General features: G+C 69.8%; 51 protein-coding genes and 1 pseudogene (1 of these 52 running past the window's edge). 26 read left to right on the top strand and 26 right to left on the bottom strand.

Features of this window, described 5'->3' with window-relative positions; translation table 11 throughout:
- The 3 genes in view from cydD to AOK22_RS18935 are tightly spaced (at most 25 nt apart) and all read right to left on the bottom strand, a layout consistent with a single transcriptional unit that may run on beyond the window.
- Positions 1-1,810, bottom strand: the 5' portion of a protein-coding gene (gene cydD / locus AOK22_RS18945) for a thiol reductant ABC exporter subunit CydD (protein WP_055699855.1). Its footprint begins 1,679 nt before the window's first position; only the first 1,810 of its 3,489 coding nucleotides appear in the window; the start codon lies at positions 1,808-1,810; the stop codon falls past the left edge of the window.
- Positions 1,811-1,835: 25 nt separating this feature from the next.
- The gene (gene cydB / locus AOK22_RS18940; protein ID WP_055699854.1) at positions 1,836-2,840 is read right to left on the bottom strand and encodes a cytochrome d ubiquinol oxidase subunit II; all 1,005 of its coding nucleotides are present in this window, start codon (positions 2,838-2,840) and stop codon (positions 1,836-1,838) included.
- 19 nt (positions 2,841-2,859) lie between these two features.
- Positions 2,860-4,401: a cytochrome ubiquinol oxidase subunit I gene (locus AOK22_RS18935; RefSeq protein WP_055699853.1), complete on the bottom strand. Its 1,542-nt coding sequence runs from the start codon at positions 4,399-4,401 to the stop codon at positions 2,860-2,862.
- Between the two features lie 258 nt (positions 4,402-4,659).
- Here AOK22_RS18935 and AOK22_RS18930 point away from each other — a divergent pair, with 258 nt between their 5' ends.
- Positions 4,660-5,034, top strand: coding sequence for a cyclophilin-like fold protein (locus AOK22_RS18930; protein WP_055699852.1), 375 nt, complete (start codon positions 4,660-4,662; stop codon positions 5,032-5,034).
- Between the two features lie 28 nt (positions 5,035-5,062).
- On the opposite strand, the gene hisC is transcribed toward AOK22_RS18930, so the two are convergent.
- Complete coding sequence (gene hisC, locus AOK22_RS18925) at positions 5,063-6,142, bottom strand: histidinol-phosphate transaminase (RefSeq protein ID WP_055699851.1); 1,080 nt, start codon at positions 6,140-6,142, stop codon at positions 5,063-5,065.
- A 597-nt stretch (positions 6,143-6,739) separates the two neighbouring features.
- On the opposite strand from hisC, the gene AOK22_RS18920 reads away from it, so the two are divergent.
- The 3 genes from AOK22_RS18920 (at position 6,740) to AOK22_RS18910 (ending at position 10,233) form a co-directional block, all read left to right on the top strand.
- Positions 6,740-7,861, top strand: coding sequence for a LacI family DNA-binding transcriptional regulator (locus AOK22_RS18920; protein WP_055699850.1), 1,122 nt, complete (start codon positions 6,740-6,742; stop codon positions 7,859-7,861).
- Between the two features lie 242 nt (positions 7,862-8,103).
- The gene (locus tag AOK22_RS18915) at positions 8,104-9,159 is read left to right on the top strand and encodes a metallophosphoesterase (RefSeq protein WP_055699849.1); all 1,056 of its coding nucleotides are present in this window, start codon (positions 8,104-8,106) and stop codon (positions 9,157-9,159) included.
- A 180-nt stretch (positions 9,160-9,339) separates the two neighbouring features.
- Positions 9,340-10,233: a hypothetical protein gene (locus AOK22_RS18910; RefSeq protein ID WP_055699848.1), complete on the top strand. Its 894-nt coding sequence runs from the start codon at positions 9,340-9,342 to the stop codon at positions 10,231-10,233.
- Between the two features lie 182 nt (positions 10,234-10,415).
- Here the strand turns inward: AOK22_RS18910 and AOK22_RS18905 are convergent, their stop codons facing one another.
- Complete coding sequence (locus tag AOK22_RS18905) at positions 10,416-11,519, bottom strand: hypothetical protein (RefSeq protein WP_055699847.1); 1,104 nt, start codon at positions 11,517-11,519, stop codon at positions 10,416-10,418.
- 169 nt (positions 11,520-11,688) lie between these two features.
- Positions 11,689-13,476: a phosphomethylpyrimidine synthase ThiC gene (thiC, locus tag AOK22_RS18900; protein WP_055699846.1), complete on the bottom strand. Its 1,788-nt coding sequence runs from the start codon at positions 13,474-13,476 to the stop codon at positions 11,689-11,691.
- Between the two features lie 219 nt (positions 13,477-13,695).
- Here thiC and AOK22_RS18895 point away from each other — a divergent pair, with 219 nt between their 5' ends.
- A complete protein-coding gene (locus AOK22_RS18895; protein WP_079036664.1) occupies positions 13,696-15,252 on the top strand; it encodes a YibE/F family protein in 1,557 nt (518 codons plus the stop codon).
- A gap of 193 nt (positions 15,253-15,445) precedes the next feature.
- Here AOK22_RS18895 and AOK22_RS18890 read toward each other — a convergent pair whose 3' ends face one another.
- The 4 genes from AOK22_RS18890 to AOK22_RS18875 all read right to left on the bottom strand — a co-directional run bounded on the left by AOK22_RS18890 (position 15,446) and on the right by AOK22_RS18875 (position 18,080).
- Positions 15,446-15,883, bottom strand: coding sequence for an SsgA family sporulation/cell division regulator (locus tag AOK22_RS18890; RefSeq protein ID WP_055699845.1), 438 nt, complete (start codon positions 15,881-15,883; stop codon positions 15,446-15,448).
- 103 nt (positions 15,884-15,986) lie between these two features.
- On the bottom strand, positions 15,987-16,712 hold the full coding sequence (locus tag AOK22_RS18885; RefSeq protein ID WP_055699863.1) for an IclR family transcriptional regulator: 726 nt from the start codon (positions 16,710-16,712) through the stop codon (positions 15,987-15,989).
- A 682-nt stretch (positions 16,713-17,394) separates the two neighbouring features.
- The gene (locus AOK22_RS18880) at positions 17,395-17,616 is read right to left on the bottom strand and encodes a DUF5326 family protein (protein WP_055699844.1); all 222 of its coding nucleotides are present in this window, start codon (positions 17,614-17,616) and stop codon (positions 17,395-17,397) included.
- 146 nt (positions 17,617-17,762) lie between these two features.
- The gene (locus AOK22_RS18875) at positions 17,763-18,080 is read right to left on the bottom strand and encodes a cupin domain-containing protein (RefSeq protein WP_055699843.1); all 318 of its coding nucleotides are present in this window, start codon (positions 18,078-18,080) and stop codon (positions 17,763-17,765) included.
- 192 nt (positions 18,081-18,272) lie between these two features.
- On the opposite strand from AOK22_RS18875, the gene AOK22_RS18870 reads away from it, so the two are divergent.
- The 5 genes from AOK22_RS18870 (at position 18,273) to AOK22_RS18850 (ending at position 22,043) form a co-directional block, all read left to right on the top strand.
- Positions 18,273-18,650, top strand: coding sequence for a phage holin family protein (locus AOK22_RS18870; RefSeq protein ID WP_055699842.1), 378 nt, complete (start codon positions 18,273-18,275; stop codon positions 18,648-18,650).
- 9 nt (positions 18,651-18,659) lie between these two features.
- A complete protein-coding gene (locus tag AOK22_RS18865) occupies positions 18,660-19,148 on the top strand; it encodes a low molecular weight protein-tyrosine-phosphatase (RefSeq protein WP_055699841.1) in 489 nt (162 codons plus the stop codon).
- Positions 19,145-20,380 carry a cystathionine gamma-lyase gene (locus AOK22_RS18860; protein WP_055699840.1) on the top strand — a complete coding sequence of 412 codons (1,236 nt, stop codon included), beginning with the start codon at positions 19,145-19,147 and terminating at the stop codon, positions 20,378-20,380. The genes AOK22_RS18865 and AOK22_RS18860 overlap by 4 nt, the downstream gene beginning before the upstream one ends.
- Before the next feature lie 215 nt (positions 20,381-20,595).
- Positions 20,596-21,501, top strand: a complete 906-nt coding sequence (locus AOK22_RS18855) for a LysR family transcriptional regulator (protein WP_055699839.1) — start codon at positions 20,596-20,598, stop codon at positions 21,499-21,501.
- Between the two features lie 59 nt (positions 21,502-21,560).
- The gene (locus AOK22_RS18850) at positions 21,561-22,043 is read left to right on the top strand and encodes an NUDIX domain-containing protein (RefSeq protein WP_055699838.1); all 483 of its coding nucleotides are present in this window, start codon (positions 21,561-21,563) and stop codon (positions 22,041-22,043) included.
- Positions 22,044-22,078: 35 nt separating this feature from the next.
- On the opposite strand, the gene AOK22_RS18845 is transcribed toward AOK22_RS18850, so the two are convergent.
- Together AOK22_RS18845 and AOK22_RS18840 are read right to left on the bottom strand one after the other, a co-directional pair.
- The gene (locus AOK22_RS18845) at positions 22,079-23,542 is read right to left on the bottom strand and encodes a globin domain-containing protein (RefSeq protein ID WP_079036663.1); all 1,464 of its coding nucleotides are present in this window, start codon (positions 23,540-23,542) and stop codon (positions 22,079-22,081) included.
- Between the two features lie 369 nt (positions 23,543-23,911).
- The gene (locus AOK22_RS18840) at positions 23,912-24,544 is read right to left on the bottom strand and encodes an HAD family hydrolase (protein WP_055699837.1); all 633 of its coding nucleotides are present in this window, start codon (positions 24,542-24,544) and stop codon (positions 23,912-23,914) included.
- Positions 24,545-24,620: 76 nt separating this feature from the next.
- On the opposite strand from AOK22_RS18840, the gene AOK22_RS18835 reads away from it, so the two are divergent.
- Together AOK22_RS18835 and AOK22_RS18830 are read left to right on the top strand one after the other, a co-directional pair.
- On the top strand, positions 24,621-25,172 hold the full coding sequence (locus AOK22_RS18835) for a hypothetical protein (protein WP_055699861.1): 552 nt from the start codon (positions 24,621-24,623) through the stop codon (positions 25,170-25,172).
- Positions 25,173-25,177: 5 nt separating this feature from the next.
- Positions 25,178-26,047, top strand: coding sequence for a GNAT family N-acetyltransferase (locus AOK22_RS18830; protein ID WP_055699836.1), 870 nt, complete (start codon positions 25,178-25,180; stop codon positions 26,045-26,047).
- Between the two features lie 82 nt (positions 26,048-26,129).
- Here the strand turns inward: AOK22_RS18830 and AOK22_RS18825 are convergent, their stop codons facing one another.
- Positions 26,130-26,555, bottom strand: a complete 426-nt coding sequence (locus AOK22_RS18825; RefSeq protein ID WP_055699835.1) for a GlcG/HbpS family heme-binding protein — start codon at positions 26,553-26,555, stop codon at positions 26,130-26,132.
- Positions 26,556-26,637: 82 nt separating this feature from the next.
- Entirely contained in the window at positions 26,638-27,846 is a 1,209-nt protein-coding gene (locus tag AOK22_RS18820; protein WP_055699834.1) for an MFS transporter, read from the bottom strand.
- Between the two features lie 140 nt (positions 27,847-27,986).
- On the opposite strand from AOK22_RS18820, the gene AOK22_RS18815 reads away from it, so the two are divergent.
- Both AOK22_RS18815 and AOK22_RS18810 read left to right on the top strand, forming a co-directional pair.
- A complete protein-coding gene (locus tag AOK22_RS18815) occupies positions 27,987-28,445 on the top strand; it encodes a MarR family winged helix-turn-helix transcriptional regulator (RefSeq protein WP_055699833.1) in 459 nt (152 codons plus the stop codon).
- A gap of 62 nt (positions 28,446-28,507) precedes the next feature.
- Positions 28,508-28,960: a GNAT family N-acetyltransferase gene (locus AOK22_RS18810; RefSeq protein WP_055699832.1), complete on the top strand. Its 453-nt coding sequence runs from the start codon at positions 28,508-28,510 to the stop codon at positions 28,958-28,960.
- Positions 28,961-29,016: 56 nt separating this feature from the next.
- Here AOK22_RS18810 and AOK22_RS18805 read toward each other — a convergent pair whose 3' ends face one another.
- Positions 29,017-30,393, bottom strand: a complete 1,377-nt coding sequence (locus AOK22_RS18805; RefSeq protein ID WP_055699831.1) for a serine hydrolase domain-containing protein — start codon at positions 30,391-30,393, stop codon at positions 29,017-29,019.
- A 9-nt stretch (positions 30,394-30,402) separates the two neighbouring features.
- Positions 30,403-30,888: a MerR family transcriptional regulator gene (locus tag AOK22_RS18800; protein ID WP_055699830.1), complete on the bottom strand. Its 486-nt coding sequence runs from the start codon at positions 30,886-30,888 to the stop codon at positions 30,403-30,405.
- A gap of 64 nt (positions 30,889-30,952) precedes the next feature.
- Between AOK22_RS18800 and AOK22_RS18795 the strand changes: the two genes are divergently transcribed.
- Positions 30,953-31,909 carry an SDR family NAD(P)-dependent oxidoreductase gene (locus tag AOK22_RS18795; protein WP_055699829.1) on the top strand — a complete coding sequence of 319 codons (957 nt, stop codon included), beginning with the start codon at positions 30,953-30,955 and terminating at the stop codon, positions 31,907-31,909.
- A 19-nt stretch (positions 31,910-31,928) separates the two neighbouring features.
- Here AOK22_RS18795 and AOK22_RS18790 read toward each other — a convergent pair whose 3' ends face one another.
- Complete coding sequence (locus AOK22_RS18790) at positions 31,929-32,516, bottom strand: winged helix-turn-helix domain-containing protein (protein WP_055699828.1); 588 nt, start codon at positions 32,514-32,516, stop codon at positions 31,929-31,931.
- A gap of 73 nt (positions 32,517-32,589) precedes the next feature.
- Here AOK22_RS18790 and def point away from each other — a divergent pair, with 73 nt between their 5' ends.
- Complete coding sequence (gene def / locus AOK22_RS18785; protein WP_055699827.1) at positions 32,590-33,252, top strand: peptide deformylase; 663 nt, start codon at positions 32,590-32,592, stop codon at positions 33,250-33,252.
- A 119-nt stretch (positions 33,253-33,371) separates the two neighbouring features.
- Here def and AOK22_RS18780 read toward each other — a convergent pair whose 3' ends face one another.
- Together AOK22_RS18780 and dnaB are read right to left on the bottom strand one after the other, a co-directional pair.
- Positions 33,372-34,823, bottom strand: coding sequence for an amidase (locus AOK22_RS18780; RefSeq protein ID WP_055699826.1), 1,452 nt, complete (start codon positions 34,821-34,823; stop codon positions 33,372-33,374).
- A 153-nt stretch (positions 34,824-34,976) separates the two neighbouring features.
- Entirely contained in the window at positions 34,977-36,452 is a 1,476-nt protein-coding gene (gene dnaB / locus AOK22_RS18775) for a replicative DNA helicase (RefSeq protein WP_055699825.1), read from the bottom strand.
- Between the two features lie 460 nt (positions 36,453-36,912).
- On the opposite strand from dnaB, the gene AOK22_RS18770 reads away from it, so the two are divergent.
- A complete protein-coding gene (locus AOK22_RS18770) occupies positions 36,913-38,250 on the top strand; it encodes an MATE family efflux transporter (protein WP_055699824.1) in 1,338 nt (445 codons plus the stop codon).
- 149 nt (positions 38,251-38,399) lie between these two features.
- Here the strand turns inward: AOK22_RS18770 and rplI are convergent, their stop codons facing one another.
- From rplI to rpsF, 4 genes are all read right to left on the bottom strand, one after another.
- The gene (gene rplI / locus AOK22_RS18765; RefSeq protein ID WP_055699823.1) at positions 38,400-38,846 is read right to left on the bottom strand and encodes a 50S ribosomal protein L9; all 447 of its coding nucleotides are present in this window, start codon (positions 38,844-38,846) and stop codon (positions 38,400-38,402) included.
- 18 nt (positions 38,847-38,864) lie between these two features.
- On the bottom strand, positions 38,865-39,101 hold the full coding sequence (gene rpsR, locus AOK22_RS18760; RefSeq protein WP_003949403.1) for a 30S ribosomal protein S18: 237 nt from the start codon (positions 39,099-39,101) through the stop codon (positions 38,865-38,867).
- A 75-nt stretch (positions 39,102-39,176) separates the two neighbouring features.
- Positions 39,177-39,773, bottom strand: a complete 597-nt coding sequence (locus AOK22_RS18755) for a single-stranded DNA-binding protein (protein WP_055699822.1) — start codon at positions 39,771-39,773, stop codon at positions 39,177-39,179.
- A 78-nt stretch (positions 39,774-39,851) separates the two neighbouring features.
- Entirely contained in the window at positions 39,852-40,142 is a 291-nt protein-coding gene (gene rpsF, locus AOK22_RS18750) for a 30S ribosomal protein S6 (protein ID WP_016644628.1), read from the bottom strand.
- A gap of 266 nt (positions 40,143-40,408) precedes the next feature.
- Between rpsF and AOK22_RS18745 the strand changes: the two genes are divergently transcribed.
- The 3 genes from AOK22_RS18745 to AOK22_RS18735 all read left to right on the top strand — a co-directional run bounded on the left by AOK22_RS18745 (position 40,409) and on the right by AOK22_RS18735 (position 43,104).
- Positions 40,409-40,723 carry a hypothetical protein gene (locus tag AOK22_RS18745; protein WP_055699821.1) on the top strand — a complete coding sequence of 105 codons (315 nt, stop codon included), beginning with the start codon at positions 40,409-40,411 and terminating at the stop codon, positions 40,721-40,723.
- A 161-nt stretch (positions 40,724-40,884) separates the two neighbouring features.
- On the top strand, positions 40,885-42,006 hold the full coding sequence (locus AOK22_RS18740; protein WP_055699820.1) for a lipid II:glycine glycyltransferase FemX: 1,122 nt from the start codon (positions 40,885-40,887) through the stop codon (positions 42,004-42,006).
- Between the two features lie 66 nt (positions 42,007-42,072).
- Positions 42,073-43,104, top strand: coding sequence for an alanine racemase (locus AOK22_RS18735; RefSeq protein WP_055699819.1), 1,032 nt, complete (start codon positions 42,073-42,075; stop codon positions 43,102-43,104).
- Between the two features lie 119 nt (positions 43,105-43,223).
- Here the strand turns inward: AOK22_RS18735 and AOK22_RS18730 are convergent, their stop codons facing one another.
- The gene (locus AOK22_RS18730; RefSeq protein WP_055699860.1) at positions 43,224-44,792 is read right to left on the bottom strand and encodes a glycosyltransferase family 87 protein; all 1,569 of its coding nucleotides are present in this window, start codon (positions 44,790-44,792) and stop codon (positions 43,224-43,226) included.
- Positions 44,793-44,918: 126 nt separating this feature from the next.
- Positions 44,919-47,687, bottom strand: coding sequence for a transglycosylase domain-containing protein (locus tag AOK22_RS18725; protein WP_079036662.1), 2,769 nt, complete (start codon positions 47,685-47,687; stop codon positions 44,919-44,921).
- Positions 47,688-48,060: 373 nt separating this feature from the next.
- Here AOK22_RS18725 and AOK22_RS18720 point away from each other — a divergent pair, with 373 nt between their 5' ends.
- The 4 genes from AOK22_RS18720 (at position 48,061) to AOK22_RS18705 (ending at position 51,855) form a co-directional block, all read left to right on the top strand.
- The gene (locus tag AOK22_RS18720) at positions 48,061-48,747 is read left to right on the top strand and encodes a PadR family transcriptional regulator (RefSeq protein ID WP_055699818.1); all 687 of its coding nucleotides are present in this window, start codon (positions 48,061-48,063) and stop codon (positions 48,745-48,747) included.
- Between the two features lie 59 nt (positions 48,748-48,806).
- A complete protein-coding gene (locus tag AOK22_RS18715; protein ID WP_055699817.1) occupies positions 48,807-49,889 on the top strand; it encodes an inositol-3-phosphate synthase in 1,083 nt (360 codons plus the stop codon).
- Between the two features lie 76 nt (positions 49,890-49,965).
- A complete protein-coding gene (locus AOK22_RS18710) occupies positions 49,966-51,222 on the top strand; it encodes an MFS transporter (protein WP_055699816.1) in 1,257 nt (418 codons plus the stop codon).
- A gap of 114 nt (positions 51,223-51,336) precedes the next feature.
- Entirely contained in the window at positions 51,337-51,855 is a 519-nt protein-coding gene (locus AOK22_RS18705) for an LppU/SCO3897 family protein (protein ID WP_055699815.1), read from the top strand.
- Positions 51,856-51,978: 123 nt separating this feature from the next.
- On the opposite strand, the gene AOK22_RS18700 is transcribed toward AOK22_RS18705, so the two are convergent.
- Complete coding sequence (locus AOK22_RS18700) at positions 51,979-53,421, bottom strand: CCA tRNA nucleotidyltransferase (RefSeq protein WP_055699814.1); 1,443 nt, start codon at positions 53,419-53,421, stop codon at positions 51,979-51,981.
- Positions 53,422-53,620: 199 nt separating this feature from the next.
- Here AOK22_RS18700 and AOK22_RS18695 point away from each other — a divergent pair, with 199 nt between their 5' ends.
- Positions 53,621-55,966: a DUF6049 family protein gene (locus AOK22_RS18695; protein WP_055699813.1), complete on the top strand. Its 2,346-nt coding sequence runs from the start codon at positions 53,621-53,623 to the stop codon at positions 55,964-55,966.
- A 46-nt stretch (positions 55,967-56,012) separates the two neighbouring features.
- Positions 56,013-56,717: pseudogene (locus tag AOK22_RS18690) on the top strand (murein biosynthesis integral membrane protein MurJ); the annotation flags it as partial.

Below are 56,717 nucleotides of genomic sequence, written 5' to 3'. Positions count from 1 at the left end.
GCAGGGCCAGCGCCAGCTGCCCGCGTCGGGCCCGCGCGGCGTGCCGGACCCGGGCCAGCGCGCCTCCCCTGGGGCGGGCGTCCTCGGGCAGGGCCACGGGCGCGGTGTCCTGGCCGTCGTGGGCCGTCGTGCCGCTGGGCGGCGCGGCCGGGGACGGCTCCCGGTGCCGGGCGCGATCGGCGGAGGCCTCCAGCCGGACCACCCGGTCGGCGACGGCCAGCAGCGCGGGCCGGTGCACGACGAGCAGAACGGTCCGCCCGGCGGCCAGCCGTCGCACCGCCTCGACGACCTCCGCCTCGGTCCCGCCGTCGAGCGCCGCCGTCGGCTCGTCGAGCAGCACCAGGGGCCGGTCCGCGAGGAACGCCCGCGCCAGCGCGAGCCGCTGCCGCTGACCCGCGGAGAGCCCGGCCCCGTCCTCCCCGAGGACGGTGGCGGCCCCGTCGGGCAGGGCGTCCACGAAGTCCAGCGCCCCGGCCGAGCGCAGCGCCCCCCGCACCGCCGCGTCGTCCGCGTCCGGCCGCGCGAGCCGCACGTTCTCCGCGATGGTCCCGGCGAACAGATGCGGCCGCTGCGGCACCCACGCGATCCGCTCGCGCCACCGCTCGGGGGAGACGTCGGCGAGGTCCACGCCGCCCACCCGCACCCGGCCCGAGGTCGGCGCGACGAACCCCAGCAGCACGTTCAGCAGGGTCGACTTGCCCACCCCGCTGGGCCCGACGAGCGCCACGGTCTCCCCGGGCGCCACCTCGAAGGCCGCCCCGGACACCGCGTCCGACTCCCGCCCCGGGTACCGCACCGTCACGTCCTCGAAGGCGATCGCCCCGAAGGGCACCGCCCCGTCCCCCGCGGCCGGCACCGGGGTCTCCAGGACCTCGAAGATCTCCTCGGCGGCCGAGAGCCCCTCCGCCGCCGCGTGGTACTGCGCCCCTACCTGCCGCAGCGGCAGGTAGGCCTCGGGCGCGAGGACGAGGACGACGAGACCGTCGTACAGATCCATTTCGCCGTGGACGAGCCGCATGCCGATGGTCACCGCGACCAGCGCGACCGAGATCGTCGCGAGCAGTTCCAGGGCGAACGACGACAGGAAGGCGATGCGCAGGGTCCGCATCGTGGCCTGGCGGTACTCGCCGGTGATCCGGCGGATCGACTCGGCCTGCGCCTTGGCGCGGCCGAACACCTTCAGGGTCGGCAGCCCCGCCACCACGTCGAGGAAGTGGCCCGACAGCCGGGACAGGAGCCGCCACTGACGGTCCATCCGGTTCTGCGTGGCCCAGCCGATCAGAATCATGAAGACCGGGATGAGCGGCAGCGTCACGACGATGATCGCCGCCGACACCCAGTCCTCGGTGACGATGCGGGCGAGCACCGCCACCGGCACCACCACCGCGAGCCCCAACTGCGGCAGATAGCGCGAGAAGTAGTCGTCGAGCGCGTCCACGCCCCGCGTCGCCAGCGAGACGAGCGAGCCCGTCCGCTGGCTGGTCAGCCACCCGGGGCCGAGCGCCCCCGCCCGCTCCAGCAGCCGGCCCCGCAGCTCCGACTTGACCGCCGCGCTCGCCCGGTGCGCGGCCAGCTCGGTCAGCCAGGAGACCAGCCCCCGGCCCACCGCGACCAGGGCGAGCAGGACGACCGGGGTCCTCAACTCCCCGAGGGAGAGCCCCTTCTGGAAGGAGCCCACCACGATCTCGGCGATGAGCATCGCCTGACCGATGACCAGCCCCGCTCCGACCAGCCCCAGGACCACCACCGCGACAAGGAAGAAGCGGGTGGCGCGGGCGTACCGAAGCAGGCGCGGGTCGATCGGTTTCACGTGAAACACACCCTCCGAAGGAGACTCAGTGCGCGGCGTCGGCGATGTGCTGCGTGCCGATCCGCTTGCGGAACACCCAGTACGTCCACGACTGGTAGAGCAGCACCACGGGCGTCGCGACGCCGGCGCACCAGGTCATGATCTTCAGGGTGTACGGGCTCGACGAGGCGTTGGTGACCGTGAGGCTCCACTCGTCGTTCAGCGACGACGGCATGACGTTCGGGAAGAGCGTCAGGAAGAGCATCGCGACGGCCGCCGCGATCGTGATGCCCGACAGCGCGAACGACCAGCCCTCGCGCCCGATCCGGATCGCCGCGATGGCGCCGACCAGGGCGAGCACCGCCACGACCATCGCGACCAGGCTCTTGCCGTCGCCCTTGTCCGCCTGGGTCCAGATCAGGAACCCGAGCGCGAGCACCGCGGTGATCAGGCCGAGGCCCAGCGCCATCTTCCGCGCCCGCACCCGGATGTCGCCCACCGTCTTGAGCGAGGCGAACACCGCGCCGTGGAAGGTGAACAGCGTCAGGGTGACCAGGCCGCCGAGGATCGCGTACGGGTTGAGCAGGTCCCAGAAGTTGCCCACGTACTCCTTGTGGGCGTCGATCTTCACGCCGCGCACGATGTTGCCGAAGGCCACGCCCCACAGCAGCGCCGGGATCAGCGAGGTCCAGAAGATCGCGTGCTCCCAGTTGGTCTGCCAGCGCTCCTCGGGCCGCTTGGCGCGGTACTCGAAGGCCACACCGCGCACGATCAGGCAGATCAGGATGATCAGCAGCGGCAGATAGAAGCCGGAGAAGAGCGTCGCGTACCACTCGGGGAAGGCGGCGAAGGTCGCGCCGCCCGCCGTGAGCAGCCATACCTCGTTGCCGTCCCAGACGGGACCGATGGTGTTGATCAGGACCCGCTTCTCGACCCGGTCGCGGGCGAGCAGCTTGGTCAGTACGCCGATCCCGAAGTCGAAGCCCTCCAGGAAGAAGTAGCCGATCCACAGGACGGCGATCAGTACGAACCAGACGTCGTGAAGTTCCATGTCCTCGTCGCTCCTTCCTTCAGTACGAGAAGGCCATGGGCCGGTCGGCGTCGTCGGAGTCGGAGTCGGAGCCCTTGCCCGAACCCGGTCCGCCGATCTTGGTGGGCGGGTTGAGGTCCGCCTCGGTCAGCTCGGGCGGGCCCTTCCTGACGTACTTGAGCAGCAGCTTCACCTCGATCACGGCGAGGATCGCGTAGATCAGCGTGAACCCGATCAGCGAGGTGAGCACCTCGCCCTGGGAGACCCCGGGCGAGACCGCGTCCCTGGTGCGCAGGACTCCGTAGACCACCCAGGGCTGACGCCCCGTCTCGGTGAAGATCCAGCCCCAGGCGGTGCCGATGAGGGGGAAGATCAGCGTCCACTGCGAGAGCCGCCACCACCAGTTGCCGAGCTTCGGGTGGAGCTCCTTGTTCTTGGTGAGCATCAGCTTCGGCACGTCGTCGGCGCCGGTGCGGTGCTCCGGAGCGAGCCAGAACTTCTTGCGCGTCAGCCAGAGTCCGGCGGTGCACAGGGCCATCGAGACCCCGCCGAAGCCGATCATCCAGCGGTACGACCAGTAGGCGGTGGGGATGTTGGGGCGGTAGTCACCGGGCCCGAACTTCTCCTGCGCCTCCTTGTTGAGGTCGTTGATGCCGGGGATCTCGGCGCTGAAGTTGTTCTTGGCGAGGAAGGACAGTATCCCGGGGATCTCGATGGCGACGTCGTTGTGGCCCTTGGAGACGTCTCCGTACGCGAAGAGCGAGAACGGCGCCGGCTTCTCGGTCTCCCACAGCGCCTCGGCGGCCGACATCTTCATCGGCTGCTGCTCGTACATCACCTTGCCGAGGGTGTCGGCGCTGATGACGGTGAGCAGGGTGCCGACGAACGCGGTGACCAGGCCGAGCCGCATCGACATCCGCATGGTGCGCACGTGCTGCTTCTTGCGCAGGTGGAAGATGGCGATGCCGGTCATGAAGGCGCCGCCGACGAGGACGGCCGCCGAGATGACGTGGAAGAAGTTGACGAGCGTCGTCTCCTGGAACAGCACCTTCGCGAAGTCGGTGAGCTCCGCCCGCTTGGTGCCGTCACGCTCCACGATCTTGTAGCCGACCGGGTGCTGCATAAAGGCGTTCGCGGCGATGATGAAGTACGCCGACAGGATCGTGCCGATGGAGACGATCCAGATCGTGGCGCAGTGCAGCTTCTTCGGGAGCTTGTCCCAGCCGAAGATCCACAGGCCGATGAAGGTCGACTCGAAGAAGAAGGCGATCAGCGCCTCGAAGGCGAGCGGCGCCCCGAAGATGTCACCGACGAAGCGCGAGTAGTCGGACCAGTTCATGCCGAACTGGAACTCCTGGACGATGCCGGTGACGACACCCATCGCGATGTTGATCAGGAACAGCTTGCCCCAGAACTTGGTGGCTCTGAGGTAGTGCTCCTTGCCGGTCCGCACCCACGCGGTCTCGAGGATCGCCGTGAGGGCGGCGAGCGAGATCGTCAGCGGCACGAACAGGAAGTGGTAGACGGTCGTGATGCCGAACTGCCATCGCGCCAGGGTTTCCGGCGCTAGAGCCAGGTCCACTGCGGCTTCTCCTTACTCACCGTGGTCATAGCGGCAGTTTGCCCCTTAAATCCCACTGATCACCGGACGAACCGGGACACGCTTGTGAACGCGTTCACATTCACAAGCATTATGTCGTACTGACTGTCGGTACGTTGACGCGGGGGTCCCCTTACCGCGGGGAACTGTGCGGGTGGGGCCCCGGAGGCGCGAGAAGGCCCCGGAGATCGTCTCTCCGGGGCCTTCCCAAGAACTTCAACATATTGTTGAATCCGCGCCATGCAGATACGGATCTCCTGGCCCGCAGGCCACCTCACCGCGACGCTCGACGAGACTCCCACCAGCCAGGCCATCGGCCAGGTGCTGCCGCTCGTCTCCACCGCGAGCACCTGGGGCGAGGAGGTGTACTTCGACACCGGCGCCAGCGTCCCGCGCGAGCCCGGCGCCCAGCAGGTCGTCGAGCCCGGCACGGTCGCCTTCTGGACCGACGGCGACGCCCTCGCCCTCCCCTACGGACCCACCCCCATCTCGCGGGGCGACGAGTGCCGCCTCGCGAGCCCGTGCAACCTCCTGGGACGGATCGACGGCGACCCGAGGACGCTCGCCACGGTGCGCGCCGGCGACCCCGTCCGCGTCGAACTCGTCGAGGGCTGAGGCCGCCGCGGGCCGGACCCGTCGACGGCTAGAGCTCCTTGCGGAACGCCTCCGCCGTCTGAAGGAAGATGTCGTTGGCCTCGGTCTCGCCGATCGTGGCCCGCATCCCCTCGCCCGCGAACGGCCGCACGACGACGCCGGCCCTCTCGCAGGCCGCCGCGAAGTCGGTCGTACGGTCCCCGAGCCGCAGCCACACGAAGTTCGCCTGCGTCTCGGGCACCGTCCAGCCCTGGCCGCGCAGCGCCTCCACCACACGCGTGCGCTCGGCGACCAACGAGCCGACGCGGCCCATCAGTTCGTCCTCGGCGCGCAGCGACGCCACCGCCGCGTCCTGCGCCAGCTGGCTCACGCCGAAGGGCACCGCCGTCTTGCGCAGCGCGGCGGCCACCGGCTCGTGCGCGACCGCGAAGCCGACGCGCAGCCCCGCGAGGCCGTACGCCTTCGAGAACGTACGCAGGACGCAGACGTTCGGGCGGTCGCGGTAGATCTCGATGCCGTCCGGGACCTCGGGGTCACGGATGAACTCGCGGTACGCCTCGTCGAGCACGACCAGGACGTCGCTCGGCACCCGGTCCAGGAAGCGCTCCAGCTCGGCCCTGCGGACCACGGTGCCCGTGGGGTTGTTGGGGTTGCAGACGAAGATGAGGCGGGTGCGGTCGGTGATCGCCGCGGCCATCGCGTCGAGGTCGTGCACCTCGCCGTCGGTCAGCGGCACCCGCACCGACGTCGCGCCGCTCACCTGCGTGATGATCGGGTACGCCTCGAAGGACCGCCACGCGTAGACGACCTCGTCACCCGGCCCCGACGTGGCCTGCAGCAGCTGCTGGGCGACGCCGACGGAACCGGTGCCGGTGGCGATGTGCGAGACGGGCACCCCGAAGCGCTCGGCCAGCTCGTTCATCAGGCCCGTGCACGCCATGTCCGGGTAGCGGTTGAAGGACCCGGCCGCGGCGAGCGCGCTCTCCATGACGCCGGGGAGCGGCGGATAGGGGTTCTCGTTGGAGGACAGCTTGTAGGCCACCGGTCCGTCGGCCGCGGCGGGCTTGCCCGGCTTGTAGGTGGGAACCCCCTCCAGCTCGGCACGCAGCCTCGGGCTCGTCTCGCTCACCGCAGTCCTCCTCGTAGCCAGTCACAGACAGGTTCGAATACTGCTTACCTTATGAGGATTCGGCGCCGCTGCGAATGGCCTCGTGCCCGCGAGCGCACCGGGACCGGCGCCGCCCCTCAGGGCGCCGCTCCGACCACCACGCCGTGTGCCACTCCGGTCACACCCCATGCGCCACTCGGGCCGCCGCCCCATGCGCCACCCCGGTCGCCGCCCCATGCGCCACTCCAGTCACACGCCATGTGCCACTCCGGCCGCCGCCCCGCGGCCCCGCCGAGAGCCGCCCTCCACCCCTTCGCAGAGTCTCGCGGCCCCCGTCCGCCAAGGCGTACGGGGAGGGGGGAGCGCCCCGTGCTCCCCCATGCGCCGGTGGCTCGCTCCGTGGCGCGCGTCCCCCGTGAAGGTGAGTTGAGACCTCTTCGAGACCTCGCGCATTTGGCAGGCCCGCGCGCGACGATCACGGCCAGCTGCTCATTGATCCGCTCAACTCCCTTTTATTCCATGGTCATTGGCACCCGATCACCATGCAGAAACGTGCCTGTCAACGCGTGCATATGCGCCCCTGCTACCCACCCCCATGAGCCCTACTATCGGCTCGCCATGACAGCAGCAGGGAAGCACCAGGTGAGCCGAGCGGAGACCGCACGCCGGGGCAACCGGCAGAGCCGAGCGGGCATCAGAGACGTCGCCGCCGCCGCCGGTGTCTCCATCACGACTGTCTCCGACGCCCTCAACGGCAAGGGTCGGCTGCCCGACGCCACCCGACGCCATGTACGCGAGGTCGCCGAGCGGCTGGGCTATCGCCCGTCCGCCGCGGCCCGCACGCTCCGTACCGGAAAGTCCGGCCTCATCGGCCTGACCGTGACGACGTACGGGGATGAACCTTTCACCTTCACCGAGTTCGCGTACTTCGCCGAGATGGCCAGAGCCGCCACCTCGGCCGCGCTCGCCCGGGGCTACGCCCTGGTCATCCTGCCCGCGACCTCACGCCGCAGCCCGGTCGACGTGTGGTCGAACGTCGCCCTCGACGGCACCGTCGTCGTCGACCCCTCCGACCACGACCCGGTCGTCAGCGAGCTGGTCCGCCAGGGCCTGCCGGTGGTCTCCGACGGCCGCCCGGCCGGCTCGCTCCCGGTCACGGCCTGGGTCGACAACGACCACGAGGCCGCGGTCCTGGAGATCCTCGACCACCTCGCCGCCGCGGGCGCCCGCCGCATCGGCCTCCTCACGGGCACCACCACGGACACGTACACCCACCTGTCCACCACCGCCTACCTGCGCTGGTGCGAGCGCGTCGGCCAGGACCCGGTCTACGAGTCCTACCCCGCCCACGACCCGTGCGCGGGCGCCGTCGCCGCCGACCGGCTGCTCGCCAGACCCGACCGGCCCGACGCCGTCTACGGCCTCTTCGACCCCAACGGCACCGACCTGCTCGCCGCCGCCCGGCGGTACGGTCTGCGCGTCCCCGACGACCTGCTGCTCGTCTGCTGCAGCGAGTCCACGGTGTACGCCACCACGGAACCGCCCATCACCACGCTCTCCCTCAAACCGCGCCGCATCGGCACCGCCGTCGTCCAGCTCCTGATCGACGCGATCGAGGGCCTCGACGCGGGGCGTCCCGTCGAGCAGGTGATACCGACCGAACTGATCGTGCGCACCTCGTCCGAGCGACGTCCGCCGCGCACCACGGTCAGCCCGCCCCGCTCGCCCGGCTCCGGCTGATCGCTCCCGTCTCCCGCCCGCGGCTCCGGGCAGAGGCCCCCACCGGCCCGCTACCAGTGGGGAAACCTCTGCCCAATTCGGGAGAAAACCGCGGTGAACAGGGGTCCGGCACCGATTCACCACCCCTGGTGCACCACACAGCGGGAGCCGCATTCCTATGATGGGCGGACGACACCGCGGGCCGCTGCGACCAGGCAGTCCGATCTCGGTGCAGATGCGGCGCAATGGTGGTGGAGGGGTCGATGACTCAGGGGGCCGGTCAGGGACCCGATGTGCGGACGGCGACGCTGCGCGACTTCCGCGTACCGGCGTACGTCCATGAGACGGCCGGTCCCGCCGAGGCGCACCCCGGGGCACCCGGTGAGGCGCCGGACGACGGCTACACCCCGACGCAGCGGGACCTGCCCGTGATCAACCGCGGCGACACGGTCCAGGTGCAGGTCATGCCGGAGCCCCCGCAGCCGCGGGCGAGCGAGGAGCACGGCCCGCTGTACGTGGTGGGCGACGTGCACGGCTATCTGGCCGAGCTCATCGCCGCGCTCCAGGAGCAGGGCCTCGTCGACGCGGAGGGCAGCTGGTCCGCGGGCAACGCGCGCCTGTGGTTCCTCGGCGACTTCACCGACCGCGGGCCGGACGGCATCGGCGTCATCGACCTCGTGATGCGGCTCTCCGCCGAGGCCGCGGCCGCCGGCGGCTACTGCAAGGCGCTCATGGGCAACCACGAGCTGCTCCTGCTCGGCGCCAAGCGCTTCGGCGACACCCCGGTCAACTCCGGCGCGGGCACCGCGACCTTCCAGGCCGCCTGGCTGCTCAACGGCGGGCAGAAGACCGACATGGAGCGTCTGGAGGACCACCACCTCCAGTGGATGGCCCGCCTGGACGCGATGGAGGAGGCCGACGGCCATCTCCTCGTGCACTCCGACACGACCGCCTATCTGGATTACGGGGACTCGATCGAGGCGGTGAACGACACCATCCGGGAGACCCTCACGCGCAACGACGCCGACGAGTGCTGGGACCTCTTCCGGAAGTTCACCAAGCGCTTCGCCTTCCGCGACGAGTCCGGCCCCTCGGCCGTACGCGAACTGCTCGACGTGTACGGCGGCACGCGCATCGTCCATGGCCACAGCCCCATCCCCTACCTCCTGGGCGACGTCGGCTCCGAGGACGACTCGGACGGCGGCGGTCCGGTCATCGAGGGCCCGCACGTCTACGCGGACGGCCTCGCCATCGCCATGGACGGCGGAGTGACCATGGCCGGAAAGCTACTGGTCTGCCAACTCCCCCTGGGTATCTGAGCGTTCAGCGGGCAGGCGCTCCTTTACAGGATCACGCTGGCCAGGGGGGCCAATTCTGGAAACCCCCTGTCACCGCGTGCCGTCACGGCTCTACCATCGGCTTATCCGTAGCAGGCTCCCCTCCGTTTCTGCCCGACGGCTCGTAGCCATGCGAGCCTTAGCCCTACGGAGCATCGGGGGATGCACATGAACAGCGCTCCACACCTGCTCAATGAGGACCGCCCCGAGTACGAGCGGATCCTCGATGAGGCGCTGCGCACCGCACCTGACCGTCCTGAACTCGCCGCAGTGGGCCAGCGGCTCAACACCGAACAACTGCGCACCATGGCCCTGAACGCGACCGCGTTGATCACGGCCGCGGCCGCGGCCGAATACGCGCACTACGTGAAGGTTCGCGAGGAGTTGCGCGAACCTCGACCGTCGTCCACATCGATCCGCGAAGGGAGCGGACAGAGCGCCGCGGAGTCAGGTTCCGGCGGCGTCAGCCTGGCCACCACGATGGGCGAGGTCGCCGAGCCGGCGGCCGCGGGAGCCGGGGCGATCGCCGTCGTCGCGGTCCTCGCACCCGTCCTCGCGGGAACGGCCGCCGCCATCTTCCTGCTCGTCGGCTACATCCTGAAGATGCTCAACCCCGAGCCCGCCTTCGCGGACACCCTGCTCACCGCGGGATGGCTGTTCGGCGCGCTCACCGCCGGGGGCATCCTGGTCGCCGCGGTCGGCCTGCTGCTGACCGCTCTGCGCAACGGCGCCACCTCGCTCCAGGCAGGACTGCACGGCGAACGACATGAGGAGGTGTCGCGGGCCAGGGAAGCCTGGGGCCGGGCGCTCCTCGAGCGGGGCGTCGTGCCGTTCCTGCGGGAGGCCCTGACGGACCCGGGCGCAGCCGCGGCCCGCAGGCCGTCGCCGGGTCCCGGGGGAGCCGCGGCGGGCACCAGCCGCATGCCGCAACTCGGCTACCACAGGCCGGGGTTCAGCAGCCCGGACGGCGGCCCGACAGCGGGTCCGCGCCCGAGCTACTCGAGCCCCGACTTCTCCAGCCCGGACTTCGGCGGCCCCGACCACAAGCCGGAGTAGGCCGAAGCGGGGCCCGGGACCATGAGGTCCGCCCGAGCACCACACGCCTCGACGCGCCGCCGCCGGCGAACGGCGGCGCGGGAACGGGGGCGTGGGGCGCGGGGGACGCCTGCAAGGGACCGCGGGGATGCCTGCGCCGGACTGCGGGGACGCCTGCGCGGGGGACGCACGGAGTCGTGCTGCTACATGCGCCGGAGTATCTGTGCCCCGGCCCTCTCGACCGCTGTGCGGCTGTAGACGTGCACCAGCGCGAGGTGGAAGAGCGCCGGCGCAAGAGGAGCCCAGCGATGAATCCGATCGGCGCGCAGCATGTACTTGACCACGGTCGCCGGACGGAAAGGCACGCAGTCGATGGTCTGGTGCTCCCATCTGTCCGCGACGCCTCTGCTCATCCGCGCCTGCAGGCCTTCGTGGGTCAAGTCCTTGAGCTTGGCGTAGAAGTGGGCGCTCCAGTGGCGCTTCTCGATGTCCAGCACGAAGGCGAGCAGGTCGAGTGTGTACTCGTTCGGCTCGATGGAGAGTTCCTCCCGCATGCCGCGTCGCGCGACGGCATGCAGGTCGGGGGCGCTCCGGCCGGAGGAATCGATGTGCCGTGACATCCCCTCGTTCACAGAGGAGTTCCAGACGCCCGGTGCCATACGGACCCGGTCACTGCGCTGGCTGACGACCAGCATGTCGTCGGCGGTCACCACCGCGATGTTCGTGGCGAAACTGCACTGCAGAAACGCGGGTGCCTGCAGTGGTCTGTCCGGGTCGAGGTAGCGGGACCGGGGAGTCGACCCGTCGGTCAGCCGGCGGTCGAGCTGCTGAGCCGCGAGGAACGCGTAGTAGTCGGTCGGGCGCAGCCTCAGGTGGACCTCGGGCTGTTCGTCGAGGGCGGTGCGGGAGACGTCGAAGGAATCGACCGCGTAGCGGGGCCCGTTCCACAGCGGTGTCCGGCCCTCCGCCCGTAACAGTGCGCTCTCGGCCTCGACCTCGGCGCGCCACCCGGCCATTTCCGACGGCAGCTCGATCTCCTCGTCGAGGACTTGGACGTAGATGGCGTCGGCCGGTATGGACGACTCGCCGTCCCCCTCCACGATCAGGGCGGACGTGTGGAGAGGCCCCAGGGAGAAGGTTCGCCACGCGGGGCTGGACTCCTCCCGCTGTCTCAGGCTGCGTACCGCTCTCGTGGAGCGGGTCCGCAGTCTGTACCAGGAGTTCTGCAACGGCTGCTGGAACAGCACCGCGAACAACATCCCCAGTACCGCGCCGACGACTCCGTTGGCCACATCGATCCCGCCCATGTCAGGCAGGGTAGGGACGCGGATCGCCCCGTGCGCGATCTTGGCCGTTCCGTTACGGCACGACACAGTACTGGCCAAAGCTTGGGGGGCAGGACTGGTCGAAGCCTGGCGGGCCCCGGGCGCGGTGACCGGGGCCCTGACCAGGAACTCAGCCCATGATGCGTCCGGTTCAGTCCGCGATCGGCAGATAGACGCGGTTGCCCGCTGCCGCGAACTCCTTCGACTTCTGTTCCATGCCCGCCTCGATGTCGTCCGCGGCCAGGTCCCCGCCGTGTTCGCGGCGGATGTCCTGCGAGATCTTCATCGAGCAGAACTTCGGCCCGCACATCGAGCAGAAATGCGCCGTCTTCGCGGGCTCGGCCGGCAGCGTCTCGTCGTGGAACTCGCGTGCCGTGACCGGGTCGAGGGCCAGGTTGAACTGGTCCTCCCAGCGGAACTCGAAGCGGGCGTCCGAGAGCGCGTCGTCCCAGTCCTGCGCGCCCGGGTGCCCCTTGGCGAGGTCCGCCGCGTGCGCCGCGATCTTGTACGTGATGACGCCGGTCTTCACGTCGTCGCGGTTGGGCAGGCCCAGGTGCTCCTTGGGCGTGACGTAGCAGAGCATCGCCGTGCCCCACCAGCCGATCATCGCGGCGCCGATGCCGGAGGTGATGTGGTCGTAGGCGGGGGCGATGTCCGTGGTCAGCGGGCCGAGCGTGTAGAACGGCGCCTCCTCGCAGATCTCCTGCTGGAGGTCGATGTTCTCCTTGATCTTGTGCATCGGGACGTGACCGGGGCCCTCGATCATCGTCTGTACGTTGTGACGCTTGGCGATCGTGTTGAGTTCCCCGAGCGTCCTCAACTCGGCGAACTGCGCCTCGTCGTTGGCGTCCGCGATCGAGCCGGGCCGCAGGCCGTCGCCGAGCGAGTACGTCACGTCGTACGCCGCGAGGATCTCGCAGAGCTCCTCGAAGTGCTCGTAGAGGAAGCTCTCCTTGTGGTGCGCGAGGCACCAGGCCGCCATGATCGAACCGCCGCGCGAGACGATGCCGGTCTTGCGGCGCGCGGTGAGCGGGACATACGGAAGGCGCACGCCCGCGTGCACCGTCATGTAGTCCACGCCCTGCTCGGCCTGCTCGATGACCGTGTCCTTGTAGATCTCCCAGGTCAGCTCCTCGGCCTTGCCGTCGACCTTCTCCAGGGCCTGGTAGAGGGGGACGGTGCCGATCGGGACGGGGGAGTTGCGCAGGACCCACTCACGGGTGGTGTGGATGTTGCGGCCGGTGGACAGGTCCATGACCGTGTCGGCACCCCACTTGGTCGCCCAGGTCATCTTGTCCACCTCCTCCTCGATGGAGGAAGTGACCGCGGAATTGCCGATGTTGGCGTTCACCTTCACCAGGAACCTCTTGCCGATGATCATCGGCTCGATCTCCGGGTGGTTGACGTTCGCCGGGATCACGGCGCGCCCCGCGGCGACCTCGGCGCGCACGATCTCGGGGTCCATGTTCTCGCGGATCCCGATGAACTCCATCTCGGGCGTGATCTCCCCGCGACGGGCGTACGCGAGCTGCGTCACCGCCTGTCCCTGGCGGGCGCGGCGCGGCTGACGGGGGCGGCCGGGGAAGACCGCGTCGAGGTTCTTGAGCCCACCGCGCGGCGAGGTGTGCTTGATGCCGTCGTCCTCGGGACGGGGCGGGCGGCCCGCATACTCCTCGGTGTCTCCGCGGGCGATGATCCAGTTCTCCCGCAGCGGCGGCAGACCGCGGCGGACGTCGGTCTCGGCCGACGGGTCGGTGTACGGACCGGAGGTGTCGTACAGGGTCACGGCCTTGCCGTTGGTGAGGTGCACCTGGCGGACCGGCACGCGCAGGTCGGGGCGCGAGCCCTCGACGTACGCCTTGTGCCAGCCGATGGACTTCCCGGCCTCGTCGCTGTCGTGCTGCGTCGAGGCAGGCGTGCGTGCGTCCGATGTGGTCATGAGACCTACTCCCTACGCCGGCATTACCCGGTAACAGGTTCGGCGGTCGACGCAGCGGATCCCGCACGGCCCGCACCATCACTGGTGCCTTTCGTACGGAGGTCAGCGCCCTCTCAGCCCGGTGCTCCGAGCTCCCGCGATTGCAAAGGTGGCTCCACGCTAGCGTCATGTCGGGCGCGCTGAACAGAGGGCCCCCTCCGTTCTTGCGATGATCGGGCAGTGACCACCACACCGCCGCCGTCCCCGCCTCCGTCGCAACCACCCGTCCCGGGACCGCCTCCGCAGGGGCCCGGACAGCCACCCGGACATGGGCGTTCCCCCGGTCATCCCCATGGGCACGCGCAGGGGCATGCGCCGGGGCATGCACAGGGGCACGAGGGCTCTTCCGGGCACGGACACGGACACGGTGGGCACGGCCACTCCCACAGTCACGGCCCCGCCGCCCCCGTCTCCAAGCACCTGCGCAAGGTCATCGCCGCAGTGCTGATTCCTTTCGCCACGGCGGTGGTCGTGGGACTCGTGGTGCTCTGGCCCGGCGGGACGCCGTCGCACGAGCGCACCGGGGTCGGCTTCGACCGCCAGATGCAGTCGGCGAAGGTCACGAAGGTGCTGGCGCTGCCCTGCAAGGAACTCAGCCCCTCGCAGACCCCGCCGAACGGCGACACCTCCACCGCCGAGGGCCAGTCCGCGCAGTCCAGCGCCCAGGGCACCTGCAAGAAGGCGACGATCGAGGTGACCAGCGGCAAGGACAAGGGCCGCACCTTCATCGAGATCATCCAGCCGGACTCGCCCCGGCAACTCGACGCGGGCCAAGAGGTGGTGGTCGCCTACGAGCCCAAGGCCCCCGAGGGGCTGCAGTACTCGGTCACCGACGTGAACCGCAAGATCCCGATGGCCCTGCTCGCCGGCATCTTCGCGCTCGCCGTCGTCGTGGTGGGACGGCTGCGCGGCGTGATGGCCCTGGTCGCGCTCGCCATCAGCTTCATGGTGCTGACGCTCTTCATCCTGCCGGCGATCCTGCAGGGCTCGAACCCGCTGGTCGTCGCGGTGATCGGGGCGAGCGCCATCATGCTGATCGCGCTCTATCTCTGCCACGGCCTCACGGCTCGCACCTCCGTCGCGGTGCTCGGCACGCTCATCTCGCTGCTGCTCATCGGCCTCCTCGGCTCACTCTTCATCGGCTGGGCGGCGCTGACCGGCAACACGGACGACAACACCGGCCTCATCCACGGCCTCTACCCCTCCATCGACATGAGCGGTCTGCTGCTCGCGGGCGTCATCATCGGCTCGCTCGGCGTACTCGACGACGTGACGGTCACCCAGACCTCCGCGGTCTGGGAACTCCACCAGGCCAACCCCGCGATGGGCTGGCGCGGCCTCTACCGCGCGGGCATCCGCATCGGCCGCGACCACATCGCCTCGGTCGTCAACACCCTGGTGCTCGCCTACGCGGGCGCCGCGCTGCCCCTCCTCCTGCTCTTCTCCATCGCGCAGTCCAGCATGGGCACCGTGGCCAACAGCGAGTTGGTCGCCGAGGAGATCGTGCGCACCCTCATCGGGTCGATCGGCCTGGTCGCCTCGGTGCCGGTGACGACCGCTCTGGCCGCCCTGGTCGTCTCCGCGGACCGCCCCTCGGGCACCGGGGCGGGTGCGGGTGCGGGTGCGGGACGGGGTGCTGCCGGGGGCGGTTCCCACGCCGGTGCGGCGGCATCGGCCTCCGGCGTCCCTACCGCCCGCCCCTCACGCGGCGGACGGGGGCGCCGCCGCAAGGCGTGACGACAGGGGCATACGGCGCCCTCTCCCGAAGACGCCAGGGAGAATCCGGCGTCTTCGGGGAAAGGCGCCAGCGGGCATCCGGCGTCTTCGGGGAAAGACGCCGACGGGCATCCGGCACCTTCACGGAAAGACGCCGGGGCGGATGCGAAATGCACCAATCTGCCATTCGTATCAGCCTGTTGCCCCCAGAAGATCAGCCGGCGTTCTGCTCCTCGGCGAGGATCCGGTCGAGCGCCTCGTCGAGATGCGTGTCGAAGTCGGCGAGCGCCCGCTCCTGCCCGAGCGGCACCAGCTTGTCCGTACGGTCGAGGAACGCCAGCAGCGGCGGAATGCCCACCCTGAACAGCGCCTGTTCACCGCCGACCTGAAGCCTGATCAGCGCTTCGTCGAGCAGGTCGGGATCGGTCGGCTCGATGCGCACGTCCCCGTCCCCGCACGGCCTGCCCACGCCGTCGATCAGCAGCTCCCGCCCGAAGGTCCACGTCACCGGGGCATCACCGGGCAGATGGAACGTCAGCCGCACGGCATAGGGATCGTTGATCTCATAGCGCAGCTCCACCGGGATGCGAAACGAGAGCTCCTCGGAAACAAGGAAGCTCATCATGACCTCTGCCTGCACCGACTCGCCCATCGCGCCCTACCCCGTCACATAGCCCTCAACTGGCCAGGAACCAACTCCCTGACACTCCTGGCATCTTGCTTAACGTACACACCAGATCACAAGGAGTGAGTTTTCAGATGCTGATAGAGAAGGCGAGTGTCCCTAGTAGCCTTCCGATCTCCCGCTGCAACCTCTGTGCCGCGGGCAGCAACCGGTCCGCCTGATAGGCGGGAACGGAAATGGCCATGGTCGCCGCCGTGTCCCCCGCCGTGATCGGAATCGCCGCGCAGACCGTCCCGAGCGCGTACTCCTGACGCTCCACGACGGGCCGCATCCGCTCCATCGCATCGAGCCGCCGCATGAATGTGCGGTCGTCCCGAACCGAGTAGCGAGTGATCGACTGAACCGGATAGCGGGCAAGATGGTCCTGCCGTGCCCGCTCGTCGAGCTGGCCGAGCAGACACTGTCCGATCGCGTGGGCATGACCCGTCTCACGGAAGTCCGCCCACTCCTCCACCGCGGGGTTGCTCGGAGTGTCGGCCACGGCCACGAGATCGATCTCGCCCTCGCGGTAGACCGCGAAGTACACGGGGACGCCGATGGTGTCGCGCCAGTGTGCCAGCGAGTCGTCGATCGTGCCGCGACGATTCTGCTGCGCTCCGCTGCTGCTGAGGCGCTCGGCCGCCTCGCCGAGCACGAACACGCCCTTCTCACGGCGCAGATAGCCCTCGTGGGTCAGGGTGCGCAGCAGGTGGTACGCGGTGGGGAGCGCGAGCCCCGCCTCCCGGGCCAGCTGTTTGGCGGGCGCCCCGTCCTGGTGCGACGCGACGGCCTCCAGGAGCCGCATGGCCCGCTGCACGGAGCCGATGAGGGTCGGCGCGACGGCGGCCTCGACCAAGGGGGCTGGGGCGGCCTTGCCGGTTTCGGCGGTCGCGGGGTGCGGGGCCGGGGCCGAGTCCAGGCATGGTTCCGGTTTCGGGTCCGGTTGCGTTGGGGAGACCGCGTCCGTTGGGGAGACCACGTCCGTCCGGGAGAGCGCGTCCGTCCGGGAGAGCGCGTCGGCGGGTGCGGTGCCGATCGGCGAAGGGACGTCGAACGGTGAAGTGGTGATGTCGACCGCGGCCAAGGTTCGCTCCCGAAGCGCGTGGGGGTCCCCGCCCTTGCCCGGATCACCGGGGGAAGGGGCAGTGCGCCCGTCCGCGGGGATCGCACCCCGCGTCGGTTTTCGGACTCTAACCCTTGGCCACCGCTCTACGGCGCCCTGCCGGGAAACTTCCCCCGGGCGAGGGAACCGTTGCGGAAAGTCACCAGTCGGTGGTCGACGAACAACGGTCGAACGGCAGCCACCGAACGGTGCTCGTCGCACGGCGCCCATCGAACACGTTGGCCATCGAAACCGTGGTCATCGAACGCGGTGGCCATCGACCAGCGGCCACCGAACGGGAGTTACCGAACGGGAGTCGCCGAATGGGCGTCGCCGAATAGGAGCCGGTGGATGAGAGCCGCCGAACAGAGAGCACCATCGCCGCCGGAAACGGACGTCACCAGTCGCTGCGGGAAGAAGAGGAGCCGGATATGAACTTCCGTACGACGTAGATGAGTCCACCGACCAGCGCGACGAAAAGCAGCGCCTTGAAGAGCAGACCGATCACGAATCCGACAACGCTCGCTATCAGGCTGCCGAACACGACGAGCGCGATGACCGGCACGGCCACCCACTTCACCCACCACGGCATTCCCGCAAAGATCTCCTTCGCCGCCATCGTCCTTACCTCTCTCTGCTTCTCTGCAAGTCCCGTACTTCTTGCATTCGATGCTAGGGCGCCGAAGAGCCGAACGGGGGCCTCGGATCCCCCGTACTCCCCTGATCCGACCCTGAGGGAACCCCGAGGTCGGACCCTCTGTCGAGTCAGCCCTCAGGAGGGGAGAAGACGACGAGAACGCGCAGGTCCTCGCTGATGTGATGGAACTTGTGGGCGACCCCGGCCGGCACGTAGACGACGCTGCCGCGCGCCACCTGCGTGGTCTCCATGCCGACGGTGATCGAGGCCCGGCCGCTGACGACCATGTACACCTCGTCCTGCCCGTGCGGCTGCTGCGGGTCGGTGGCGCCGGCGTCGAGCGCGTACAGCCCGACCGACATGTTCCGCTCCCGCAGGAACTGCAGATACGCGCCGTCGTTCGCGGCCCGCTCCGCCTCCAGCTCGTCCAGTCGGAATGCCTTCATCGCCCTCGTACGCCCCTTGCCGCTGCTCTGCCGTTTGCCGCTGCTCATGCCGTGTGCCGCGCAGCCGCTGATCGCCGCTGCCGCCGCTTGTCGCCGCTTGTCGCCGCCCATGCTGCCGGTGCGCGTCGTGCCGACGCCCGCCGCCCCTCGCGCACCGGACGTTCGCGGCCCGCGTCTGCCACGATCAGACACATGAAGAATTTTGTAGTCAAGACGATCGCCAACGCCGCGGCCCTGGCCGTCGCCGTGTGGCTGCTCGACAAGATCACCCTGACCGGCGACAGCACGGGCAAGAAGGTGGGCACGCTCATCATCGTCGCCCTGCTCTTCGGGCTGGTGAACTTCCTGGTCAAGCCGGTGGTGAAGGTCCTCACCTTCCCGTTGTTCATCCTGACGCTCGGCCTGATCACCCTCGTGGTGAACGCCCTGATGCTGCTGCTCACGTCATGGCTGGCCGACAAGCTCGACGTCAGCTTCCACGTCGAGGGCTTCTGGACCGCCGTCCTGGGCGGCCTGATCATCTCGGTCGTGTCCTGGGCCATGAACGTCGTGCTCCCCGACGAGGACTGATCCCGCCCCATGCCCTTCTCCGTGTGTTTCGTCTGCACCGGCAACATCTGCCGGTCCCCGATGGCCGAGTCCGTCTTCCGCGCCCGCGTCGAGGAGGCCGGGCTCGGTGACCTGGTCGCGGTGGACAGCGCGGGCACCGACGGCTGGCACGAGGGGGACGGTGCCGACCCGCGCACCGTCTCCGTCCTGCGAGCGGCCGACTACGAGAGCGACCATGTCGCCCGCCAGTTCCATGCCGACTGGTTCGCGCGGCTCGACCTCGTCATCGCCCTGGACGCCGGGCACCTGCGGGCGCTGCGCCGGCTGGCGCCGACCGCGGCCGACGCGGACAAGGTGCGGCTGCTGCGCTCGTACGACCCGGCCGCCGACGACCTGGACGTGCCCGACCCCTACTACGGGGACTTCGAGGGGTTCGAGGAGTGCCTGAGAATGGTCGAGGCGGCGAGCGAAGGCCTGCTCGACGCGGTACGTGAAGCAGTGGAAAGGCGGGCGGCATGACGACGGAATCGGAGTCCACGGGTCCCATAGGCGACGGCACACGCGCGGTGCGGGCCGGGCTCCCGGAGCCGGTGAAGCACGAACCGACGCTTCCCGGCCCGGTGTTCGCGGCCCATTTCCACCTGCCGGGCGACCCCACGGGCGGATACGCCTACGGACGGGACGAGAACCCCACCTGGACGCACCTGGAGCGCGCCATCAGCGAGCTGGAGGCGCCGGACTCTCAGACTCCGGGCTCCCGGACCGCAAGCTCTCCGGCCTCGGATTCCCAGGCCCCGGACTCTGCGGCTCCGACCCCCTCGGAGGGCGTCGAGACGCTGGTCTTCGCGTCCGGCATGGCCGCCATCTCGGCGGTGCTGTTCTCGCAGCTGCGTGCCGGTGACGCGGTGGTCCTGCCGGACGACGGCTATCAGGTGCTGCCGCTGGTGAGCGAGCAGCTCACGGCGTACGGCATCGAGGTGCGCACCGCCCCGACCGGCGGCGACGCCCAGCTCGACGTGCTGGACGGCGCCAAGCTGCTGTGGATCGAGACGCCCTCCAACCCGGGCCTCGACGTGTGCGACGTGCGCCGGCTCGTCGAGGCGGCCCACGCGCGCGGTGCCCTGGTGGCGGTCGACAACACCCTGGCCACGCCGCTCGGCCAGCGCCCCCTGGAGCTCGGAGCCGACTTCTCGGTGGCCAGCGGCACCAAGATGCTCACCGGGCACGGCGACATCCTTCTGGGGTACGTCGCCTGCCGCGACGCGGAGCTGACCGCGTCCGTGCGGCGCTGGCGCAAGATCGTCGGGGCGATTCCGGGCCCGATGGAGGCCTGGCTCGCGCACCGCTCGCTCGCCACGCTCCAGCTGCGCGCCGACCGGCAGAACGCGAACGCCCTGGCCCTCGCCGAGGCGCTGCGCGACCGTCCGGAGGTGTCGGGGCTGCGCTACCCCGGGCTGCCCGACGACCCCTCGCACAAGATCGCCGCGCAGCAGATGAGGCGCTTCGGGTGCGTGGTCTCCTTCACGCTGCCCACGCGCGCGCGTGCCGAGCGTTTCCTCGAAGCGCTGCGTCTCGTCGACGACGCGACGAGCTTCGGCGGGGTGCGGTCCACGGCCGAGCGCCGTCGGCGCTGGGGCGGCGACGCCGTGTCGGAGGGCTTCATCCGGTTCTCCGCGGGCGCCGAGGACCCCGCCGACCTGGTGGCGGACGTACTGCGCGCGTTGGACGAGTCGGCCGATTCGGCGGGCTGACCGCTCGCCGCGGGGCACACGCACCCGTTCTCCGCACAACGAACGGTCCGAGCCTCCCCCCTCGTGGCTCGGACCGTTCCGGTTCTGCGCGCGAAGAACCGCGCGAACAAGGCTAGTTGACTCTGTGTCAGTGTCCAATCACAGTAGCGACAGAGACCTATCGACATATTTATAGTTGGGCGCGCCCTGAGAGCAGGAAGGGGAGGGACGCCGCCATGGATCTGGCCCTGCTGCGCACCTTCGTGACGGTGCACCGGGCCGGTTCCTTCACGCGCGCGGCGGCGCTGCTCGGGCTCTCCCAGCCCGCCGTCACCTCGCAGATCCGCACTCTGGAGCGGCAGCTGGGCCGCCCGCTCTTCCTGCGTCAGGCCCGCGGCGTGACGCCCACGAGCATCGGCGACGAGCTCGCCCACAAGGCCGCCCCGCACCTGGACGCCCTGGTGGAGATCGCCGAGTACGGGCTCGACGAGGATTCGCCGGTACGCACACTCCACCTCGCGGGCCCTCCGGAGTTCACCGCCGAACGCGCCCTGCCCTCCCTCACCACGCTGACCGGCCAGGACAGCCAGAGCTACGCCCTGCGTGCCTCGTTCGGCACCGCCGACGAGGTCCTCGACGGGCTCGCCGCCGGGCACCATGACCTGGTCATCACCACGGCCCGGCCACGCGGCACGCTGCTCTCCGCGACGCCGCTCTGCGACGAGGAGCACGTCCTGGTCGCGGGCAAGCGCTGGGCCGCCCACATCGGTCCGGGCACGCCGCGCCGTGGGGGAGCGCCGTCGCTGGAGAACCTTCCGGTGGTCGAGGTGCACGAGTCGCTGCCGTTCGTCTCGCGCTACTGGGCCGCGGTCTTCGACGCCCGCCCCGCGGCGTCCGGCGCCGTCATCGTGCCGGATCTGCGCGCGGTGCTGGCCTGCGCGGCCGCGGGCGCCGGCCTGGCCGTACTGCCCCGCTATCTGTGCGCCGAGGCCCTCCGGCGCGGGGACGTCGTCGCGCTCCTCGATCCCACGGTGCCTCCGCTGCGCACGTACTTCCTGGCGGTGCGCGCGGGAACGCTCGCGATGCCGCACATCGCGCGGGCGCACGAGTGGCTGCTGCGTGCCGCCGTCGACTGGGCTTGATGGGGGTCCCGGCTGGTTCGCGATGTTTCACGTGGAACAGTCCGGGCCACATTTCTCCCATGACCGTCCGACCCGTGGTCAAGCGCACCGCACGCGCCGTCCTGCTGGACGGAGACGACCTGATCCTGATCAAGCGGACCAAGCCCGGCGTCGATCCGTACTGGGTCACCCCGGGCGGCGGCGTGGAGCCCGGGGACGCCACCGTAGTCGACGCGCTGCACCGCGAGGTCCACGAGGAGCTCGGCGCCAAGGTCAGCGATGTGGTGCCCTGTTTCGTCGACACCGTGGAGCACATCGGTGAGGACGGCGGGGCCACTGGTGTGAAGGTGCAGCACTTCTTCGTCTGCCGCCTGGAGTCCATGAACACCGGCCTGCGGCACGGCCCCGAGATCGAGGAGCCGTGCGGCGAGTACGAGATCGTGCACGTGCCCTTCACCCGGGTCGGCATCGCCTCGGTCCATCTCGTACCGCTGTCGCTGCGGCACTACCTCGACGGCAACATCGAGGGCGTACGCGCGATGCACGCCCCCGACCTGGGCTGACCCCTCCTCACGGAGCCGTCCCCCGCCGCGCCGCGTCAGCCGCCGGGCGCCACCAGGTCCTCGACGGAGTCGTGGCGAATCCTTCCCTCAGGAATGCCGACGTCCCGCAGGGTGTCCACTCCGCTGCGGATCATGCCGGGCGGCCCCGAGAGATACGCGTCGTACTCGTTCCAGGGGCCGTATTCGCGGACGGCGTCGGGCAGTTGGGCCCGCTGGTCGACGACCGGGCGGACGGCCAGCCAGGGGTGGGCCTGCTGGAGCCGCAGCATCGTGTCGATGTCGTACAGGTCGTGATCGGTGCGGGCGCCGTAGAACACCTCGACGGGGCGCCGCCTGCCGTGCTCGGCGACGTCCTCGACCAAGGCCTTGATGGGCGCGATGCCCGTACCGCCGCCCAGGCAGAGCAGTCCACTGTCGGTGGTGTGGTCGACGGTCATCGAACCGGCGGGCGGGCCGAGCCGCAGGATGTCACCGGGACGGGCGTGGTGCACCAGGGCGTTGGAGACCCAGCCGGCCGGGACGGCCTTGACGTGGAAGGACAGCAGCCCGTCGGAGCGGGGCGCCGAAGCGAAGGAGTAGTTCCGCCATATCCGCGGCCACCAGGGCGTCTCCAGGCTGGTGTACTGCCCGGCGAGGAAGGGGTACGGCTGGTCGGGGCGGACCGTGACGACGGCTATGTCCGGGGTTCTGAGGTCGTGCGAGACGACCTCGGCGTACCACCAGGCGGGGGCGCGCAGTTCGTCCTCGGCAGCCGCGTCGATCATGACCTGGGAGATGGTCGTGTACGTCCGGACCCAGGCGGCCTCGGTCTCCTCGTCCCAGACCGCGCTCGCGTACCGGCTCAGGGAGCCGATCAGACACTCGCCGACGGCCGGATAGTGCTCGGGCCGCGTGCCGTACTTACGGTGTCCACGGCCGAGGTTCTTCAGGTACGAGACGAGTACGTCGGTGTGGTCGATGTGCTCGGCCGCGGTCAGCAGCGCCTTGAGGAGCCGGTCCCGCTGGGTGTCCATCGCCGCCGGGAACAGGCCGCGCAGATCGGGGTGCCGGGTGAACAGCAGCGCGTAGAAGTACGAGGTGACCTTGTCGGCGACGGGGCTGACTTCGGCCATCGTGCGCTGCACCAGGACGGCGTCGGGGGAGGCCTTCGCCGTCGGCTCCGCTTGCGGAAGGGGCGCGGGTGACGGTGCCGGTGCCGGTGCCGGTGCGGTCGCCGTGGCCGCAGCGGACGGTGCGCTCCTCGCGGTCGTGGTGCTCGGCGCGGGCCCCTCGGTGGTCGCGGTCGTCGCGGGCGCCGGGGCGGCTATTCGCTCGCCTGCGCGCTCGTGTGCGGGTGCGGGCTCGGGGCCGGGCCTGGATGCGCCGGACTGCCGCGGAACGCCCTCCTCCTGCCGCTGGGGCGGCCTGCGCGGTGTGAACCAGCCGCCCCCGTCGCCGGCAGTGCCGTCGTCCGCCGACGTGGTGGTCGGAGCCTCCATGCTGTGCCTCGCCTCGAACATCTCTCGGTCGGTCTGCGCACTTCCGGTCGGAAGCTGCCTGCTTTCCTCGCTCTGCCTCGATGGCCGATACGGCCACATTGAACCCCGGGTTCCGGGACCCTACGGACAAGTAGGTAGAGAATGTGACATTGGCCGCAGTCCCTCACTGCAGCATCGCATTCACCCCCGCCACGCCGGTCGTATTACGAGAAGTACGGGTTCTGGATCTCTTGGCCCCGTTAGGCTTCATTGACCTGCGTGTGTGCCCCCCAGAGTGCGAAGAAGCGCACCCGGCACGAATCGGAGTCGACCATACCGGCAGCCGCCGGGCACACAAGCCCCCCTTCCCTTCACCTTGAATTCAATGCCCTCGCCTGCCAATTGCCTCAATTACCGGGCGTGCCGCACCAATTCGTACGCCTTACGCAGATCCCGCCCGACATACGAGTGGGTGGCCAGGCCCACCAGCCGCTGATCCGCATTGACGGCGACGGAAACCGGCACGGCACCGAACAGGTCACGGTCGGAAAGCGAGTCCCCGTACGCGACGCAATCGCCGAGGCCCACCCCGAACTCTTCACAGAGCCGGTTCGCGATCTTCACCTTGGCCGCGGGGTTGAGGATGCCCGTCGGATCGACGGGCTCGGTGAAGGGCACGGCGGGGAAGCGCGAGCCGTGCGCGGCATGCGCGCCCCAGCCCAGGAGCCGCTCCACGAAGAAGGACGGCGAGAGGGACACCACCGCGCAGTAGTCACCGCCCGCGCGGATCTCGGCCCAGGTGTCCCGGATGCCGGAGAGCCAGGGCGCCCCCTCGAAGGCCGCCGTCACCTGTGCGTCCGTGAGCTCCGCCCACAGGGCGTGCACCCGCACCGCGTACGTCGGCGAGTCGATGTGCCCCGCCACGAAGCCCCGCTCCAACTCGGCGATCTCCGCATCCAGGCCGAGCTGCCGTGAGATCTCCACGGGCGCCGCCGTGCCGTGCAGCAGCGTCCCGTCCATGTCGAAGAGGTGTAGGCGTGCCATGTACGCCGAGGCTAGTACCCGCGGTTACTCCCGCTGTCAGACGCCCCGGCCGTCGCTGCTTGGCACCGTGTTTCACGTGAAACTAAGCCGCCCCGCGCGTCGGGCCACCCTGGTTGTCCATGTAGTCGGCGCAGCCGGCTGGCTCGGGCTCACGCTCGGGCTGCTGGCTCTCGCCCTGACCGCGATCACGACGGAATCCCCCACGAGCATCGAGGCCGCCGTCCGCTCGATGAAGGTGTTCACGGACTGGCTGGTGCTCCCCCTCGCCCTGCTCACCCTGCTGAGCGGCCTGCTGCTGTCCCTGGGCACGCCGTGGGGACTGGCCAGGCATCGCTGGGTCTACGCGAAGTTCTGGCTGACCCTCGCCACGACGGCCGCGTCGGCCTTCTCGCTGCGCCCCGGCATCAACGCCACGGCCGCGACCCTGGCGGCGGGCGACCCGTTGACCGATCCGAGCGGCCTGATCGCCGGGCCCATCGTCTCGCTCAGCGCCTACGTCTTCATGACCGTCATCTCCGTGCTCAAGCCCTGGGGCCTCACCCGCCGTGGCCGGAAGCAACGTGGCGAAATGCATCGTGCTTCTGCCCACAAACGGGTGGACGCCGGGGACGTGCGTCAGACAGCCTGACCCGGGTGTCGACACCTTCCCTCTCCGCACTGCCCATCCGCCGACTCACCCCCCGCGACCTGAAGGCCTGCGCCGACCTCTCCGAGGACCGCGAGTGGCCCCGCGAGGAACACAAGTGGAGTCTCCTGCTCTCGGCCGGAACGGGCTACGGCATCGACGACCCCGACGGCAACGGCCTGATCGGTGCCTATGTAGTGACCCAGTACGGCCCGCAGGAACGCCCCGGTCTGGCGGCGATCGGCATGGTCCTCGTCGCCGAGCGGTACGCCCGCCGGGGCATCGGCCGCCGCATGATGCGGCACGCCGTCGAAGAGTCGGCCACTACTCCGCTCACGCTCCACGCCACCCCGTACGGCCGCCCGCTCTACGAGCAGCTCGGCTTCAAGGCGATCGGCCGCGCCGAGATGGTCCGGGGTCGCCTCGTCCCCGCCGGCCCGCTGCCCGACATCGCCACCCGGCCCGCCACCGCGGAGGACCTGACCACCATCCTCCGGCTCGACACCGAGGTCTTCGGCCACGACCGCACCCACGTGATCACCCGGCTGCCCGCCTTCACCGACCAGCTCCGGGTCGCGGAGGCCGACGGCGAGATCATCGGCTACGCGGGCGCCTGGCCGAACATGGAGACCCATGTCGTGGGCCCGCTCGTCGCCCGCGACACCGAGACCGCGAAGGCCCTCGTCGCCTCGCTCGCCGCCCGCACCGACCGGCCGCTGCGCACGGACATCGACGTGCGGCACGAAGAGCTGCTGGCCTGGGTGAAGGAGGGCGGCCTCGCGTCCGTCGCCTTCAACTCCGTGATGGCGTACGGCACTCCGGAGCTGCCCGGCGACTGGACCCGCCGCTTCGCGCCGCTGACGGTCGCGGCCGGCTGACCCGGCCTCCGCACCACGAAAGGCCCGCTCCCCGAAGGGAGCGGGCCTTTCGCATGCGCTGCCTGAGCACTTCTCGCAGGCGTTACGCGAGGGACTGCACGGCCGCCGTCGCGAAGCCGTGGTCCTGCTCCGGGGCACCGCCGCCGACGCCGATCGCGCCGATCAGGCGGCCGTCGCGGTGGACCGGCACACCGCCCGCGATGAAGAGCAGCGGCCGGTCGAGGGCGGTGGGCAGGGTGTGGAAGAGGCCGCCGGGCTGGACCGCGTCGACCAGGTCGGCGGTCGGGGCGTTCAGCTGAAGCGCGGTGTAGGCCTTGCGGGTGCTCGTCTCGCCGGAGATCAGCACGGCGCGGTCGTCGCGCCGGAAGGCGAGGAGGTGGCCGCCCGCGTCGAGGACGGTGACGCTGACCGTGACACCGGCGTCCTCGGCCGCGCGACGGGCGGCGGTGACGAGCGCCTCGGCGTCCTCGATGGTCAGCGGGGCGACGGCAGCGGTGGTGGTGCTCATGAGGGGTCTTCTCCTTGAGGGGTGGTGCTGGTGAAACGGAGGGGGAGTCAGGAAGTCAGCGGTGTGGGGGGGAGTCGGAAGGTCAGTGGTGGACCGGGGTGGCCCGCTCGACGGGCGCCGCACCGGTCACGACCCGGCTCGGAGCGCCGGTGCGACGCTCCAGGGCGGCCGAGACGAGGGCCAGGACGAGGGCGGAGGCGGCGAGGGCCGCGCCGACCCAGTTCGGGGCGGTGTAGCCGAGGCCGGCGGCGATGACGATCCCGCCCAGCCAGGCCGACAGCGCGTTGCCCAGGTTGAAGGCGCCGATGTTGACCGCGGAGGCGAGCGTCGGAGCGCCCGAGGCGTAGTCGAGGACCCGCTTCTGCAGCGGGGGCACGGTCGCGAAGCCCAGGGCCCCGATCAACATGACGGTGACGGCGGCCGCGATCTTGTTGTGCGCGGTGAGGGTGAACAGACCGAGCACCAGGGCGAGGGAGCCCAGCGACACGTACAGCATCGGCATCAGCGCGCGGTCCGCGAACCGGCCGCCGATGAGGTTGCCGCCGACCATGCCGAGCCCGAAGAGGACGAGCAGCCAGGTGACGGAGGAGTCCGCGTAGCCGGCGACATCCGTCATCATCGGCGTGATGTAGGTGATGGCCGCGAAGACACCGCCGAAGCCGAGCACCGTCATCGCCATGGCGAGCAGCACCTGTACGTTGCGGAAGGCGCCGATCTCGTCGCGCAGCCGCACGCCTTCGGGCTTGGGCAGGTCCGGCACGAGCTTGGCGACACCGGCGAGGCCGAGGACACCGAGGGCCGCGACGATCACGAAGGTGATGCGCCAGCCGATGGCCTGGCCGACGAAGGTGCCGAGCGGCACACCGACGACGTTGGCGACCGTGAGGCCCGAGAACATCATGGCGATGGCTCCGGCCTTCTTCTCCGGCGCCACCAGTTCGGCCGCGACGACGGAGCCGATGCCGAAGAAGGCACCGTGGGCGAGCGAGGCGACGATGCGGCCCGCCAGCATGACGCCGAAGACCGGGGCCACGGCGGAGAGCAGGTTCCCGATGATGAAGAGGCCCATCAGCAGCATCAGCATCCGCTTGCGGGAGACGCGGGTGCCGAGGGCGGTCATCAGCGGGGCGCCGAGCACGACGCCGAGGGCATAGCCGGTCACGAGGAAGCCGGCCGTGGGGATGGAGACGCCGAAGTCACCCGCGACCTCGGGAAGCAGTCCCATGATCACGAACTCGGTGGTTCCGATTCCGAAAGCCCCGATCGCGAGGGCCAGAAGCGCGAGAGGCATTGGATCTACCTTCCAGACGGTTGCAGGTGCGCTTAACGTGCGTACACAATAGTTGCACGCGCGGGATAATTGCAAGCGCTGAATATTGCACAGGTGGATTACTCTGGGTGCAGCCGCTCCGGGACGGAGGAACAACAGTCATGACCGCGACAGACCCCGCACTGACCGCGCTCGCACAGAGCTGGTGCGCGCTCTCCCTGCTCCACGGGAAGATCGAGGCCCACGTCGAGCGCGCCCTCCAGGCCAAGCACGGCCTGAGCGTGCGCGAGTACAGCCTCCTCGACGTCCTCAACCGTCAGCACGACGGAGAGGGCGGCCACCTGCAGATGAAGCAGGTCGCCGACGCCGTCGTGCTGAGCCAGAGCGCGACCACACGCCTGGTCACCCGCCTCGAGGAGCGCGGACTGCTGTCCCGCTACCTGTGCCCGACCGACCGGCGCGGCATCTACACGGACGTGAGCACGGCCGGCGCCGCGCTGCTCGCCGAGGCGCGCCCGACCAACGACGCCGCCCTGCGCGAGGCGCTCGACGAGGCCGCTCAGAACCCTGAGCTCGCGCCACTGGTCAAAGCCGTCGAGACGCTGCGCGTGCCTGCCTAGGCCGCCCGGCGATGCCCGCGGCCCCCTGCCCTCGGAATGGTCGGTCCGCATAGGCTGCGGCCATGGGAGATCTTGAAATACGCCCTGCCGTCGCCGACGATCTGCCCGCCATCGTGGGCATGCTCGCCGACGACCCGCTGGGCGCGGCACGCGAATCGCCGGACGACCTCACTCCGTACGTCACCGCCTTCGAGCGGCTGGCCGACGACCCGAACCAGCATCTGGTCGTCGCCGTACGCGAGGGGCGCGTCGTCGGCACGCTCCAGCTCACGATCATTCCGGGGCTCTCCCGGAAGGGCTCCACTCGGTCGATCATCGAGGGCGTGCGGGTCCACGCCGACGAGCGCGGCAGCGGGCTCGGCACGCGGTTCATCGAGTGGGCCGTCGAGGAATCCCGGCGCCAGAACTGCCAGTTGGTGCAGCTGACCTCCGACGCCACCCGCACCGACGCCCACCGCTTCTACGAGCGGCTCGGCTTCTCGGCGTCGCATGTGGGCTTCAAGCTGCAGCTCTGAGCCAGCGACGTGGGGGTGGGGCTGTTTCACGTGAAACAGCCCCACCCCGCACCGCGTTAGAAGGCGCGCCACCCCTGCGGGTCCACCCCGCCCGGAACCGGCGCTCCGGCGTCGTACGGCTCACGGGTGAAGACGAACGACCCCAGGTCGAGATGGCTGACCGAACCGTCCGGCCGCCGCACCGCCCGCAGCAGCTCGCCCGCGTAGTAGCCGTTGAGCCCCGTCCATGTGCCGTCGCCATTGGACGTGAACCGGGCCTGGCGTCCCGCGCCGGAGAGCGGGCCCAGCTCGACCCCGCCGTCGGCCGTCAGCCGGAGCGCGAGCACCTGGGTCCCCCAGTACCAGGGACCCGTCAACTCCAGCGCCTTCTCGTCGACTTCGGGGAGCGGGCGCCACGGCTCCGGGATACGGGGTTCGGCCTCGGCCACGATCTTCACCAGGTCCGCGGCCAGTGTTCCCATCAGAGGTCCGGACGTGCAGTTGGCGAGCGCGACCGCGGCGACGCCCTCCTGCTCGCTCACCCACACACCGGCCAGGAAGCCCGGCAGCGAGCCGGTGTGCCCGGCCAGCTCGATCCCCTCCCAGCGCAGCAGATCCAGGCCCAGGCCGTACGACCTGTCCCGGTCCCCCGGCTGCGAGGGCCCCGCCGGCGTCCGCATCTCCCGCACGGACTCCGCGCCGAGGACCCGGTCGTCGCCCTTCGCCAGGAACCACGCGAAGCGCGCCAGGTCCGCCGTCGTGGACCACAGCTGGCCGGCCGGAGCCATCAGCCCCAGGTCCTCGACGGCCTCCGGCATCATCACGTCCGCCCAGGGATGGACGGCCCAGCCGCCCGCGTGCGGGGCCTCGGGCTGCGCGCTCGTACGGCTCAGCCCCAGCGGCTCCAGGATCTCGCGGCGCAGCACCTCCTCCCACGGAGCGCCCCGCAGGGCCTCCACCAGCGATCCGAGCAACGTATAGCCGGGGTTGGAGTAGTGGAAGCGACGGCCGACGGGGTGCTTGAAGGGCTGCTCGCCGAGGACGTCGGCGAGCTCGGGGCGCGTCGAACCGGGAGTGCGCTCCCACCACTCGCCCGGCGTCTCGGCCGCCAGCCCGCCCGTGTGCGCGAGGAGTTCCACGATGGTGGCCTCCCCCGCGCCCGTCCCCGGCAGGTGCTTCTCCAGCGGATCGCCCAGGTCCAGCACACCCTCGTCCCGCAGCCGCATCACCAGCACGGCGGTGAAGGTCTTGGTGATCGAGCCGATGCGGTACTGGACGTTCTCGTCCGGCTCGTGCCCGTCCACCATGCTGCGGCCGCCGCTCCACACCAGCTCTCCTTCGCGGGCCACCGAGGCGACGACCGAGGGGGCCCGGCCCTCCGTCTGCGTGGTGGCGATGCGATGCAGCAGGGCTCGGCGGGTGGCGGGCAGCAGCTCTTCATGGGGTGTCGTCATGGGACCAGTTCACCTGGGGGACGTCCGTTGGTCGAGCGAATTCGACGGTGATGCCGGCACCGGTGCCCAGAGCCCGGCGGCCGTGCCGTCACGCAGATGCTGTTCGTAGACGGAGACCTTGCCCTGGATGACGTCGAGGCAAGCGCTGAGGTCGTCGATCCTGGCGCGTACGTCGCGCTCGTGCTCCTGGAGCAGCGCGAGGCGCTCCCGCTCATTGCCGGGACCCGAGCGGACGAGCTCCGCGAACCGTTTGACCGTGGCGATCGGCATCCCCGAGTCCCGCAGCCGCCCGCACAGCAACAGCCAGTCCACATCCGCCTGTTCGTAGAGCCGCTGGCCACCGCCGGACCGAGGGATCTCGCGCAGGAAGAGCCCCTCGCGCTCGAAGAACCGCAGCGCGTGCACGCTCAGACCGGTCACCTCGGCGACCTTGCCTATGGACAGACCGCCCGCGCCCGCTCTCCCGCCGGCCGGACCCACCGCATCCTCACTCATGCCACGACCGTACGGCCACTGATCCCTTGACCTAGCGCGCGGTCTAGGTTCTAGCGTCGCGGACATGATCACAGCACAGCAGAGGCTGGGCACCGGATTCGGCGCCCACAGCACGGCCGACGACGTCCTCGCCGGCATCGACCTGGCGGGTACCACCGCCCTGGTCACCGGCGGATACTCCGGCCTCGGGCTCGCGGCCACCCGTGCGCTCGTCCGCGCGGGCGCGCGCGTCGTCGTCCCCGCACGCCGCCCCGACACCGCCGAGGACGCCCTGCGCGGCACGCCCCGCACCGAGGTCCACGCCCTCGACCTGGCGGACCTGGACAGCGTCCGTACTTTCGCCGAACGGTTCCTGGAGACCGGCCGCTCCCTCGACCTCCTCGTCAACGGCGCGGGCGTGATGGCCTGCCCCGAGTCGCGCGTCGGTCCGGCGGGCTGGGAGGCGCACTTCGCGATCAACCACCTCGGACACTTCGCGCTCACCCAGCGCCTGCGTCCCGCCTTCACCCCCGGCGGGGCCCGCGTGGTGGCGGTCGCGTCCTCCGGACACTTCCTGTCGGACATCCGCTGGGACGACCTCCACTTCCGCGCCGGCTACGACCGGTGGCTGGCGTACGCGCAGTCCAAGACCGCCAACGCCCTGTTCGCCCTGCACCTCGACCGTCTCGGCGCCGCCCACGGCCTGCATGCCTTCGCCGTGCACCCCGGCAGCATCCTCACGCCGCTGCAGCGCCACATCCCCCGCGAGGAGTGGCGCGCGCAGGGCTGGGTGACCGAGGACGGTACCCCCGCCGAGGGGTTCAAGACGCCCGAGCAGGGCGCGGCGACAGCCGTGTGGGCGGCGACGTCACCGCTCCTCGACGGCCACGGAGGGGCGTACTGCCAGGACTGCGACATCGCCGAACCGGCCACCACCGACGACATGCTCGTCGGCGGCGTCAAGCCGTGGGCCGTCGCCCCCGACGCGGCGTCCCGGCTCTGGGACCTCTCCTGCGAACTCACAGGACTCAGCGCCTTCTGAAGCGCGGGCTCCGCCGGCCTCAGTCCTGGTCCGCGTCGTCCGCCGTGTCGGGCAGCAGCGGGAACAGCCGGGTGATGAGCGCCACCGGACGAGCGCCGTCGGGCCGGGCCAAGGGCCGTTGTTCACGGTCCTGGTAGGGCGCGAGTGCCCGCCGGACGACGTCCGCGACCCGGCTCATCTCCTCGGGGGTCAGATAGGCGATCGCGCTGAAGGCCTCGTCGTGCCGCCACTCGGCCGGTGCCGCGTCCCGCTGGGCCAGCCAGCGCTGCCAGCTCTCGTCCTCAAGTCCCCGGGCAAGATCCCCGAACTGCTCCTCCGCGGCCCCCTCGGCGGCAGCCGTGCGCCGCCTCAGCCTCCAAGGACGTGCACGGCCGCCGCTGTGGGGCGCCTCCTCGATGTACCCGTGACGCGCGAGCTGCCGCAGGTGGAAGGAGCAGAGGCCGGAGCTGTAGCCCAGCCGGGAGGCGGCTTCGGTCGCGGTGACCGTGCCGACTTCGGCCAGCAGGTCCAGGAGGGCGGTGCGGACTTCGTGCTCCCGCAGCTCTTCGCCGGCCCCCGCGGCCCGGTCGTCCCGCGCGCCCTGGGCGTTGACGTCATCTTCAGTCACTTTGCAAAGTCTGCTACTTTGCAAAGCTCTTGGCAAGAACAAGAACCGGCAAGGACGAAAAGGGGAGGCAGTCATGTCTGTTCAGCACGAGGGGTCCCGTCCGGTCGACCGGCGCGTCCACGTCCAGGGCAGCCCGGTCGACAGCTTTCCGACGCTGCCGCCCGAGGCGGAACGGGGCTCGGTCCGCAGGATCACCGTGGTGGGCGAGGACGTGCTGAGCCGCTCCTGCCGGGAGGTGACCGAGTTCGGCACCGCGGAGCTCTCGTCGCTGATCGACGACATGTTCCTGACCATGTACGTGGCCGACGGCGCCGGCCTCGCCGCCAACCAGGTCGGCGTCGACCTGCGCCTGTTCGTCTACGACTGCCCGGACGAGCAGGGCATCCGGCACGTCGGCCACATCGCCAACCCCGTTCTGGAGCTGCCCGACCCGGCCGACCGGCGGCTCCTGGACGACTTCGAGGGCTGCCTGTCCGTCCCCGGCGCCACCATGGAGGTGCCCCGCACCGACCGTGCCGTCGTCCGCGGCTCCGACAGGGACGGCAACTCCGTCGTCATCGAGGGAACGGGCTACTTCGCCCGCTGCCTGCAACACGAGTTCGACCACCTCGTCGGTCACACGTACCTCGACCGACTCTCCAAGCGGGACCGCAAGGACGCCCTGCGGCAGATGGACAGCCGCCGGGACGACGTCTTCGCCCAGCGCGAGAGAAAGGCGGCCGAGCTGGCCGGGTGAACCGCCGGATCATGGCAGGGTGAACCGTGCGGGGTCTCGCGATCGGCAGCGCGCTTCTCCCTGGTTCACCAGGCCGCCCCGACGGACAGGACACCCGGGCAGTACGCCGGCCGTACGCCCTACTCCGGCGCCTGGAAGCCGCCGATCTCCTGCTCGAGCAGTTCGGCCAGCCGAAGCGGGGTGCGGTCCTCGAACATCGGGCCGATGAGCTGCACTCCCACCGGCAGGCCCTCGGGGGATCGGCCCGTGGGGATGGCGGTGGCGGGCAGGCCGGGCATGGTGGCCACACCGGCCCAGACGAGCTGGTCGAAGTACGGGTACTCGACGCCGTCGATGTCGATCCGCCGTTCTCGTGGATCGGGGTTGTGGTCGTGCGGGAACGCGGGAGTGGGCGTAATGGGACACACCACGGCGTCGAACTCGGCGAAGAGCTGCCGCCAGCCGTGGCGGTGGAGCTCGCGACGGTTGTTCGCCTCGATCCAGTCGCGGTGGCTGCACACCATGCCGCGCAGCAGCGCCGCATCGAGACTCTGGTCGTCCGCGCTCAGTCCGGCGGCGCGCGCCCGCACCTGCTCGTACTCCTCGACGGGAAAACGCGCGACGGAACTCGAGAACAGCAACTGCCGGTAGAGCATGGCGGCTTCGGCCAGATCGGGCAGCAGCGGACTGTGCCGTTCGACATGGGCGCCGCCGTCGGCAAGCGCGTCGGCCACGCGCCGCACACCCGCCCGCACGGCGGATCCGGTCGGAATGAACGGATGCTCGTCGAGGACCAGGACCCGGAAGTCGCCGAGCCGCTCATGGCGCGCGGGCGGCAGCGTCAACTCGTACGCCACACCGTGCGTCAGCTCGTCCGGTCCGGCCATGACGTCGAGCAGGAGCCTGAGGTCGCGGGCGCTGCGTGCCATCGGACCGACGACGGCGAGGTCGGGTTCGGCCGGCAACGCCGGCCCGGGCGGCGGGACCATCCCGCGGGTCGCTGCCAGTCCGAGCGTCGGCTTGTGCGCGTAGACGCCGCAGAAATGTGCGGGGGTGCGCAACGAACCCGCGATGTCGGAGCCGATGGACAGCGCACCGAATCCGGACGCCAGGGCCGCCGCTGATCCGCCGGAGGATCCACCCGACGTGCGGCTGTGATCCCACGGGTTATTGGTGGTCCCGTAGATCTCGTTGAAGCTCTGTATGTCCTGCAGCCCCAAGGGCACATTGGTCTTGCCGAGCACCACCGCCCCCGCGGCCTTGAGCCGCGACACCTGCACCGCGTCCTCGGCCGGCATGAAGTCCCGATGTGCCGGCATGCCCCAAGTCGTGGGCATGCCGACGACGTCGTAGGACTCCTTGACCGTTACCGGAATACCGAGCAGTGGCCTGTCCTCGCCGTCGGCGCGCGCCTGGTCGGCGCGGCGCGCGGCGGCCCGCGCACGGTCGAAGTCCGGCACACAGATGGCGTTGATCGCCTTGTCGTCCCGCTCGATACGGGCGATCGCCTCGTCGGTCAGCTCTGCCGAGGTCACGTCACCGGCACGCAGGGCAGCCGTCATCTTCTCGGCCGTCAGAAAGATCCGCTCCATGAATCGGACCGTACTGACCCCTGGACGAGGGCAGGAAATGCCTTTGTGCACAACCGGTTGGATGTCCCCGTTCTCATGAGGATCCGGCTCTTCGGATCCTCATGATGCGGCTCTCCGGCCACAGGGAATTCCGGGGACCCGCACACCGCCGGATCAGGTCTGCGCCATGTCCACGAAGCGCGAGTAGTGGCCCTGGAAGGCGACGGTGATCGTCGCCGTCGGGCCGTTACGGTGCTTGCCCACGATGATGTCCGCCTCGCCCGCGCGGGGCGACTCCTTCTCGTACGCGTCCTCGCGGTGCAGCAGGATCACCATGTCCGCGTCCTGCTCGATCGAGCCGGACTCACGCAGGTCGGAGACCATGGGCTTCTTGTCCGTACGCTGCTCGGGGCCACGGTTCAGCTGCGACAGCGCGATCACCGGCAGCTCCAGCTCCTTGGCCAGGAGCTTGAGGTTTCGCGACATGTCCGAGACTTCCTGCTGGCGGCTCTCGGACCGCTTGCCGCCCGACTGCATCAGCTGCAGATAGTCGATGACGACGAGCTTGAGGTCGTTGCGCTGCTTGAGGCGGCGGCACTTGGCGCGGATCTCCATCATCGACAGGTTCGGTGAGTCGTCGATGTAGAGCGGGGCGGCCGAGACGTCCGGCATGCGCCGGGCGAGCCGGGTCCAGTCCTCGTCGGTCATCGTGCCGGAGCGCATGTGGTGCAGCGCCACCCGCGCCTCGGCGGAGAGCAGACGCATCGCGATCTCGTTGCGCCCCATTTCGAGCGAGAAGATCACGCTCGGCATGTTGTGCTTGATCGAGCAGGCGCGCGCGAAGTCGAGGGCCAGCGTCGACTTACCCATGGCGGGACGGGCCGCGATGATGATCATCTGGCCCGGGTGCAGACCGTTGGTGAGCTGGTCGAGGTCGGTGAAGCCGGTCGGCACACCGGTCATCTCCCCCGACCGCGAGCCGATCGCCTCGATCTCGTCGAGGGCGCCCTCCATGATGTCGCCGAGCGGCAGATAGTCCTCGGCGGTGCGCTGCTCGGTGACCGCGTAGATCTCGGCCTGGGCGCTGTTGACGATCTCGTCGACGTCGCCGTCGGCCGCGTATCCCATCTGCGTGATGCGGGTGCCGGCCTCGACGAGACGGCGCAGCACCGCGCGCTCGTGGACGATCTCCGCGTAGTACTCGGCGTTCGCCGCGGTCGGGACCGTCTGGACCAGGGTGTGCAGATACGATGCGCCGCCGACCTTGGTGATCTCGCCGCGCTTGGTGAGCTCGGCCGCCACGGTGATCGGGTCGGCCGGCTCGCCCTTCGCGTACAGGTCGAGGATCGAGGCGTAGATCGTCTCATGCGCGGGGCGGTAGAAGTCGTGGCCCTTGAGGACCTCCACGACATCGGCGATGGCGTCCTTGGACAGCAGCATGCCGCCGAGCACCGACTGCTCCGCGTCGAGATCCTGCGGGGGAACGCGCTCGAAGGACGAACCTCCGCCGTCCCAGCCGCCCTCGCGGCCGCGCTCGTGCTGCTCGTCGCGGCCGCCCCGGCCGCCGTCGCGGCGCGGGCGGGAGACGGGCAGACGATCACTGGGACCGCTGTCGGCCCAGGGGTCGTCCAAAGGCTCGGAGATACTCACCGGGCCACCTCCTCCCGTCCGCCGAGCGGACCTCGCCGTGCCCCTCTTTCCTACGGCACGACACTGACAAATAAGGGGGCCCAACTCCGGTTCTGACGCGTCGGTTTTGCTGGGTTTCCGAGGTCGTACGACGAGGCGGGCGCCGGACCACGGTAGGCCTGTGGGCACCGTCAGCCAATCTGGTTATCCACAGGCGGTGTGGATGAAGGGCCCGATGCTGTGGAGAACCCCGCCAAACCTGTGCACGGCCCGGTGGACAGCCCTGTGAACAAGCCCTCAGGTGATCGGAGAAACCATGCCTGACCTGCAACTTTCCCGTCCACCGGCTGTGCAGAAGAAAAACTTTCCCAGTCGGACCAAGATCGGCGCAAACGGCGCGCCGCGGAGCGTCCGACGAGAGCTCCGGTAAGGGTCCAAAGAACATTGCATCTCTTACCTGTGGAAGATTAGATTGGTGCCCATGACACAGGCTCCCGCGGCGCCCAAGGCCGCCCGACGAAGACACGACCGAGAGATCATCGCGCTCGCCGTCCCCGCTTTCGGCGCACTCGTCGCCGAGCCCCTCTTCGTCATGGCCGACAGCGCCATCGTCGGCCACCTCGGCACCGCCCAACTGGCCGGCCTCGGCGTCGCCTCGGCCCTCCTCACCACCGCGGTGAGCGTCTTCGTCTTCCTCGCCTACGCCACCACGGCGGCCGTCGCCCGGCGGGTGGGCGCCGACGATCTCCAGGCCGCCATCCGCCAGGGCATGGACGGCATCTGGCTCGCCCTGCTGCTCGGCGCCGCTGTCATCGCCGTCGTCCTGCCCACCGCGCCCGCGCTCGTGGAGCTCTTCGGCGCCTCGGACACCGCGGCCCCCTACGCCGTCACGTATCTGCGGATCTCCTCCCTCGGCATCCCCGCCATGCTCGTGGTGCTCGCCGCCACCGGCGTACTGCGCGGCCTCCAGGACACCAGGACCCCGCTGTACGTCGCGATCGGCGGCTTCGTCGCCAACGGCGTCCTCAACGTCGGCCTGGTCTACGGCGCGGACCTCGGCATCGCCGGCTCCGCCTGGGGCACCGTCATCGCCCAGTGCGGCATGGCCGCCGTGTACCTCTTCGTCGTCGTACGCGGTGCCCGACGCCACGGTGCCTCGCTGCGTCCCGATGCCGCCGGGATCCGGGCCTCCGCCCAGGCGGGAGTGCCCCTGCTGGTCCGCACGCTCTCGCTGCGGGCCATCCTGATGATCGCGACCGCCGTCGCCGCCCGCCTCGGCGACGCCGACGTGGCCGCCCACCAGATCATCCTGTCCCTGTGGAGCCTGCTGGCCTTCGCCCTGGACGCCATCGCCATCGCCGGGCAGGCGATCATCGGACGCTATCTGGGCGCCGACGATCCCGACGGCGCACGCGCCGTCTGCCGACGGATGGTGCAGTGGGGCATCGCCTCGGGCGTCGTCCTCGGTCTCCTGGTCGTCCTCGCCCGGCCGCTGTTCATCCCGCTCTTCACGAGTGATGCCACCGTGCAGGACGCGGCGCTGCCCGCCCTCGTGGTGGTGGCACTCGCCCAGCCGGTCTGCGGCGTCGTCTTCGTCCTCGACGGCGTCCTGATGGGCGCGGGCGACGGGCCGTACCTCGCCTGGGCCATGCTCGTCACCCTGGCGATCTTCACCCCGGTCGCCCTGCTCGTGCCGAGCCTCGGCGGAGGCCTGACGGCCGTGTGGGGAGCGATGACGCTGATGATGGCGGTCCGGATGGTGACCCTGTGGCTGCGCTCCCGCTCCGGCCGCTGGATCGTCACGGGCGCCACGCGTTGACCGTCCGCTGTTTCACGTGAAACAGCGTGAAACGGCTGTCGAAGCAGCAGCTGCAACGGACCCGCGGCAGAGACCGCGGAAGTTTCCACGAGGAAGGGGCCGCACCCCGTGGGTGCGGCCCCTTCACTCAGTCCTGCCAAGCGCAGTGCTTAGGCGGAGACAACCTCGACGTTGACCTTGGCGGCAACCTCGGGGTGCAGACGCACGGACGTCGCGTGGGCGCCCAGGGTCTTGATCGGCGCACCCAGCTCGACGCGGCGCTTGTCGATCTTCGGGCCACCGGCAGCCTCGATCGCCGAAGCGACGTCGGCCGGGGTGACGGAACCGAAGAGACGACCGGCGTCGCCGGAGCGGACGGCCAGGCGGACCTTGACGGCCTCGAGCTGGGCCTTGATCTCGTTGGCCTGCTCGATCGTCGCGATCTCGTGGATCTTGCGAGCACGACGGATCTGCTCGACGTCCTTCTCGCCACCCTTGGTCCAGCGGATCGCGAAGTTCCGCGGGATCAGGTAGTTGCGGGCGTAGCCGTCCTTGACGTCTACGACCTCGCCGGCGGCGCCGAGGCCGGAGACCTCGTGGGTGAGGATGATCTTCATTAGTCGGTCACCCTTCCCTTATCGCGCGGTGGACGTGTAGGGCAGCAGCGCCATCTCACGGCTGTTCTTCACGGCCGTGGCGACGTCACGCTGGTGCTGGGTGCAGTTGCCGGTCACGCGGCGGGCACGGATCTTGCCGCGGTCGGAAATGAACTTCCGCAGCATGTTCGTGTCCTTGTAGTCCACGTACGTGACCTTGTCCTTGCAGAACGCGCAGACCTTCTTCTTAGGCTTGCGCACAGGCGGCTTCGCCATGGTGTTTCTCCTGTGTGATCAAGAAGTGTGGGTACGGCCCCACCCCTGGCCCGCGGGCCACAAAGCCCTGAGGGCTTAGAAGGGGGGCTCGTCCGAGTAGCCGCCACCGGAGCCGCCGGAGCTTCCGCCCCAGCCGCCACCGCCGCCGCCCTGCTGGCCGCCGCCGGCGGGCGCACCGGTCGCCCAGGGGTCGTCGGCGGGAGCACCGCCGCCACCCTGCTGCTGACCGCCGCCGGAGCCACCGCCCCAGCCGCCGCCCTGCTGGCCGCCGCCACCGCCGCCGCCGTAACCGCCCTGGCCACCGCGACCGGTGGTCTTGGTGACCTTGGCCGTGGCGTTCTTCAGGCTGGCGCCGACTTCCTCGACGTCCAGCTCGTAGACCGTGCGCTTGATGCCCTCACGGTCCTCGTAGGACCGCTGCTTCAGCCGGCCCTGCACGATGACGCGCATGCCTCGCTGGAGCGACTCCGCGACGTTCTCCGCCGCCTGACGCCAGACCGAGCAGGTCAGGAACAGGCTCTCGCCGTCCTTCCACTCGTTCGTCTGACGGTCGAAGGTGCGGGGGGTGGACGCGACACGGAACTTCGCGACCGCCGCACCGGAGGGGGTGAAGCGCAGCTCGGGGTCGTCGACAAGATTGCCGACGACCGTGATGACGGTCTCGCCTGCCATGGGGGAACCTCTCGGCGGGTTTGCTGCTGGCTGCTTGTTGCTGCTACTCGATTCCCGGGTGCTGCTGAGCTAGAGAGCTCAGTGCATCTCGGGACGGAGGACCTTGGTCCGGAGGACCGACTCGTTCAGGTTCATCTGGCGGTCGAGCTCCTTGACGACCGCAGGCTCGGCCTGCAGGTCGATGACCGAGTAGATGCCCTCGGGCTTCTTCTTGATCTCGTACGAGAGACGACGACGGCCCCAGGTGTCGACCTTCTCGACCTTTCCGTTGCCCTCACGGACGACGGAGAGGAAGTTCTCGATCAGCGGGGAGACAGCGCGCTCCTCGAGATCGGGGTCGAGGATGACCATCACCTCGTAGTGACGCATGTGGAACCCACCTCCTTTGGACTCAGCGGCCACGGTCGTTCCGTGGCAGGAGGGTCGTGATGCGTACGCAACGGTATCGGCCGCCACTGACAATCGGCTCCCGCGAGCGGGGGCTCTTGCTGTGGCCTGGGCAGACACCGGTGCAGACGGTACAGAGTACCCGCACCGAGGCTTCCGGTTGAAATCCGACGGCGGGCGGGCAGAATCTGTACACATCGGGTGTGTATGGCGCTACGATCCGCCGCCTTCCGTAGGAGGTGCCTCACATGGCACAGGCAATGCGACCGAACACCGCCACTTCTCTCTTCGCCACGGACGGCAAACCTCATCCGCTCCAGGACACGCTGGTCGGCGTGACCCTGGTGCTCGGTGCGATCGCCTTCGTGACGGCGATGTTCCACAACCTCCATCTGATCAGCTCGTGGACGGGCCTCGTCGGCATCGTCACAGGGGCATACGGCCAGTTCATCTCCGTGACGACCCGCGAGCGCTTCGGGCTGATCCTGGGGCTCGGCGCCTCCGCGGTCGGCTTCTTCCTCGGCATGGCACACGGCGGGCTCTTCGGCGGAGTCGTCGGCTGAGTCACCGGGGCTGACGGCCTCACGGCACCCCGGCCGCGCGGTCGGCCGGGGGCCCTGGCCCCATACGCCCAGACGGGTCGCTCGCAGGGCGCAGTAGGCTTCGGCGCGAGAGCCGGAGCCCCTGTACCCATGGGGACACACCAGCCCGAGGAGCGCCCCGAATGAGTCTGACCCTGAGGACCATCAGTCGCGAGCAGCATCTGGCATATATCCAGACCCTGCCGTCGGCGAGTCATTGCCAGGTCCCGGCATGGGCTGACGTGAAGAGCGAATGGCGCTCGGAGAACCTGGGCTGGTTCGACGACAGGACCGGCGAGCTGGTCGGTGTGGGCCTGGTGCTCTACCGGCAGCTGCCCAAGCTGAAGCGGTATCTCGCGTACCTCCCCGAGGGTCCGGTCATCAACTGGTATGCCCCGAACCTGGACGAGTGGCTGCAGCCGATGCTCGCGCATCTGAAGCAGCAGGGCGCCTTCTCCGTGAAAATGGGTCCGCCGGTCGTGATCCGCCGCTGGGACGCTCCGGCGATCAAGGCAGGCATCCAGAACCCCGATGTGAAGCGCCTGCGGGACACCGAGGCGACGTACATCGAGCCGCGTGCCTTCGAGGTCTCCGACCGGCTGCGTCGCATGGGCTGGCAGCAGGGCGAGGACGGCGGCGCCGGCTTCGGCGACGTGCAGCCCCGCTTCGTCTTCCAGGTGCCGCTGGCCAACCGCTCGCTCGACGAGGTCCAGAAGGGCTTCAACCAGCTGTGGCGCCGCAACATCAAGAAGGCCGAGAAGGCCGGCGTCGAGGTCGTCCAGGGCGGTTACCAGGACCTCGCCGAGTGGCAGCGCCTGTACGAGATCACGGCCGTGCGCGACAAGTTCCGCCCGCGCCCGCTCGGCTACTTCCAGCAGATGTGGCAGGCCCTCAACTCCGAGGACCCCAACCGCATGCGGCTGTACTTCGCCCGGCACAACGGCGTGAACCTGTCGGCCGCGACGATGCTGGTCGTCGGCGGGCACGTCTGGTACTCCTACGGCGCGTCGGACAACATCGGGCGCGAGGTCAGGCCCTCGAACGCGATGCAGTGGCGCATGCTGCGCGACGCGTACGCCATGGGGGCCACCGTCTATGACCTGCGCGGCATCTCCGATTCGCTGGACGAGACCGACCACCTCTTCGGTCTGATCCAGTTCAAGGTCGGCACCGGTGGCGAGGCCGCCGAGTACATCGGCGAGTGGGACTTCCCGCTCAACAAGCTGCTGCACAAGGCGCTCGACATCTACATGTCGCGCCGCTGATCCCGCACAATTTCCTTCCATAACTCTGATACACCGCAGACACGAGAAAGGTTCCGGGATCCAGCCATGGCGCTCACGCTCTATGTCGACACCGCGCGCTGGCGGGCACACCAGAAGCACATGCTGGAGCAGTTCCCGGGCATCGTCCCGGTCTGCAAGGGCAACGGCTACGGCTTCGGTCATGAGCGCCTGGCCGAGGAAGCCACGCGTTTCGGCTCCGACATCCTCGCCGTGGGCACCACCTACGAAGCCGCGCGGATCAAGGACTGGTTCGGCGGCGACCTGCTGGTCCTGACCCCGTTCCGGCGGGGCGAGGAGCCGGTGCCGCTGCCCGACCGCGTCATCCGCTCCGTGTCGTCGCTCGACGGCGTGCACGGCCTGGTGGGCGCCCGTGTCGTCATCGAGGTCATGTCCTCGATGAAGCGCCACGGCATCAGCGAGCAGGAGCTCCCGCAGCTGCACCAGGCCATCGAGGACGTGCGCCTCGAAGGCTTCGCGATCCACCTGCCGCTGGACCGCACCGACGGCTCGGACGCCGTCGAGGAGGTCATCGGCTGGATGGACCGCCTGCGCGCGGCCCGCCTGCCCCTGCACACGATGTTCGTCAGCCACCTCAAGGCCGCCGAACTCGCCCGCCTGCAGCAGCAGTTCCCGCAGACGCGCTTCCGCGCGCGCATCGGCACGAACCTGTGGCTGGGCGACCACGAGGCCACCGAGTACCGCGGCGCCGTCCTCGACGTCACCGCCGTCGCGAAGGGCGACCGCTTCGGCTACCGCCAGCAGAAGGCCGCCTCCGACGGCTGGCTGGTCGTGGTCGCCGGCGGCACCTCGCACGGCGTCGGCCTGGAGGCCCCGAAGGCGCTGCACGGCATGATGCCGCGCGCCAAGGGGGTCGCCCGCGCCGGTCTCGCGACCGTCAACCGCAACCTCTCGCCGTTCGTCTGGGCGGGCAAGCAGCGCTGGTTCGCCGAGCCGCCGCACATGCAGGTCTCCATCCTCTTCGTGCCCTCCGACGCCCAGGAGCCGAAGGTCGGCGAGGAGCTCGTGGCCCACCTGCGGCACACCACCACGCAGTTCGACCGGCTCGTCGACCGCTGAGGTAGCCGAGCCCTTTTGGGCACTGACCGCGTCAGCACGCGGAAGGGCCGGTACGACACACGTCGTACCGGCCCTTCTTCATGAGCCGCGCGCCCGCACCGGCGCCGCCTCCTGTTCACTCAGGGTGAAACCCCAGGAGCCTCGGCGCGGCCGTCGGGCACCGAGCCCCACTTCACCGAAGGAACCTCGCTGGAGCGCGCCTCGCCCTGTGCCGGGTAGCCCGCGACCCCCAGGACGAACACGTCCTCCGCACCGTCCAGAACGCCCCCTGAGGGGTCGTCGTCGCCGGATCTGCGCACCACGTCCCGCTCTGGCATCAGGATGTCGCGCACGACCACGGCGCACAGGTACAGCGTCCCCAACAGATGCACGACGATGGCCAGTTGGTAGCCCTCGGTCGGCAGCCCCTTGTGGGCGTCTCCGCTCGTCGTGTACGCCAGGTACAGCCAGATCCCGAGGAAGTACGCGACCTCGCACGCCTGCCAGATCAGGAAGTCCCGCCAGCGCGGCCTCGCGAGCGCGGCGAGGGGGATCAGCCACAGGACGTACTGCGGCGAGTACACCTTGTTGGTGAGGATGAAGGCGGCGACCACCAGGAAGGCGAGCTGCGCGAAGCGCGGGCGGCGCGGCGCGGTCAGCCCGAGCGCGCCTATGCCCAGGCAGGCGAGCAGCATCAGGGCCGCGGCCAGCGTGTTGACCGTGTCGGTGGTCAGCGGCGAGTCCATGCGCTGGGAGAGGATCAGCCAGAAGGACCCGAAGTCGACGCCGCGCTCCTGGCTGAACGTGTAGAACTTCGACCAGCCGTCGCTCGCGAGCAGCATCACCGGAAGGTTGACCACCAGCCAGGCGGTCACCGTGCCGAGCAGAGCGGTCCCGTACTCCCGCCATCGGCCGGCGCGCCAGCACAGGATCAGCAGCGGCCCGAGCAGCAGCGCGGGGTAGAGCTTGGCGGCCGTCGCCAGCCCGAGAAGCACGCCGAAGGCCAGAGGCCGCGAGCGGGCCCACATGAGCATCGCGGCGGCCGTGAGAGCGACGGCGAGCAGGTCCCAGTTGATCGTGGCCGTCAGCGCGAAGGCGGGCGCCAGAGCGACGAGCAGAGCGTCCCAGGGACGGCGCCGATGGGTGCGCGCGACGCAGACGGCGATGGCCGCCGTACAGGCCATCAGTATCCCTGCGTTGACCATCCAGTAGATCTTCTCTTGGTGCTGGATGGAGCCGCCGCCGGGCGTCACCCAGGAGGCCGCCTCCATGAACACCCCGGTGAGGACCGGATATTCGAGGTACTCCATGTCGCCGGGCAGCCTGTCGAAGTACGGCACGAGCCCGTCGGCGAAGCCACGCCCCTGGTAGAGGTGCGGGATGTCGGAGTAGCACGCGTGCGTGTACTGCGAGCTGGCCCCGAAGAACCACGCGCCGTTGTAGCAGGGCATCTTCTGGACCATGCCGAGCGCGAACATCCCGAGTGCAACGAGCACGATGACGCGGACGGGAGTCCACCAGGTCGCCGCGTAGAGCACTCTTCGGCCGACGGGTCCGCCGATCAGTTCGCTGCCGGACCGGGCGACCTCGTCCTCCTTCGTGGGCCGTACCGGCTCCGGCTCCTGCGGGCTCACAGGCTCGTGCACGCTCGTGTGCGGCGTCTGTGCGCTGTGGTCTGCGCTGCGGTCTGCACTGGGCATGCCCGCCATCCTGCCGTACGCGACTGAGAACACGGAGAGGGCCGCCGCACCCGTCGGTGCGGCGGCCCTCGTTTCACGTGAAACATGCGCGGGGGAGTCCCCGGCATCCTGCCGGCTCGGCCCGGCGGTCCCGGCTCAGCTGTCCGGACCGGCGATGAAGCCGCCTCCGTTGCCATTGCCGTTGCCATTGCCGTTGTTCGCGCCGCCACCGGCCGGATCCTCGGTGGCCGGTGGCGACTCGCCGCCGGGTCCTCCGTCGACTCCGCCGTCGGGGCCGCCGTTCTGCCCGCCACCGTCGTGGTTGCAGTCCCAGTCGAGCGGATCGCAGGACTCCCCGGGGTCGGGGCTCTCCGACGGCGGCTTCGACGACTCCGACTCCGACGGCGACTCCGACGGCGTCTCCTCCGGCTCCTCGGTCTCCGTCGGGGACGGCGGCGGGGGCGGGGTCTCGCCGACGACCTTGCCGATCGGCTCCGGCACCGGGAAGTTGATCACCTTCGCGTTCTTGAGCGCCTCCGACATGTAGTCCTGCCAGATCTGCGCGGGGAACGAGGCGCCGTGGATCTTCTCCTCGCCACCCGTGCCGAACATCTCCAGGAACTCGCGCTTCTTGTTGGTCTCGTCGTCGTCGAGGCGGTACATGCTGACCGCCGTCGAGAGCTGCGGGGTGTAGCCGACGAACCAGGCGGACTTGTTGCCGTCGGTCGTACCGGTCTTGCCCGCCACCTGCCGCCCCGGCAGCTGCGCCGAGGTGCCGGTGCCCTTGTCCACGACGGTCCTCAGCACGTCCGTGACGTTGTCGGCCACCTGCTCCGTGAAGACCTGCTTGGTCTTCTTCTCGTGCTGGTAGACCGTGTTCCCCTCATGCTGGACCTCGGTGACCGAGTACGGCTCGTTCTGCTTGCCGCTGGCCGCGAAGGTCGAGTACGCCCCGGCCATCCGGATCGCGCTGGGCGAGGAGGTGCCGAGCGAGAAGGACGGGTAGTTGGCACTGGCCATGGAGTTGTCGTCCTTGAGACCGGCCTCCATGGCCGTCTCCTTCACCTTGTCCAGGCCGACGTCCATGCCGAGCTGCACATAGGCGGAGTTGACGGACTCCCTCATCGCCTCGCGGAGGTCGATCTGGTACGTCGGAGGGTTGTAGGACCGGTCACCGTCGTTCCGCTGGTTCCACTGCTGACCCTCGCGGTCGGTCCAGACGTCACCGTTGTACTTCTGGATCTTGAGCTTGTTCTTGCCGCTGTACAGGCTCTTCGGGTTGACGATGCTGCGTTCGGCCTCGGACTGGACCTCCGCGCCGTCCGGGTCGCGCACGCCGTACTTGAAGGCGGCGGCCAGCACGAACGGCTTGTACGTCGAACCGACCTGGGCACCGGTCTGGTCGGCGTTGTTGGTGAAGTGCTTGGTCGCGTCCTCACCGCCGTAGATGGCCTTGATCGCGCCGTCCTTCGGGTCCACGGAGGCGCCACCGAACTGGACGTGCGTGTCCTTCTCCGGCCGCAGCTTCGGCTTGATCTTCGCCTTCTGGACCTTCTTCACGGCGGATTCGAGCTCCTTGACCTTCTTCCTGTCGAAGGTCGTGTGGATCTCGTAGCCGCCCTGCTGGAGCGCCTCGGCGGTGATGTTCGTGTTCCTGATGACGTACGCCTTGGCCAGGTCCACGAGGTAACCGGTCTGGCCGGCGAGCTGCGTGTTCGACCGCGGGTTCTGCAGCTTGGGGAACTTCGTGTACTTGTTCCGCTGCGCGGCGGTCAGGCGGCCGTCCTTGACCTCCTCGTCGAGGATCCAGGCCCAGCGCTTCTTGGCGCGTGCGGTGTTGTCCTGCTTGTTGGCCGCGGGGTCGATCTCGGGGGCACCGGCGGGGTCGTAGTACGTGGCGCCCTTGAGCACCGTCGCGAGGAGAGCGCACTCGCTCGGGTCGAGCTCGCTGGCCTGCTTGTCGAAGTACGCCCGCGCGGCCGCCTGGATGCCGTAGGCACCGCGCCCGTAATAAGCGGTATTGAGGTACCCGGCCATGATGTCTTCCTTGGAGACCGTCCGGCCGACCTTTATGGAGATGAAGAGCTCTTTGAACTTACGGGTGAACGTCTGCGACTGGTCGCCCAGGCGCGCGTTCTTCACGTACTGCTGGGTGATGGTGGAGCCACCCTGGGTCTGCCCGCCCTTGGCCATGTTGACCAGGGCGCGCGTGATGCCCATCGGGTCGATGCCCTTGTCGTCCTCGAAGGTCTTGTTCTCCGCCGACATCACGGCGAAGCGCATCTCCTTCGGGATGTCGTCGTAGTCGATGATCTGGCGGTTGCGCTCACCGCCGGTCGCGACCATCTGCTTGCCGTCGGCCCAGTAGTAGACGTTGTTCTGGGCCTTCGCCGCTTTGTCGACCTCGGGCACCTCCACCAGGGCGTACGAGATGCCGGCGACCGCCATCAGGCTGCCGAGGAATCCGACGAAGAGGCCCGTGACCAGGCGCCACGACGGGATCCAGCGCTTGGCGCCGTCCCGGTCCGCGCGCGGATAGTTGATGAACCTCTTCTTGCGGGGCGGCTCGGCGCCGCGGCCCCTGCCGCGCCCGGGACCGCCCGGACCGCCGGAACCACCGCCGCCACGGCGTCCGCCCCCACCGGAGCGTCCGCCGCCGCCACCCTCGGGTGCCCTGCGGCGACCGCCTCCCGTGCCGACGGAGCCGCTGCGCTGCGCGGCACGCCGGGCCTCGGCCCGGCCGCCGTAGGGACGATCCCCGTCGTCGGGGGCCCCCGCTCCGTGCGACCCGTATGAGGAAGAGGGCGATCCAGTGGCGCCCCGCGGTGCCGCGCGGCGGCCCGACGGCGCTCCTTGGGCGCCGCGCCTGGCCGCGGCGCGTCCGCCGCCCTGCGGCTGCGGCGGTTTGCGACGGTGCTCGCTCATCGAACGATTACTCCTCGGGCAGGCGCAGCTGTCCACGCCTGGAAACGGCGGCTGGTTTCCGGTCCCCCCGAAGTGCGGATGCGCCCGTTCCGGCACCCACCCGCACTACACCGGGGACGACGACGCTCCCTGACGTCACTTGGTTCCCGGCGGCATGCATGGCGCACAGACTACGCACCGTCAAAACCCTCGTAGAGCCGAAGTTCACCCCAAATCAGGCAAGTTACTTCCTACGAATCGGTGATGTGACGCCGTTCACCGTGCCCCCTCTTGTTTCGGCCGGATCACCGTTCTATCGTCTCGATGTATCGAGTCGATACATCAGCTCGGCATAAAGGTCGTACTGAGAGACCGCGGCAGACGGGAGGCGACGATGAGCAGGCGCTCCGGCATCCTGGAATTCGCCGTGCTCGGTCTGCTCCGCGAGTCCCCGATGCACGGCTATGAGCTGCGGAAACGACTCAATACGTCGCTGGGAGTGTTCCGCGCCTTCAGCTACGGGACCCTCTATCCGTGCCTCAAGACGCTGGTCGCCAACGGCTGGTTGATCGAGGAGTCGGGCAGCACCTCCGAGGACGCCCTCGCAGCTCCACTCGCAGGGCGTCGCGCCAAGATCGTGTACCGGTTGACGGCGGAAGGTAAGGAGCACTTCGAGGACCTGCTCTCGCAGACCGGCCCCGACGCGTACGAGGACGAGCACTTCGCCGCCCGCTTCGCCTTCTTCGGGCAGACCTCGCGGGACGTACGCATGCGGGTGCTCGAGGGCCGCCGCAGCCGCCTCGAAGAGCGCCTGGAGAAGATGCGCGCCTCCCTGGCCCGTACCCGGGAGCGCCTGGACGACTACACGCTTGAGCTGCAGCGGCACGGCATGGAGTCCGTGGAGCGCGAAGTGCGCTGGCTGAACGAGCTCATCGAGAGCGAGCGAGCGGGACGCGACCAGCAACGGTCCGCCCCCGAGAGCTCCGCTCAGCAGAACAGCACATCAGGGGAGTCGACGGTCCTGCCCCGGCGGCGGGAGAACGACCCGCCGCCGGATCCGTCCGACGACCCCGCCAAGTGAGACCCAGCGTTCCGCGGGGTTTCATCCGGAATACCGAGATCACACAGGGAGCAACCGGAATGGGTTCGGTTCGCGTAGCCATCGTCGGCGTGGGCAACTGCGCCGCCTCGCTGGTCCAGGGCGTCGAGTACTACAAGGACGCCGACCCGGACACCAAGGTCCCGGGCCTGATGCACGTCCAGTTCGGCGACTACCACGTCGGTGACGTCGAGTTCGTCGCCGCCTTCGACGTCGACGCGAAGAAGGTCGGCCTCGACCTCTCGGACGCCATCGGCGCCAGCGAGAACAACACCATCAAGATCTGCGACGTCCCGAACAAGGGCGTTCAGGTCCAGCGTGGCCACACCCACGACGGCCTGGGCAAGTACTACCGCCAGACCATCGAGGAGTCCACCGAGGCCCCGGTCGACGTCGTCCAGGTCCTCAAGGACAAGCAGGTCGACGTCCTCGTCTGCTACCTGCCCGTCGGCTCCGAGGACGCCGCGAAGTTCTACGCGCAGTGCGCCATCGACGCCAAGGTCGCCTTCGTGAACGCCCTCCCGGTGTTCATCGCCGGCACCAAGGAGTGGGCGGACAAGTTCACCGAGGCCGGTGTCCCGATCGTCGGCGACGACATCAAGTCGCAGGTCGGCGCGACCATCACGCACCGCGTGATGGCGAAGCTGTTCGAGGACCGCGGTGTCCGTCTCGAGCGCACCATGCAGCTCAACGTCGGCGGCAACATGGACTTCAAGAACATGCTCGAGCGCGACCGCCTCGAGTCCAAGAAGATCTCGAAGACGCAGGCCGTCACCTCGCAGATCCCGGACCGCGAGCTGGGCGAGAAGAACGTCCACATCGGCCCGTCGGACTACGTCGCGTGGCTCGACGACCGCAAGTGGGCGTACGTCCGCCTCGAGGGCCGCGCCTTCGGTGACGTCCCGCTGAACCTGGAGTACAAGCTCGAGGTCTGGGACTCCCCGAACTCCGCCGGTGTCATCATCGACGCCCTGCGCGCCGCGAAGATCGCCAAGGACCGGGGCATCGGTGGCCCGATCCTCTCCGCGTCCTCGTACTTCATGAAGTCCCCGCCGGTGCAGTACTTCGACGACGAGGCCTTCGCGAACGTCGAGAAGTTCATCAAGGGCGAGGTCGAGCGCTAAACAGCTCTCTCCTTGTCACTGTCGAGGGTCCCCGGGCATGCGCCCGGGGACCCTCGGCGTATGTGAGGCTTGGCCCATGGCTGTCGTCGGTGATCTCCGGATACTGCTGCGGCTGCGCGACTTCCGACGACTGCTCGCCGTACGGCTGATCTCCCAGGGCGCGGACGGCGTCTACCAGGTCGCGCTCGCCACGTACGTCGTCTTCTCCCCGGAGAAGCAGGCCTCGCCCGGAGCGATCGCCTCCGCGATGGCCGTGCTGCTGCTTCCGTACTCCCTGATCGGGCCCTTCGCCGGCGTCCTGCTGGACCGCTGGCAGCGCCGCCAGGTCTTTCTGTACGGCAACCTCCTGCGGGCCGCGCTGGCGACGCTGACCGCGGTACTGATCTTCGGCGACGTGCCCGACTGGCTCTTCTACGCCTCCGCGCTCTGCGTCACGGCCGTCAACCGCTTCGTCCTGGCCGGCCTCTCGGCCGCCTTGCCGCGGGTCGTCGACGCCGACCGGCTGGTCATCGCCAACTCGCTCTCCCCGACCGCCGGGACGCTCGCCGCGACCATGGGCGGCGGCCTCGCCTTCGTCGTCCGCCTGGTGGTGTCGGACTCGGACGAGGCGGTGGTCCTCCTCGGTGCCGCCCTGTATCTGTGCGCGGCACTCGCCTCGCTCCGCATGGCCCGGGAACTGCTGGGCCCGGATCCGGAGTTGGTGCAGCCGCGGCTCTCTGCCGCGCTGGCCGGGACGGCACGGGGGCTGCGGGCCGGGGTGCGGCACCTGGCCGAGCGCCCCTCCGCGGCCCGTGCGCTGGCCGCGATGACGGTGATGCGCTTCTGCTACGGCGCCCTCACGGTCATGGTTCTGATGCTGTGCCGGTACGCGTGGTCGTCGACCGAGGCCGACGGGCTCGCGCTGCTCGGTCTTGCCGTGGGGATCTCGGGTGCCGGGTTCTTCGTGGCGGCCGTGGTGACGCCCTCGGCGGTGGCGCGGCTGGGGGCGGGCGGCTGGATCGTCGCCTGTGCGGCGACGGCGGCGGTCCTGGAGCCGGCCCTCGGCCTCCCCTTCGAGCCCGTCCCCCTGCTCATCGCCGCCTTCGTCCTCGGCTTCACGACCCAGGGCGCGAAGATCGCCACCGACACGGTGGTCCAGTCCTCGGTGGACGACGGCTTCCGCGGCCGCATCTTCTCCGTCTACGACGTGCTCTTCAACGTCGCTTTCGTGGGGGCGGCAGCGGTGGCCGCGCTGGTCCTGCCCCCTGACGGAAAATCGGTCCCGCTGGTCGTGGGGGTGGCGCTCTTGTACGCGGCGATTGCTGGGGCTATGGCACGTTTTGGCGCGCAGTAAGTGTCACATCAGCGATACAGAGTCCCTCTGGGCTTCAGAGTTGTCAGTCCTGGCGGATAACTTACGGGCGTCTTATTCGCGCCATCGCGCTCTCGTTCGAGGGGGACCCCCAAAGTGACCACTCCGCCGCCTCAGGGCCAGACTCCGTACCCGCCCCAGGGCCAGAACCCCTATGGCCAGCCCCAGGGCGGCGCTCCGTACGGCCAGCAAGCCCCGACGGCCCCGTATCCGCAGCAGGGCCAGCCGGGCATGCAGCAACAGCCGTACCCGGCCTTCAACCAGGGCGCGCCTGTTCCCCCGCCGGCCGCTCCCCGGCGAGGTGGCCGGAAGCTGCTCCTGCGCATAGGCGGCTTCATCCTGGTCGCGATCCTCATCGGCGTCGGCAAGTGGTATCTCGGCAAGAGCGACGCCGAATCCACCACGGTCGGCAGCTGCATGCACAACAAGGGCACGGACCTCAGGCCGGACCTGGAGGACGTCGACTGCTCCTCGGGCGACGCCGAGTTCGAGGTCGTCGAGAAGTTCGACAACACCAGCGACGCCGACAGGTGCCAGGCCGTGAAGACCTCCGACGTCGCCTACTTCCAGCAGGGCAAGGGCCACGACGTCGTGCTCTGCCTGAAGAAGAAGTAGCAGACGAACGAGGGGCGTTGTTTCACGGTTTCACGTGAAACAACGCCCCTCGGCATATCCAGCTATGTCGCACTCTGTCCCGGCAGTGCGGTGTGTTTCACGTGAAACACGACTCTCTGGGCCTCAGTTCTGTTCGGCCCACCACTCCTTGAGCGCCGCCACCGCCGCGTCCCGCTCCATCGGGCCGTTCTCCAGCCGCAGCTCCAGCAGGAACTTGTAGGCCTTGCCGATCACCGGGCCGGGGCTCACGCCCAGGACCTCCATGATGTCGTTGCCGTCGAGGTCGGGGCGGATCGCGTCCAGCTCCTCCTGCTCCTGGAGGCGGGCAATGCGCTCCTCCAGGCCGTCGTACGCGCGCGACAGGGCGTTCGCCTTGCGCTTGTTGCGCGTCGTGCAGTCGGAGCGGGTCAGCTTGTGCAGGCGCTCCAGGAGCGGGCCCGCGTCGCGCACGTAGCGACGGACGGCCGAATCGGTCCACTCACCCGTGCCGTAGCCGTGGAAGCGGAGGTGGAGCTCGACGAGGCGCGAGACGTCCTTCACGAGCTCGTTGGAGTACTTGAGCGCCGTCATGCGCTTCTTGGTCATCTTGGCGCCCACCACCTCGTGGTGGTGGAAGGAGACCCGGCCGTCGCCCTCGAAGCGCCGCGTCTTCGGCTTGCCGATGTCGTGCAGCAGCGCCGCGAGCCGCAGCGTGAGGTCGGGGCCGTCCGTCTCCAGCGCCATCGCCTGCTCCAGGACGATCAGCGAGTGGTCGTAGACGTCCTTGTGCCGGTGGTGCTCGTCACGCTCCAGGCGCAGCGCCGGCAGCTCCGGCAGGACGCGGTCGGCGAGCCCCGTATCGACGAGCAGCGCGAGTCCCTTGCGCGGGTGTGCGGACAGGAGCAACTTGTTCAGCTCGTCCCGCACGCGCTCCGCGGAGACGATCTCGATGCGCTCGGACATCGCCTTCATCGCGGCGACGACGTCGGGGGCCACCTCGAAGTCCAACTGCGCGGCGAAGCGCGCGGCCCGCATCATCCGCAGCGGGTCGTCGGAGAAGGACTCCTCGGGGGTGCCGGGGGTGCGCAGGACGCGCTCCGCGAGGTCCTCCAGCCCGCCGTGCGGGTCAATGAAATCCTTCTCGGGGAGTGCCACGGCCATCGCGTTGACGGTGAAGTCACGGCGCACGAGGTCTTGCTCGATCGAGTCGCCGTAGGACACCTCGGGCTTGCGCGAGGTCCTGTCGTACGCCTCGGAGCGGTACGTCGTGACCTCGATCTGATAGCCGTCCTTCTGGCTGCCGATCGTGCCGAAGGCGATCCCGACCTCCCACACCGCGTCGGCCCAGGGACGGACGATCTTCAGTACGTCCTCGGGGCGGGCGTCGGTCGTGAAGTCCAGGTCGTTGCCGAGCCGCCCCAGCAGGGCGTCCCTGACCGAGCCACCGACCAGGGCGAGGGAGAACCCCGCCTCCTGGAAACGGCGGGCGAGGTCGTCCGCGACAGGGGACACACGCAGCAGTTCGCTGACCGCGCGGCTCTGCACCTGGCTCAGTGCGCTGGGATTGTCTTCATTGGCGTTCGGCACAACAGAAAAGGGTACGTGGCCCCGGCCCCCGGGACCGACCCGATAACCGCCGGGCCGCACAGGGGGCCCGCCCCCACAGTTCCGGCCAGGTCTTCCGATCATGTGGAGCAGTCCGCGGCACTTCGCCACAGCGCACATCGTTACCATGCGTGGACGCACAACCGACGACCACTGACGACGACGAGGGACGGGCGAACGCGTGGCCGAGGCGGCAGACTTCCCGGGGACCAGTCCCTCACCTGTCCGCCGGTGGCTGCGGCGCACGGCAGCGCTGCTGGTGAGCACCCCTTTGCTGGCCGGGCTCCTGCAGGTGCCGGCAGCCCCCGGGGCGCAGGCCGCCGCGCCGAGCGCGCAGGCCGACGCCACTGGTTCCCGCTCCGTCGACGTCTCGCTGGACAAGGTCACGCCCACCACTCCGGGTGAGGACGACACGCTCGTCGTCTCCGGCACGGTCACCAACAACAGCAAGCAGACGGTGACGGGCGCCAAGGTCGGCCTGCGCGTCGGGCCGGTCCTCAACAGCCGCAGCGAGATCGACGCCGCCGCCAAGCGCACCGGTTTCCAGCCGGGTTCCGAAGGCACGGAGGTCGACGGGAAGTACGTCGACAAGTTCGCGAAGCTGGTCCCCGGTGTGCGCCAGGACTTCAGCATCTCCGTACCGGTCAAGGCGCTGGACCTCGGCGCCGACGGCGTCTACCAGCTGGGCGTCGCCCTCACCGGCCAGAGCAGCGCCCAGCCCTACCCGCAGGTCCTCGGCGCCGAGCGCACCTTCCTGCCGTGGCAGACGGACGCCCCGGACGCCAAGACGAAGACGACCTATCTGTGGCCGCTCATCTCCGCCACGCACCTCACGGCGAAGACCGGGTCCGACGAGCAGCAGACGCCCGTCTTCAAGAACGACGACCTGGCCGACGAGCTCGCCTCGGGCGGGCGCCTGGAACAGCTCCTGTCCCTCGGCAGCAAGCTCGACGTCACCTGGGTCATCGACCCCGACCTGCTCGCCTCCGTCGAGGCGATGACGAAGAACTACCGGATCCAGAACGAGGACGGGAGCACCACCCGGGCCGGCAGGCACCAGGCGGTCGCCAACCAGTGGCTCAACGACCTGGAGAGCGCCGTCAAGGGCAAGAAGGTCGTCGCCCTGCCCTTCGCCGACCCCGACCTCGCGTCGCTGGCGCACAACGGCAAGGCCGTCAGCGGCTCCCTCGGCCACCTCAAGGAGGCCACCGAGGTCGGCGCCAAGGCCGTGGAGACGATCCTCCACGTGAAGCCGAGCACCGACTTCGCGTGGCCCGCCGACGGAGCCGTCGACCCGTCGATCGTCGACGTGGCGACCTCCGCGGGCGCCCACACCGTGATCGCCCGCGGCGACAGCATGCGCGAGACGAACGGCCTCCAGTACGCGCCGACCGCGGCCCGGCCCATCGGCGGCGGCACGACCGCCGTGGTGGCCGACACGCGCCTCTCGACGGCCTTCGAGGGCGACATGACGGAGGCCGAGAACTCCACGCTCGCCGTGCAGGAGTTCCTCGCCCAGAGCCTGATGGTCAACCTCCAGGACCCCGACAAGCAGCGCAGCATCGTCGTCGCCCCGCAGCGCATGCCCTCGGTGAGCCAGGCCCAGGCCATGGCGAAGGCACTCACCGGTCTCGCCGACGGCCAGTGGTCGCAGCCCGAGGACCTGTCGGCCGCGGCGAAGGCGAAGCCGGACCCGCAGGCCACCACCCGGGTCCCGTCGGCCTCGGCGTACCCCTCCTCGCTGCGCAAGCAGGAGCTGCCGCAGAAGGCCTTCGAGAAGATCCAGAACACCCAGAACCGGCTCCAGCGCTTCCAGGTGATCCTCACCGAGAAGGACCGCGTGGTCACCCCCTTCGGGAGGGCCATAGACCGCGAGATGTCGACGTCCTGGCGCGGTCACCCGGCGGAGGCGCGGGCCTACCAGAGCAGCGTGTGGGACTACCTGAACGAGCTCACCGAGCAGGTGGCCCTGATCCCGCGATCCGGCGCGAAGCTCTCCGGGCGCAGCGCGACCATCCCGGTGTCGGTGCAGAACAACCTGGTGCAGGGCGTCGACCACCTGGTCCTGCGGCTCTGCTCGCGCAACCCCACCCGCCTCAAGATCGGCGACGGGCAGTGCGAGGAGAAGCCGATCAAGATCTCGGGCGGCCACTCCCAGTCGGTGAAGTTCACGACCACGGCCAACGCCAACGGCCCGGTCCCGGTCTACGCCCAGCTCTACACGGAGGACAACGAGCCCTACGGCGCGGCCGTGCCCTTCGAGGTCAACGTCACCGAGTTCACCCTCACGGTGATGCTCGTCATCGCGGGCGGCCTCCTGCTGCTCGTGCTCGCCGGATTCCGGATGTACACCCAGCGCAAGCGCGCGGCCCGCAAACGGGCCCAGGAAGGCCCCGACACGGGCTCCGAGGGTGATTCCGGTGATGGCCCGGGGGCAGGCGACCCCGAGCAGCCGAGTGACCCGACACCGGACACCGCTGCGGAAAGCACCGACCCGTCGGACACGGGTGAGAGAGTGGACCGTTGAGCGATGTCGTGGCCGGTGGGCCCGGGGACGATGAGGTGGGGTAACCATGAACGCGCCGTACGACGGTGACCGTGGCCAGGGCGCGGGCGGTTCCGCCTCGCCCGGGGGCCCGCCGCCCGGCTCCCCCGAGCACGGGCAGGTGCCGCCGCAGCCCGCGCCGGACATGTATCTCCAGGACGCCTACGACCAGGACCCCTACCGGGGACAGGACCTCTCGGCCCAGGACCCGGTGACGGAGGCGCTCTACGACCGCGCGGCGCACCCGCCGCCGCCCCCCGGCACGTATCAGCAGCAGCCGCTCTACGGACAGCCGCCGACCTCGCAGCACGCCCCGGACCCCCGCGTGTGGGCCCAGACCCCGGCCCCCGAGCCGGAGGGCCCGACCCGGCACCTCCCGTACGGCGACGACGCCCGCACGACGCAGTTCGTGGGCGTCGACGACCTGGTCACCCAGGCCGGCGAGGAGCACCACGAGCCGGACGCCTTCGCTCACCTCTACCGCGACCAGCAGCCCGGCGGCTACCGCAGCCGGCAGCAGGACTACCAGGGCGGCTACCAGCAGAGCGGCTATCCCCAGGACGACGCCTACCAGCAGGGCGGCCAGCCCCAGAACGGCGGCTACCCGCAGGGCAACGCCTATCCCCAGGGCAACGGCTACCAGCAGCCCGGCGGCTATCAGCAGCAGCCTGTCGACGGCGGCTACCCGCAGGCCGAGCAGCCGGTCGTGCCCGCCCCCGCGGCGGCCCCGGCC

The organism is Streptomyces silaceus, assembly GCF_001419745.1.
In the GTDB taxonomy this organism is placed as follows: Bacteria; Actinomycetota; Actinomycetes; order Streptomycetales; family Streptomycetaceae; genus Streptomyces; species Streptomyces silaceus.
This window is presented reverse-complemented; position numbering and strand designations above follow the sequence as displayed.

Coding starts and splice junctions, on each gene's coding strand:
- cydB (WP_055699854.1), bottom strand. CDS start 2,840: ATGGAACTTCACGACGTCTGGTTCGTACTGATCGCCGTCCTGTGGATC.
- AOK22_RS18930 (WP_055699852.1), top strand. CDS start 4,660: ATGCAGATACGGATCTCCTGGCCCGCAGGCCACCTCACCGCGACGCTC.
- AOK22_RS18920 (WP_055699850.1), top strand. CDS start 6,740: ATGACAGCAGCAGGGAAGCACCAGGTGAGCCGAGCGGAGACCGCACGC.
- AOK22_RS18915 (WP_055699849.1), top strand. CDS start 8,104: ATGACTCAGGGGGCCGGTCAGGGACCCGATGTGCGGACGGCGACGCTG.
- AOK22_RS18910 (WP_055699848.1), top strand. CDS start 9,340: ATGCACATGAACAGCGCTCCACACCTGCTCAATGAGGACCGCCCCGAG.
- AOK22_RS18905 (WP_055699847.1), bottom strand. CDS start 11,519: ATGGGCGGGATCGATGTGGCCAACGGAGTCGTCGGCGCGGTACTGGGG.
- thiC (WP_055699846.1), bottom strand. CDS start 13,476: ATGACCACATCGGACGCACGCACGCCTGCCTCGACGCAGCACGACAGC.
- AOK22_RS18890 (WP_055699845.1), bottom strand. CDS start 15,883: ATGGGCGAGTCGGTGCAGGCAGAGGTCATGATGAGCTTCCTTGTTTCC.
- AOK22_RS18880 (WP_055699844.1), bottom strand. CDS start 17,616: ATGGCGGCGAAGGAGATCTTTGCGGGAATGCCGTGGTGGGTGAAGTGG.
- AOK22_RS18875 (WP_055699843.1), bottom strand. CDS start 18,080: ATGAAGGCATTCCGACTGGACGAGCTGGAGGCGGAGCGGGCCGCGAAC.
- AOK22_RS18870 (WP_055699842.1), top strand. CDS start 18,273: ATGAAGAATTTTGTAGTCAAGACGATCGCCAACGCCGCGGCCCTGGCC.
- AOK22_RS18865 (WP_055699841.1), top strand. CDS start 18,660: ATGCCCTTCTCCGTGTGTTTCGTCTGCACCGGCAACATCTGCCGGTCC.
- AOK22_RS18860 (WP_055699840.1), top strand. CDS start 19,145: ATGACGACGGAATCGGAGTCCACGGGTCCCATAGGCGACGGCACACGC.
- AOK22_RS18855 (WP_055699839.1), top strand. CDS start 20,596: ATGGATCTGGCCCTGCTGCGCACCTTCGTGACGGTGCACCGGGCCGGT.
- AOK22_RS18850 (WP_055699838.1), top strand. CDS start 21,561: ATGACCGTCCGACCCGTGGTCAAGCGCACCGCACGCGCCGTCCTGCTG.
- AOK22_RS18845 (WP_079036663.1), bottom strand. CDS start 23,542: ATGTTCGAGGCGAGGCACAGCATGGAGGCTCCGACCACCACGTCGGCG.
- AOK22_RS18840 (WP_055699837.1), bottom strand. CDS start 24,544: ATGGCACGCCTACACCTCTTCGACATGGACGGGACGCTGCTGCACGGC.
- AOK22_RS18825 (WP_055699835.1), bottom strand. CDS start 26,555: ATGAGCACCACCACCGCTGCCGTCGCCCCGCTGACCATCGAGGACGCC.
- AOK22_RS18820 (WP_055699834.1), bottom strand. CDS start 27,846: ATGCCTCTCGCGCTTCTGGCCCTCGCGATCGGGGCTTTCGGAATCGGA.
- AOK22_RS18815 (WP_055699833.1), top strand. CDS start 27,987: ATGACCGCGACAGACCCCGCACTGACCGCGCTCGCACAGAGCTGGTGC.
- AOK22_RS18810 (WP_055699832.1), top strand. CDS start 28,508: ATGGGAGATCTTGAAATACGCCCTGCCGTCGCCGACGATCTGCCCGCC.
- AOK22_RS18805 (WP_055699831.1), bottom strand. CDS start 30,393: ATGACGACACCCCATGAAGAGCTGCTGCCCGCCACCCGCCGAGCCCTG.
- AOK22_RS18800 (WP_055699830.1), bottom strand. CDS start 30,888: ATGAGTGAGGATGCGGTGGGTCCGGCCGGCGGGAGAGCGGGCGCGGGC.
- AOK22_RS18795 (WP_055699829.1), top strand. CDS start 30,953: ATGATCACAGCACAGCAGAGGCTGGGCACCGGATTCGGCGCCCACAGC.
- def (WP_055699827.1), top strand. CDS start 32,590: ATGTCTGTTCAGCACGAGGGGTCCCGTCCGGTCGACCGGCGCGTCCAC.
- AOK22_RS18780 (WP_055699826.1), bottom strand. CDS start 34,823: ATGGAGCGGATCTTTCTGACGGCCGAGAAGATGACGGCTGCCCTGCGT.
- AOK22_RS18770 (WP_055699824.1), top strand. CDS start 36,913: ATGACACAGGCTCCCGCGGCGCCCAAGGCCGCCCGACGAAGACACGAC.
- rplI (WP_055699823.1), bottom strand. CDS start 38,846: ATGAAGATCATCCTCACCCACGAGGTCTCCGGCCTCGGCGCCGCCGGC.
- rpsR (WP_003949403.1), bottom strand. CDS start 39,101: ATGGCGAAGCCGCCTGTGCGCAAGCCTAAGAAGAAGGTCTGCGCGTTC.
- AOK22_RS18755 (WP_055699822.1), bottom strand. CDS start 39,773: ATGGCAGGCGAGACCGTCATCACGGTCGTCGGCAATCTTGTCGACGAC.
- rpsF (WP_016644628.1), bottom strand. CDS start 40,142: ATGCGTCACTACGAGGTGATGGTCATCCTCGACCCCGATCTCGAGGAG.
- AOK22_RS18745 (WP_055699821.1), top strand. CDS start 40,409: ATGGCACAGGCAATGCGACCGAACACCGCCACTTCTCTCTTCGCCACG.
- AOK22_RS18740 (WP_055699820.1), top strand. CDS start 40,885: ATGAGTCTGACCCTGAGGACCATCAGTCGCGAGCAGCATCTGGCATAT.
- AOK22_RS18735 (WP_055699819.1), top strand. CDS start 42,073: ATGGCGCTCACGCTCTATGTCGACACCGCGCGCTGGCGGGCACACCAG.
- AOK22_RS18730 (WP_055699860.1), bottom strand. CDS start 44,792: ATGGCGGGCATGCCCAGTGCAGACCGCAGCGCAGACCACAGCGCACAG.
- AOK22_RS18725 (WP_079036662.1), bottom strand. CDS start 47,687: ATGAGCGAGCACCGTCGCAAACCGCCGCAGCCGCAGGGCGGCGGACGC.
- AOK22_RS18720 (WP_055699818.1), top strand. CDS start 48,061: ATGAGCAGGCGCTCCGGCATCCTGGAATTCGCCGTGCTCGGTCTGCTC.
- AOK22_RS18715 (WP_055699817.1), top strand. CDS start 48,807: ATGGGTTCGGTTCGCGTAGCCATCGTCGGCGTGGGCAACTGCGCCGCC.
- AOK22_RS18710 (WP_055699816.1), top strand. CDS start 49,966: ATGGCTGTCGTCGGTGATCTCCGGATACTGCTGCGGCTGCGCGACTTC.